Source organism: Bacillus cereus group sp. N31 (assembly GCF_016483245.1).
Lineage (GTDB): Bacteria > Bacillota > Bacilli > Bacillales > Bacillaceae_G > Bacillus_A > Bacillus_A toyonensis.
In genome coordinates this window covers 57,672-103,394 of sequence record NZ_JAEHCH010000022.1, presented here as the reverse complement: position 1 = coordinate 103,394, position 45,723 = coordinate 57,672, and the positions used below count along the sequence as shown (strand labels likewise).

Here is a 45,723-nt window from a genome sequence, read left to right as displayed (position 1 = left end):
CTCGGTAGCTCAGTCGGTAGAGCAGAGGACTGAAAATCCTCGTGTCGGCGGTTCGATTCCGTCCCGAGCCACCATTTATCTTAATACAATACGCCGGCTTAGCTCAATTGGTAGAGCAACTGACTTGTAATCAGTAGGTTGGGGGTTCAAGTCCTCTAGCCGGCACCATGTAAGTTTCGGAGGGGTAGCGAAGTGGCTAAACGCGGCGGACTGTAAATCCGCTCCTTCGGGTTCGGCAGTTCGAATCTGCCCCCCTCCACCATTTACATAGGGGCATAGTTTAAAGGTAGAACTGAGGTCTCCAAAACCTCCAGTGTGGGTTCGATTCCTACTGCCCCTGCCAAATATATTTACACAACATGGCGGTTGTGGCGAAGTGGTTAACGCACCGGATTGTGGCTCCGGCATTCGTGGGTTCGATTCCCATCAGTCGCCCCATTTTTATTTTTAAAATTACAAATAATCTAATTGATACTTACATATAATTAAGTAAGAATTCGATGGGCTATAGCCAAGCGGTAAGGCAACGGACTTTGACTCCGTCATGCGCTGGTTCGAATCCAGCTAGCCCAGCCATTTTTGCGGAAGTAGTTCAGTGGTAGAATACAACCTTGCCAAGGTTGGGGTCGCGGGTTCGAATCCCGTCTTCCGCTCCAATTAAATTAAATATGGCGGCATAGCCAAGTGGTAAGGCAGAGGTCTGCAAAACCTTTATCACCGGTTCAAATCCGGTTGCCGCCTTTATTATTGTGCCGATGTGGCGGAATTGGCAGACGCGCACGACTCAAAATCGTGTTCCTTCGGGAGTGTCGGTTCGACCCCGACCATCGGTATCAAGAACGACGTAACATCAGGCTCTATACTAATTGTATAGAGTTTTTTTGTGTTTTCATCGCACTACAAAATAAGGACTAATACTATCAAAGCTCATGCTATACAGTTAAAGCAAACTGTGAAACACTAAAGGGATAAAAATGAACATTCATTTTTATCCCTTTAGTGTTTCATTTTATAGAGAATCTCTCCACCCTGGTGACATGAAGTTAAATCCACCAGTAGATATTAGCACATTATCAACTGTTAACTTTGTAATTTCTAAAAACTTCTTTTCAAACTCTTCTCTGTTGTACTTGTACATAGTTGAGTGGCACGACCACATTTGCGTTGAAGTACTCAACCATTCCCCTAATTCCTTTAATTTAGGGAATGACTCAAATTGAATTGGTTCATCTAATTTCATGAATCTCACTTGATAGATAGTTGGGTTTAGCTTTTCTCCTATCCCTTTAAGACCATGTGCTTTTTTTTCATTTAAATGTGTCATAATTCTCCCCCATCCTTCAAATCTTTGAATTCCAAAATTATTTTCCTGTTTTAATTATACAGCAATAAAAAGTAATTAGGGGGATGTCGTGGTAATTTTTCCCTTTTTCTTATTGTTTAGAGAGAAATGAAAGTAAAAAGTATCAGTTATTTATTGTGATTCCATTTTGGCTTCGTTTCATTTTAATTCATCATGTTTAAAGAAGCTCAAAATTTTTAAAATACTTTAAAATAAAGGATTTTAGGGGGAACGCTCTATATAACTATATAAATGTCACCTAGAAAGACTCAAAATCGTGTTCCTTCGGGAGTGTCGGTGCGGCCCGGACAATCGGTATCGACGATGTAAAAAGACTCTAACAGAACTGTTAGAGTCTTTTTTGTTAAATTATATTATGTGATGCTAAAATTCGTAATAAACGTAAAAATTCATGTATAATATAACTTGTCGAAAGAACAAAATGATAATGATTTATATTATGTCTGTAATATGAATCAAAAGTGAACTTTTTATATTTCTTTTAAAAATGTGTTGAATACACATTATATTTCATATTAATATTTTTATGTAGATTTAAAACGAGAAAGAGAGTGGAAAGTATGGGCCGTAAATGGAACAACATTAAAGACAAAAAAGCATCAAAAGATGCAAATACAAGCCGTATATACGCGAAATTTGGACGTGAAATTTATGTGGCAGCAAAACAAGGCGAGCCAGATCCTGAATCAAACCAAACGTTAAGAGTTGTATTAGAGCGTGCGAAAACATACAATGTACCAAGAACAATTATTGATCGTGCAATTGAAAAAGCAAAAGGCGGTTCAGAAGAAAACTATGATGAGCTTCGTTACGAAGGATTTGGACCAAATGGATCTATGGTAATTGTAGATACACTTACAAATAACGTAAACCGTACTGCAGCAGATGTACGAGCTGCATTTAGCAAAAACAGTGGTAACATGGGCGTAAATGGTTCTGTAGCTTACATGTTCGATGCGACAGCTGTTATCGGTCTTGAAGGTAAAACATCAGATGAAGTTCTTGAAATTTTAATGGAAGCAGATGTAGATGCACGTGACATTCTAGAAGAAGAAGATTCTGTTATCGTTTATGCTGAACCTGATCAATTCCACTCAGTACAATCTGCACTTAAAGATGCTGGTATTGAAGAATTTACAGTTGCAGAATTAACAATGCTTGCACAAAATGATGTAGAACTTCCTGAAGATGCTCAAGTACAATTTGAAAAAATGGTTGATGCATTAGAAGATTTAGAAGATGTACAACAAGTTTACCATAACGTAGACTTAGGCGAATAATAAAAAAGGACCCTTTCGTTTAACGAACTGGGTCTTTTTTATTGAAATAATTAAGATGATAAGGTTTTAAAGGTGTTTTGTTGTAGTTATGGAATAGGATTATAGATAGTATTTTAAATGATTGTATTTCTAGGAGGTATTTCTATGGAGCATAAAACACCAAAGCATATCGTTGCTGTAGCAGGCTATTTAACAAATGAAAAGAATGAGGTGCTTTTAACAAAAGTACATTGGCGAGCGGATACGTGGGAAATGCCTGGGGGACAAGTAGAAGAAGGAGAAGCACTCGATCAAGCTGTTTGTAGGGAAATAAAAGAGGAAACAGGATTATCGGTGAAGCCTATCGGAATTACAGGGGTCTATTATAATGCTTCTATGCATATTTTAGCTGTTGTGTTTAAAGTGGCATATGTGAGTGGTGATATAAAAATTCAACCTGAAGAAATACAAGAGGCTAAATTTATTGCTTTAAATGAAGAGAATATCGATGAGTATATAACGCGTCCTCATATGAAATCAAGAACAGTTGATGCGATGAGAGCAACGCATTTCATCCCATACGAAACGTGGGAAGTACAGCCATATAACCTTATAGGCAGGTTGTAAGAAAAGGGTAGCTATTTGAGTGTATCTCAAATAGCTACCCTTTTCTTATGTATATTACTTTAGAAAAAGGTCAAAATGATAATAAAGCTAGTATTGATTTCGAGAACATTAGTTCTGTATAATTATGATATATCATATATAATTAGATTACTAGATGTTTAAAAATAGAAATTTATAGATGATATAATAAAAGAATAAAGTGGAATCAAGGAAGTATAACGCTCTTAATTTCTACGCTGCTGTTTGTTATGAATGTTTTAAAATAATGTATATTCAATATTTCAGATGAATAGTAGATAAAAAAAGACTGTGATACAATACATTTTTATACCTTACAATGATGTAAGGTAGGTGTAAGAGAAATCGATGGGATATTTTTTTACAACAAGGTATTCTTAAGTTAAGAGATATATATGCTGTGTGGAAAAGAGGTGTTCAAGATGAAAGAACGAGTATTATCTAGAGTGAACTATCATCAAAAAGTTGCATTAAATCCAATGACTAAATTCTTTTATAAAGCCATTATTTTATTATTATTGTTAAGTTGTACGTTATTATTCGTTGGAAATATAATGATCGAGAAAAGTGATATTAGTAAATTACATGTACCGCCTAAGTTAGAGGTGCCAGAATCATTAACACATGCATTTATCGCGACAGAAGATAAAAGGTTTTATCATCATAATGGTTTAGATTATATAGCAATTATTAGGGCGTCTGTTGAGAATATAAAAGCTGGTGGTGTTGTGCAAGGAGGAAGCACAATTACACAGCAATTATCGAAAAATGCTTTTTTAACGAATGAACGTACATTTTCTCGTAAGTGGAAAGAGATTTTTTATACAAAAAAAATTGAACGTACATTTACGAAGGATGAAATTTTAAAATTGTATGTAAGTAATATTTATTACGGAGAAGGAGCATGGGGAATTGAAAAAGCAGCCAACCTTTACTTCGGTAAAACGGTGAACCAATTAACGTTGGCTGAAAGTGCGATGATGGCTGCTGTAGTGAAAGCACCTGCTTATTACTCACCTGCGCAAAATTATGATAAAGCGGTCGAGAGACGAAATGTAGTTTTAAGATTAATGGAAAAAGAAGGATATATCAATCATGATGAGTATGTGCAAGCAGTTAGTGAGAAATTAGTAATTCGCCATGATATAAAAACAGAGCAGTCGATGTTAAATAATGCGCGTGAAAAAGCAGTAAGTTAAGAGAAGCTCTTGCAGAAGAGCTTCTTTTTTTGAATAAATTGTGACAAATTGTGACACAATATCGTCACAATTATTGTGTTTTTGTAATTTATGTGAGCGTGTTCATTGCGTGGCGTATATAAGTGTTGATATTATGTGTATTGTGTACAATGCTGTATACAGAATATGAATTTAAAGAGGAATGTATATGAAATCAAATAAACTCATGGCTCTTGGTGTAGTTTTTTCTATCGCAGTATTGATTGTAATCGGAACAATTGCGTATAGCATCATAAATGACAAAAAAGATAAAGGGAATGAGATGTTTGCTTATTCTACGCAACAATCTTTAGGTAAAGATGATGCTCCGGTTAAAGTAGTTGAATTTGGAGATTTCAAATGCCCAGCATGTCGTACTTGGGATGTAACGGTATTACCACGATTAAAAGAAGAATATATTGATAAAGGTAAAGTGCAGTTATATTTTATCAACTTCCCATTTATTGGAAAAGATTCTGATTTAGGCGCAGCAGCTGGTGAAGCAATTTATAAACAAGATAAAGATTCATTCTGGACTTTCTATGATGAGATTTATCAAAGTCAAAAGAAAGATACGGAAGAATGGATTACAGAAGAATTACTTCTTAACATTGTGAAAGAGAAACTTCCAAAAGTTGATGTAGAACAGTTTAAAAAAGATTTACACAGTAAAGAAATAAAAGAAAAAGTACGTAAAGATTCAGATCGTGCTCAAAAATTAAAAGTTCAAGGTGCTCCTTCAGTATATATAAACGGAAATCTTGCAAACCCTGATTTCGATAGTATGAAGAAGGCGATTGATAAAGAATTGAAAAAGTGATGAGGTCTCTCATCACTTTTTCGACTTTTTTCGATAAAATTCTTGCTTCCGTTTTTTTTACATGCTATACTACTTTACATAAGTTATTCTAATATCTTATATGTATTTCATATTTGCGGGTGTAGTTTAGTGGTAAAACAAGAGCCTTCCAAGCTCTGGTCGAGAGTTCGATTCTCTTCACCCGCTCCAAATTTTATTTAATGTTTTTCTAATAAATTGTGATCAACGCAGTGTTTCGTTTCTGAGATAAACGAGGCATTGCGTTTTTTAATGTTTGAAAAGCGTAATAGTATGCGAAAATAGAAGTAAAGAATAGTATTCCAAAAGTGAATTGCTAACCAATATAGTCGTTACATAAGGGATGGGTTCATCTGAGGAGGCGATTAAGAATGGATTTTGAACAATTAAAGCAAGATGTAATTGCATATAGTAAAACAATTGGTATAGATAAAATAGGCTTTGCGAGTGCTTCCCCATTTGAGGAGCTAAAGCAGCGGTTAATCCAGCAGCAACAATTAAATTATCAATCTGGATTTGAAGAGTCTGATATAGAAAAAAGAACGAATCCACAGCTTTTATTACCAGGTGCAAAATCAATTATTGCGATTGCTTTAGCGTATCCTTCAAAATTAAAAAACGCACCATTAAGTAAACGTGGAGAACGCCGTGGGATTTTTTGTCGTGCCTCTTGGGGACAAGATTACCATCTTGTTTTACGAGATCGTTTGCAAAAGTTAGAGGCATATTTAATTGAAAAGCTTCCAGATATAGAAGTGAAGTCAATGGTTGATACAGGTGAGTTAAGCGATCGTGCTGTATCAGAACGTGCAGGTATCGGATGGAGTGGTAAGAACTGCGCTATTATTACACCTGAATTTGGTTCGTATGTATACTTGGGAGAAATAATTACAAACGTTCCATTTCCACCAGATCAGCCGATAGAAGATCAATGTGGAAGCTGTACAAAATGTATTGATGTTTGTCCTACAGGTGCTTTAATACAGGGTGGGCAGTTAGATTCGAAGAAATGTATTGCCTTTTTAACACAGACGAAAGGGTTCCTACCTGAAGAATATCGCGATAAAATAGGAAATCGTATATATGGATGTGACACATGTCAGACTGTTTGTCCAAAAAATAAAGGAATGGATTTTCATAATCATCCTGAGATGGAGCCAGATCCTGAATTAGTTAAACCGCTCTTAACACCACTTTTAACAATTAGTAATCGTGATTTTAAAGAGAAATATGGGATTATGTCAGGGTCATGGAGAGGTAAAAAGCCATTGCAACGAAATGCGATTTTAGCATTGGCGCATTTTAAAGAAGCATCAGCAATTCCTGATCTAATCGGTGTTATGAAAGATGATCCAAGACCAGTGCTACGCGGAACAGCAGCATGGGCACTTGGGAAAATTGGTGGAGATGGAGTAGGCGAAGCCATTGAGAAAGCGATGGAACGTGAAAAGGATGAAGAAGTTCTTCATGAAATGAATCGCGGGCTTGCATTGTTAGCGCAGAAAAAAGAGTAGATAATATCTCCCTTTTTCATATTGTAATATGGGAGGGAGATGAAATGGTTGTAAAAGAAAATATTGAAACACAAGTACAACAGTTTTTAGCATATGTAACAGAGAAACGAACAAATGTGGATGGTATTGCTAAAGATTTATTACAACTAGCACAAAGAAAGAAACAATTGTTTCAAAAACGTAGTGCAGATATAGTGAAAGCAACAGCAGATGTTTCTTTCATTAGACAGCTAAATAGTAGTGATTATCAAGAAATTGATTATCAAGTACATTTTAAATATTTAATTAAGCATAAAGAATTATTTTATATCGAAGAGGAACAATTAAAACGAAGAGTTTGTTTAAATAATAGCCGGATAATAGGTGATTATGCTATTGAAGTGCCAGAAGAGATTGGAATAGGTGAGACATTAGAAAGAGAAGTTACGAAAGAGAAATACGGTTCTTATCAGTATAATCGTTTAGAGGCAGTAAAATATGCAGAGCGTTGGTGGGATGATCGAAACCCAGTGTATCGCAATTTTCCTGATAATTGTACAAATTTTATTTCTCAATGTCTTCATACTGGAGAAGTACCAATGAACGGATATCCTAATATTCGTAAAGGTTGGTGGCAAAGGGAGAACCAGTGGAGTTGGAGCTGGGCTGTCGCACACTCTTTTTACTGGTACTTGTCAGGTTCTACAGTTGGCCTGCGAGGAGAAGCTGTAGAAAAGCCGGAAGACCTTATTCTTGGTGATGTCATTGCTTACGATTTCGAAGATGACGGTAGGTGGAATCATACGACGATTGTAGTAGCAAAAGACGCAGATGGTATGCCACTTGTAAATGCACATTCAGCAAATAGCCGGCGGCGTTATTGGAGTTATGAGGACTCTAGTAAATACACACCACAAATGAAATATAAATTCTTTCATATTATTAATGGGTAGAGATTTTTCGTTCAAGTGGTATAATACGTAGTAGACAAAAAACAGAGGTGAATATCGCGTGGGTGTACATGTTGTTTTATATCAACCAGAAATTCCAGCAAATACAGGAAATATTGCACGTACTTGTGCAGCAACTGGAACAGAATTACATTTGATTAGACCGCTTGGGTTTTCAACGGATGACAAAATGTTAAAGCGTGCAGGATTAGATTATTGGCAGCACGTAAAAGTTACGTATTACGATTCAATTGAAGAGTTTTATGAGAAAAATAAAGACGGTGAATTCTTCTATTTAACAAAGTATGGTGAGAAAGCTCATACAGCATTTGATTATAGCAAACGTGAGAAGGATTATTATTTCGTGTTTGGAAGAGAAACAAATGGCTTACCAGCTAATGTAATCGAAGAAAACTTCGATCATTGTTTACGTATTCCAATGACGGATAAAGTACGTTCATTAAATTTATCTAATACAGCAGCAATTTTAATTTATGAAGCGTTTCGTCAACAAAATTATCCAGGATTAGATTTAGAAATCGTTTATTAAAAGTCGCCATTAGGCGGCTTTTTTTATAAATAAAAATAATATGTAGTCATACATTTTAAAAAAGGTACATATTCATATAGAATGGGATATATGATTAAAAATAGATAAGACGGGTTGAGATAAATATGAAGGAACAATATAACAATCAAAATACCTTTTTAAGTATGATAGATATGGATTTAATAAGACAAGGACTATTACATGCTATTCAAGATTTAGTATTTATTGTGAAAGTTATTGATGATGAGATCTTTAAATATATTTATATAAATAAAATAGGGATGGACTATGCTGGATTAAGTGAAGAATGTTACGGAAAAACATTTGCAGAAGTGTTATCAGGAGATAAGGTGAAAATATTACAAGAGCAATATACAAAAGTGGTGAGAGAGGCGAGAGCACACACATTTTGTGATGTAATCAGTTTCCCAACTGGTAATTTACATTATGAGTCTTCAGTTAATCCTGTATACGACGAAGAAGGGGTATGTCAATTTATTATTTGTATTACAAGGGATATTACAGCTCAGATTGAGGAGAAAGCAGAGATAGAGGAAAAACAAATGTTATTTAAGTCATTACTAGAATATAATAATGACTCCATTATATCTATAGATTCTATAGGTAGAATTACATATGCTAATCCGGCAACGTATGAAATATTTGGATACCGATATGAAGAGTTAAATAATAACTTTATTTTTAACTTTATTATTAAAGAATATGAAAAAGACTTTCAAATTATATTTAAGGAAGCTTTAGAGGGGAGAGCAAAACAAATTGTTTCAAAGAAATATGTTCATAAAGAAGGATATGAATTATATATTTCTTTGAGAACGATCCCGATTATTGTGAACAGTGAAATTGTTGGGGTGTATATTGTTACGAGGGATGTTACAAGGCAAGTATTAAATGAGATGAAGACGGAATACTTAGCTTATTATGACCAATTAACAGGTTTAATGAATAGAATTTCATGCACAAACAAGCTAAATGAGTTTTTAAATGAAAATAAAGAGCTTGCACTAGTTTTCATGGATTTGGATGAATTTCATCTTATTAATGATACATTTGGTCATAAAGAAGGAGATAAAGTATTACAAAAAGTTACAGAATGTTTAAGCAATCTAGAAATAGAAGGTATGCATTTATTTAGAGAACATGATGATCAATTTGTTATGTTAATAGAAAATATAACGAAAGAATATGTAGAGGAAGTTGCAAAAAACATATTAGAAAAGATTAGTGAACATTTTGTAATTGAAGAAGAGGACGTGTATTTAAGTGCATCAATTGGAATTGTAATGGCACCAACAGATGGAGCCGATGAAAAAATACTTTTTCAAAGAGTTGATGCTGCTTTGGAAAAAGCAAAGGAAAAAGGAAAAGGGCATTATCATTTTTATTGTAAAGGATTAGATTGTGAACGTGAGAAAAGGTTTGTAATGGAAAATCAGTTACATCGTGCTATAGAGAAAAATGAATTTTTCTTATATTACCAGCCGCAGGTTAATATTGAAACGAAAAAAATAGCTAGTATGGAAGCTTTAATAAGATGGGAGAATAAAGAATTAGGATTTGTCCCTCCCAATCAATTTATTCCACTGGCAGAAAGAACAGGATTTATTATTAAGCTTGATGAGTGGGTAGTAGATCAAGTGTGTCAGCAAATACGTGAATGGTTAAATAAAGGGTATGAAGTGGTTCCGATTGCAGTTAATATTTCAGCTAGACATTTTCGATCTATTACATTAATAGAGATGATTACACGTGCTTTAAATAAGTACAATGTACCAGCTCATCTATTAGCGATAGAGGTGACGGAAGGAGCCCTTATACATAAAGACATATCAAAGAGAGTGTTGCTACAATTAAAAGAACAAAATTTAAAGATTCATTTAGATGATTTTGGAACAGGGTATTCGTCTTTAAGTTATTTGAAAACATATCCAATTGATACTTTGAAAATTGATCGCTCTTTTATGGAAGGTATACATGTAGATGAACGTGATACGAATATTACGGCTGCAATTATTCATTTAGCTCATACATTAGAATTGAATGTAATTGCAGAAGGAGTAGAAAAAGCAGAACAAATACAGTTTTTGAAGGGAAAAAATGTAGAAATTGTACAAGGTTATTATTATAGTCGACCTTTATCAAAATATGATGTGGAAAATATGTATTATACATGATGTATAAAGAAAAAAGTGATGTGCTAAAAGCACATCACTTTTTATGTGTACCTGGTTTATCGTTGTAACCAGATGTGAAAATAGCTGTAAGAAATGTGAGTGATACACCTAAAATTAATAATAATTTCATATTAATATTCCCCCTACTTTTTCGATTTACGAATTCTATTTATGAATTGAAATGTATGTAAGGTTCTTAGAAGAAAAGAATTTATTTATAATGAATAGCAGTGTGAAAACTTTAATACCTATATTATACAGAATTTTCTTTGAATTTTGGAGAGAATTTTATAGCACTACTATATATTTCGTTTTGATTTAAAGAATGTTTAAGGACATCCTAGCATACCTTTTATAATAATCCGATTGAACAAGGAGATGGGGGAGGAGCTATAATGGATATTCTAAAAAAGATTGAACAGCATCGAGCAGCAGAAGAACGTTTACAATGGGAAGGTACGTTTGCGGAGTATTTGGAGCTTGTGAAAGAAAGACCATGGGTGGCTCAAACAGCACACTCTCGCATTTACAATATGATAAAAGATGCCGGAATTGAAGAAGTTGATGGTAGAAGAAAATATAATTTCTTTAGTAATCAGCTGTTTGGACTAGAGGATGCACTAGAGCGTCTTGTTGAAGAATATTTTCATCCGTCTGCAAAAAGATTAGATGTTAGAAAACGTATTTTATTATTAATGGGTCCTGTTAGTGGAGGGAAATCAACATTAGTTACGATGTTGAAACGAGGATTAGAAACATACTCACGTACAGATCGTGGAGCGATTTTTGCAATTAAAGGCTGCCCGATGCACGAAGATCCACTACATTTAATTCCACATCATTTACGGGATGATTTCTTTGATGAGTATGGAGTGAGAATTGAAGGGAATTTATCACCATTAAATGTAATGCGTCTAGAGCAAGAATATGGGTCAAGAATTGAGGATGTAGTTGTAGAGCGTATTTTCTTCTCGGAAGATCGCCGTACAGGGATTGGTACATTTAGCCCGTCTGATCCAAAATCACAAGATATTGCCGATTTAACAGGTAGTCTAGACTTTTCAACAATTGCAGAATATGGTTCAGAATCAGATCCTCGTGCGTATCGATTTGATGGAGAATTAAATAAGGCGAACCGAGGGATGATGGAATTCCAAGAGATGTTAAAATGCGATGAGAAGTTTTTATGGCATTTATTATCGCTTACGCAAGAAGGTAATTTCAAAGCGGGAAGGTTTGCGCTTATTTCAGCAGATGAATTAATTGTAGCGCATACGAACGAAACAGAGTATCGCTCATTTATAGCAAATAAGAAAAATGAAGCATTGCATTCAAGAATTATTGTAATGCCAGTTCCATACAATTTACGAGTGAGTGAAGAGGAACATATTTATGAGAAGATGATTCATGAAAGTGATGTATCGAATGTGCATATTGCACCACACACACTTCGTGTTGCAGCGATGTTTACAATTTTAACTCGCTTAAAAGATCCGAAGCGTCCAGATATTGATTTAAACAAAAAGATGCGTTTATATGATGGTGAAATGGTAGAGGGTTATAATGCGATTGATGTAGAAGAATTGCAACGGGAATACCAAGATGAAGGTATGAGTGGTATTGACCCACGTTATGTTATTAACCGAATTTCTTCTACAATTATTAGAAAAGAAGTACCATCTATTAATGCACTAGACGTACTTCGTTCTTTAAAAGATGGATTAGACCAGCATCCATCCATTAGTAATGAAGATCGTGAGCGCTATATGAACTTCATTTCATTAGCAAGAAAAGAATATGATGAAATTGCTAAGAAAGAAGTACAAAAAGCATTCGTATATTCATACGAAGAATCGGCTAAGACACTTATGGATAATTACTTAGATAACGTTGAAGCATATTGCAATAAATCGAAATTACGTGATCCATTAACAGGTGAAGAAATGAGCCCAGATGAAAAACTAATGCGCTCAATTGAGGAACAAATTGGAATTTCAGAAAACGCGAAGAAAGCATTCCGTGAAGAAATTTTAATTCGCATCTCTGCTTATGCGCGTAAAGGAAAACGTTTCGATTATAACTCGCATGAACGTCTTCGCGAAGCGATTCAGAAGAAGCTATTTGCTGATTTAAAAGATGTCGTGAAAATCACAACATCAACGAAAACACCAGATGAAAATCAGCTTAAGAAAATCAACGATGTTGTTGCACGTTTAATTGATGAGCATGGCTATAATTCTTCTTCGGCAAATGAATTATTACGCTATGTAGGTAGCTTGCTAAATCGATAGTTTGATAACAAAACGCTGTCTCTTGTTTTTTGCGGGACAGCGTTTTATTATCCATTCATATGTGTAAAGTGTCATACCTTGTCCAAATATAATAAATTAAGATGCAATTTCATGAATTTATTGTCAATTATTTTTACAATATGCATATGATAGAGTAACCAACCATTCATACGAAAAAAGCCAACACAATACAATATGTTGCAAAGTGAAAATGTGTGCAACAATGCATTGTGTTTCTTTCTTATCAGAGGCTGAATATTTCTTTCTATTATGTGAGTGGCAAAATTTTGTTTAGGATGCTCGGAGTATTGTATGTAAAACGTTATATATGTTTATGGGGTGATTTTCGATGGGCAGTTACCTTTCAAATATTTTAGCTTGAACATTATAGAACAAAATTTATAGATTGCTGTTCATAGAGAAAGACAATTACAGTAAGGAGGGAAAGGAATGAGCGAAGAAAATCAACCAAATTATACGATTTCACAGGAAAACTGGTCCCTCCATCGCAAAGGATATGACGACCAACAGCGCCATCAAGAAAAAGTACAAGAGGCAATTAAGAATAATTTACCCGATCTTGTAACAGAAGAAAGCATTGTTATGTCTAATGGCAAGGATGTTGTAAAAATACCAATTCGTTCTTTAGATGAATATAAGATTCGGTACAATTATGATAAAAACAAACACGTTGGGCAAGGGACTGGTGATAGCAAAGTTGGTGATGTCGTTGCGAGAGATGGATCAGGTGGTCAAAAGCAAAAAGGCCCAGGAAAAGGTCAAGGTGCAGGAGATGCAGCTGGAGAAGATTATTATGAAGCTGAAGTTTCTATTTTAGAATTAGAGCAAGCGTTTTTCAAAGAGCTAGAGCTTCCTAATTTAAAGAGAAAAGAAATGGATGAAAACCGGATTGAACATATTGAATTTAATGACATTAGAAAAACAGGACTATGGGGAAATATTGATAAGAAACGAACGATGATATCTGCATATAAACGAAATGCAATGCGTGGTAAAGCATCTTTCCATCCAATTCACCAAGAGGATTTAAAGTTCCGTACTTGGAATGAAGTGTTAAAGCCAGATTCAAAAGCTGTTGTATTAGCGATGATGGATACGAGTGGATCGATGGGAATATGGGAGAAGTATATGGCACGTAGCTTCTTTTTCTGGATGACAAGATTTTTACGTACAAAGTATGAAACAGTTGATATTGAATTTATTGCTCATCATACAGAAGCGAAAGTTGTTACAGAAGAAGAATTTTTCTCAAAAGGAGAAAGTGGCGGAACGATATGTTCTTCCGTGTATAAAAAGGCATTAGAGCTTATCGATAATAAATATTCACCAGACCGCTATAATATTTATCCATTCCATTTTTCAGACGGTGATAATTTAACATCAGATAATGCGAGATGTGTAAAGCTTGTTGAGGAGCTGATGAAGAAATGTAATATGTTTGGGTATGGGGAAGTGAATCAGTACAACCGCCATAGTACGCTTATGTCAGCCTATAAAAATATTAAAGATGAGAACTTTAGATATTATATTTTAAAGCAAAAAGCAGACGTATTCCATGCGATGAAGAGCTTTTTTAAAGAAGAGTCAGGAGAGAAAATGGCATAATCCCTTTTAAAAGGGATTATTTTTTTGTAAACTTTTTATTTTTTTAGTTGACAATGATAATGAAAATCATTATCATTTATTCGAGAAATGATTACATTTTGAATTATATATATTGGAGGAGATGTAAAGTTGAAAAAAAATAAAAAAAAACATATAAATGCAATGATTATAGCGGCGGCGTTATCACTTCCATTTGCTGTGTATTCGACACCTGCTTTAGCGGCGGTAGCAATTGAGGCGAATAAAACGGGACAAGGTTTAGAAGATGGTACATATGACGCTGTTATTAAAGCATATAAAGATAAAACGAATGAAGAGTCTATGGCAGCTGTTTATATAAAGGATCCGAAATTAACAATTGAGAATGGAAAGAAAATTGTAACAGCAACGTTAAGTGATAGCGATTTCTTCCAATACTTGAAAACAGAGGATATTCATACTCCTGGTGTGTTTCATGATGTAAAGGTTATATCAGAAGACAAAAAGAAAAATGGAACGAAGGTTATTCAATTTGAAGTTGGGGAATTGGGAAAAAGATATAATATGCAAATGCATATTTATATTCCAACGATGGCCTATGATAATAAATATCAAGTGCAGTTTGAAGTAAATGCTTTAAATTTAGAAAACAATGTTCCAGAAAAGGAAAATAAAGAGGATAAAGTGGAACAACAAGATGAAAGCGGAAATGTAATATTAGATAAGCAATTACAAAGGCATATTAATAAACATAATTTAAATAGAGAAAATATAAATGATCCAATAACTAAGGAAGATTTATTAAAGATTAAAACATTATCCATTTATTCAGGTGAAGGAATAAATGAAATAGCTGGTTTAGAACATATGACAAATTTAGAGAAGTTAACGTTAAGAGAATCTAATGTAACAGATATATCAGCCATCTCGAAACTGAGAGATTTGAAGTACGTAGATTTAACTTCTAATCCAATTAAAAACATTCATCCAATTGAGCAGTTAGAGAATATTAATATGCTTTTTTTAAGAGATAATAAAATTTCTGATCTTACACCATTAAGTAAAATGAAAAAAATTAAAACATTAGATTTAGTTGGTAATAACATTGAAGACATCCAGCCATTATTTACATTATCAACTATGAAACAGTTATACTTAGCCAATAATCAAATCAGTGATCTTACTGGAATTAACCAATTAAGTAATGTGGAACTATTATGGATAGGGAACAATAAAATTAGTAATGTTGAATCTATTAGTAAAATGAGTAATCTTATTGAACTAGAAATTGCTGATAGTGAAATAAAAGATATATCACCATTATCTAAATTAGGAAAATTACAAGTACTGAATTTAGAAGAGAATTATATCTCTGATATATCACCGCTGAGTAATTTAACAGATTTACATGAGATGAACCTAGGAGCGAATGAAATTGCTGACGTAAGGCCTGTTGAGGAATTGGGTAAGCGAATTTCAATTGATATTCAACGACAAAAAATCTTTTTAGATGAAGCAAGCGTAGATGAAGAAATACAAATTCCAATATACAATCTTAAAGGGGAGCCACTTCAAAATATCAATTTAAAAAGTGAGGGGGCCATTCTGAATAATGGATTTATAAAATGGAATAGTCCTGGAGAAAAAACATATGAATTTAGATTAGATACAAGCTCTGGTGAAAGTAAAATAAGATTTAATGGGATGGTTGTCCAGAAAATAGTTGAAAAACAAAAAGAAAGTCAAAATGTAATCCTGGATAAACATTTACAACAACATATTAATAAAGAAAATTTAGGTAGAGAGAATTTAAACGCTCCTATAACAAAAGAAGATTTATTACAGATTAAAACATTAGAGATACTTAAAGAAAAAGGAAAAGAGATAAAAGATGTAACAGGTTTAGAGTACATGACGAACTTAGAAAACCTCACTTTAGAAGGAGTAGGCTTGAAAAATATTGAGTTCATCTCAAATTTGAAACAATTAAATATTATGAATGTATCTCATAATCAAATTGAAGATATAACACCGTTATCTTCATTAAAAAACTTACAGTGGTTAAATCTTGCAGACAATCATATTAAAGATGTAACGGTTATTGGTTCAATGCTGGACTTACTTAGCTTGAATTTAGCAGGGAATGAGATTTGTGATGTAAGACCGCTAATACAATTAGGGCAGTGGTTTTCAATTGATGTCGGGAGACAAACAATCATTTTAGATGAAGCAAAAGTAAATGAAGAAATTCAAGTCCCTGTATATGACTTAGAAGGAGAAGCTATTGACAATATCAAAATGAAAGGTGAGGGCGGAACGCTTAATAACGGAGTAATAAAATGGAGTACCCCAGGTGAAAAGGTATATAAATTTGATTTAGATTCTGATGAAATTAGTATAAGTTTTAACGGAACGGTAATCCAAAATATAGTTGAAAAAGAAGAAGTGAAAGAACCGGTAAAAGAAGTTGAAGAAACGAAAGAAGAAGTAAAAGAACCGGTAAAAGAAGTTGAAGAAACGAAAGAAGAAGTAAAAGAGCCAGTAAAAGAAGTTGAAGAAACGAAAGAAGAAGTAAAAGAACCGGTAAAAGAAGTTGAAGGTACAAAAGAAGAAGTGAAAGAACCAGTAAAAGAAGTTGAAGGTACAAAAGAAGAAGTGAAAGAACCAGTAAAAGAAGTTGAAGAAACAAAAGAAGAAGTAAAAGAGCCGATAAAAGAAGTTGAAGAAACGAAAGAAGAAGTAAAAGAGCCAGTAAAAGAAGTTGAAGGTACAAAAGAAGAAATGAAAGAACCAGTAAAAGAAGTTGAAGGTACAAAAGAAGAAGTGAAAGAGCCAGTAAAAGAAGTTGAAGGTACAAAAGAAGAGGTAAAAGAATCAACAACTGGATTGAATCAAGAGCCAAAAGGGGATAATCAAGTTGGACCGGTGAAGGTGGTAGGACAAGAGAGTACGCAAGAAAAAGTTTCAAATAAGCAACAAGCTAATAAGCAAGAGGAAAATCAGAAGTCTTTAGCAGCAACTGGTAGTCAAGCTAACACATCGAGTTTACTTTCTGGATTAGCATTTGTTCTTTCAGCATTAAGTATGTTTGTATTTAGAAAGAGAGTATTTAAGAAATAAATAACGTTTTATCTTATTATTACAAAAAAATATATAATTATTTGAGAAGACCTTATCATAGCAATTTCATGTTGAAATATGCTTATGATAAGGTCTTCTTGAATAGGGGAAGGATATGGATACGAGGATGTTTTAATCACTAAAATAATGGAGAAACTGTAGCGGAAATTGTAAGTACTTTTCGTTCACGATACGTTCAAATTGTATGAAGAAATAATATGAAATATTGCATTTTACATCTTTTTATCCAGATAATATGTTAATTTCGTGAATGGAATATATAAATAGGGGGCAATGATATGAACAAGAAATCAAAGATTAATAAAATGATGCTTAGTATTAGTACAATGGCGCTATCGTTAGGAGCAATTCAAACGAATGTATCAGCAGAAGAAAAGGTGCCATATAATGTATTGCATTCGAAACCAGTTGGAATTGAAAAACCAGTAGATGAGATTGGACACACTTCTAAAGCCGAAGAAACATTATCATTTCAAGAACGTTTAAAAGTAGGAGATTTTTCACAGCGACCAGCATCTATTACGAAGAACTCGGCAGTAAAGCAAGCTAAAGAAAGCTATTCAATGGCTGATTTAAACAAAATGAATGATCAAGAGTTAGTTGAAACGTTAGGCAGTATTAAGTGGCATCAAATTACAGACTTATTCCAGTTTAATGAAGATGCAAAAGCCTTTTATAAAGATAACGGAAAAATGCAAGTAATTATAGACGAATTAGCCCATAGGGGTAGTACATTTACGAAAGATGATTCAAAAGGAATTCAAACGTTTACTGAAGTGTTACGTTCAGCTTTTTATCTTGCATTTTATAATAATGAATTAAGCGCTTTAAATGAAAGAAGCTTCCAGGACAAATGTTTACCGGCTTTAAAAGCAATCGCAAAAAATCCAAACTTTAAGCTTGGAACAAATGAGCAAGATACAGTAGTATCTGCATACGGTAAATTAATTAGTAATGCATCAAGTGATGTTGAAACAGTGCAATACGCATCGAATATTTTAAAACAATATAATGATAATTTTAATGCATATGTAGATGATCGTATGAAAGGACAAGCTGTATACGATATGATGCAAGGCATTGATTATGATATACAGTCTTATTTAAATGAGGCCCGTAAAGAAGCGAATGAAACGATGTGGTATGGAAAAGTAGATGGGTTTATTAATGAAATAAATCGTATTGCTCTTCTAAATGAAGTAACGTCAGAAAATAAATGGCTCGTTAATAATGGAATTTATTTTGCTAGCCGTTTAGGGAAGTTTCATAGTAATCCAAATAAAGGATTAGAGGTTGTTACACAAGCGATGCATATGTATCCACGTTTAAGTGAACCGTATTTTGTTGCGGTAGAACAAATTACAACAAATTATAACGGGAAAGATTATAGCGGGAATGCGGTAGATTTAGAGAAGATACGTAAAGAAGGAAAAGAGCAATATTTACCAAAAACGTATACATTCGACGATGGATCTATTGTATTTAAAACTGGGGATAAAGTGTCAGAAGAAAAAATTAAGAGATTATATTGGGCTGCGAAGGAAGTAAAAGCGCAATATCACCGCGTAATCGGAAATGACAAAGCTTTAGAACAAGGTAATGCAGACGACGTATTAACGATAGTAATCTATAATACTCCAGATGAATATCAGTTAAATAGACAATTGTATGGATATGAAACAAACAACGGTGGAATTTATATTGAAGAGACAGGTACATTCTTTACATATGAGCGTACGCCAGAGCAAAGTATTTATAGTTTAGAAGAGTTATTCCGTCATGAGTTTACTCACTATCTTCAAGGGAGATATGAAGTTCCCGGTTTATTTGGAAGAGGAGATATGTATCAAAATGAAAGATTAACTTGGTTCCAAGAAGGGAATGCAGAATTTTTCGCAGGATCTACTCGTACAAATAATGTAGTACCGAGAAAGAGCATCATTAGCGGATTATCATCTGATCCTGCAAGCCGTTATACAGCAGAGCGCACATTATTTGCTAAATATGGTTCTTGGGATTTCTATAACTACTCGTTCGCATTACAGTCTTACTTATATACGCATCAGTTTGAAACATTTGATAAAATTCAAGATTTAATTCGTGCGAATGACGTGAAAAATTATGATGCATATCGTGAAAATCTAAGTAAAGATTCTAAGCTAAATAAAGAGTATCAAGAGTATATGCAGCAGTTAATTGATAATCAAGATAAGTACACTGTACCGGAAGTAGCAGATGATTATTTAGCTGAACATGCACCAAAGTCGTTAACAGAAGTGAAGAAAGAAATTAGTGAGACGTTGTCTATGAAAGATGCAAAAATGACAAAACACGAGTCTCAATTCTTTAATACATTTACATTAGAAGGTACGTTTACAGGTAGTGTAACAAAAGGTGAATCAGAAGACTGGAATGCAATGGGTAAAAGAGTAAATGAAGCTTTAGAACAATTGGCGCAAAAAGAATGGAGCGGCTACAAAACGGTTACAGCATATTTCGTCAATTATCGTGTTAATAGTTCCAATGAATTTGAATATGATGTAGTCTTCCATGGTATCGCAAAAGATGACGGAGAAAATAAAGCTCCGACAGTTCATATAAACGGTCCTTATAATGGGCTTGTAAAAGAAGGAATTCAATTCAAAAGTGATGGATCAAACGACGAAGATGGAAAAATCGTTTCTTATTCATGGGAGTTTGGAGACGGAAAAACAAGTACAGAAGTTAATCCAGTACATGCATATGAAAAAGAAGGAACTTATAAAGTAGTGTTAAGAGTAAAAGATGATAAAGGAAAAGAGAGTAGAAGTGAAACAACTGTTACGATTAAAGATGGAAGTTTAACAGAATCTGAACCAAATAATCGTAAAGAGGAAGCAAATCGTATCGGACTAAACACTACTATAAAAGGTAGCCTTATCGGCGGGGATCACACCGATGTTTATACATTTAATGTAGCATCAGCGAAAGATATCGATATTTCTGTTTTAAATGAGTATGGAATTGGGATGACGTGGGTACTTCACCATGAATCAGATATGCAAAATTATGCTGCTTACGGTCAAGCTAATGGAAATCATATAGAAGCAAAATTAAATGCAAAACCAGGTAAGTATTACTTGTATGTATATAAATATGATAATGGCGATGGAACGTACTCATTATCACTAAAATAAGTGCTTTTCCAATGTATGTTTAACTTTACTTTTTGTGGAAAATAATATATTATATAGATATATAATATATCGGTTATTTTCTAGGAGGAGCCTGTCACAATAGGTTTCTCCTGTTCTTTTTTAGAGACCTGTCTTACAGGTTTTTCTTTAAAGGGTAAATAACTGAAAATTTAGATTAATAATCTTTGAAAGAGGTGAGGCATACACATAACAAAAAAGAGATTGTTTAAGAAAGGGGGATAAGAAATGTTCTTGTTTGGTTATCCACTTGAAACAATTTATTTATATGGATTTACTATTGCTACTATACTCACTGTTATTTATATTTTCTTTGGAGATATATTTGAATCAATATTTAGTTTTGGGGGCGGATCTGTATCCGTTGTTACCTTATTACTTAGTTTCTTCGCTATGTTATGTGGAATTAGTTATATAGGAGAATATTTATTTTCCTTTAATAGTACTATTATTTTCGCTGGTTCATTTGCTATATCTTTTATCGGTGTTTTCATAATGAAAATATTAATTTTAAAACCGATTGCAGAAGCAGAACAAAATACCGTACAACGTATGGATGAATTCATTGGTTGCAAGGGAGAAGTCATTACGACAATTCCTACAGAAGGATTTGGTGAAGTATTAATCTCCTCCCAATTTGGAAGTAATGCAATCCCAGCTAAAACAATTAGAAAGAAAGATATTTCACAAGGAACCGAAGTTATTATCGAGGGAGTTCAAGATGGTGTTTTGCTTGTACAAAACATCGCTTATTCTTTAAAGAAACCAAAATTATAAGGGGGAATTTACATGACGATTCCATTAATTATCGGTGGAGTTTTACTCGCAATTTTAATTCTACTCATTTTAGTATTCATTACGAAGTATCGAACAGTTGGTCCAGATGAAGCGTTAATTGTTACAGGGAACTGGCTTGGTGGTGGGAAAAATGTTGTTACCACTGATGATGGAAAGAAGATTAAGATTATTCGCGGTGGCGGTACTTTTGTAGTTCCAATTATGCAAAGAGCAGAGCCTTTAAGCCTATTAAACTACAAATTAGAAGTTGGTACACGTGATACGTATACGAAACAAGGTGTACCAATTACAGTAAATGGTGTTTCTATTATTAAAGTAGGATCGACAATTGAAGAAGTTTCTACAGCAGCTGAACAATATTTAGGAAAAGAAACGGAAGAGTTAAAAATAGAAGCAAAAGAAGTTTTAGAAGGGCATCTCCGTGCTATCTTATCTTCTATGACAGTAGAAGATGCGTATAGTAATAGAGAGCAATTTGCTCAAAAGGTGCATGAAGTAGCTTCTACAGATTTAAAGAAGATGGGTCTTCGCATCGTTTCTTTTACAATTAAAGAAATAATGGACAAAAACGGATACTTAGATGCGCTTGGACAGCCGCAAATTGCAATGGTTAAGCGTGATGCAACAGTTGCAAATGCAGAGCGTGAAAAAGAGGCACGAATTGAAAAAGCTCGTGCTGAGAAAGAAGCAAAAGAAGCAGAATATCAACGTGATGCACAAATCGCTGAAGCTGAAAAACATAAGGAATTAAAAGTGCAGTCCTATAAGAGAGATCAAGAACAAGCTCGTGCAGATGCGGACCTTTCTTACGAATTACAACAAGCGAAAGCGCAACAAGGTGTTACAGAAGAGCAAATGCGCGTTAAAATCATTGAGCGTGAAAAGCAAATTGAATTAGAAGAAAAAGAGATTGCACGTCGTGAAAAGCAATATGATGCAGAAGTGAAGAAAAAAGCAGATGCAGATCGCTATGCTGTCGAACAATCAGCAGAAGCGGAAAAAGTAAAACAAATGAAAAAAGCAGATGCGGATCAATATAAGATTGAAGCAGAAGCAAGAGCACGTGCAGAAGAAGTTCGTGTAGAAGGTTTAGCGAAAGCAGAGATTGAGAAAGCACAAGGTCAAGCGAAAGCGGAAGTACAAAAAGCACAAGGTACAGCAGAAGCAGATGTTATTAGATTAAAAGGTTTGGCTGAAGCTGAAGCGAAACAAAAAATTGCAGAAGCATTTGAATTATATGGTCAAGCGGCAATTATGGATATGGTTCTTAAAATGCTTCCAAGTTACGCGAAAGAAGTCGCAAGCCCACTTAGCAACATTGATAAAATTACAGTTATCGACACAGGCGGCGGTGGTAAAAATAGCGGTGCTGGAAAAGTAGCAGGGTATGCGACTGATTTAATGGCAACGATGCAGGAGACATTAAAAGCTTCCTCTGGTATTGACTTAAAAGAGCTATTAGAAGGATTTGCAGGAAAAGGAGCGGTACAACAATTATCAAGTGATAAACCTGTTGTATCTGTAGTAGAAGATAAGAAAAAAGAAGTAGAAAAAGATAAAGAATAGTAAGGTAGGCAGGGCCTCTAGCATGTGCTAGAGGTTCTTCTGTGAATCATAATATTTCGAATAATATACATTTTTATACATTGTTTTAATTATTTAATTTTTATAGAATGAAGTAAGTATGCAATAATCCTTTAAATTTAGAAAGATGGGTAGAAGAGAAATAGAGAGTCTCGTCAATTTATTTATATCTTAAAATTTTTATAAATGGATTAATTGTAATTTATTGCATGTAAAACGGTATGGAGGGGTAGAAATATGTTTCAAAGGAAGTTAAGGAGTAGTAGTTTAAAAACAAAGTTACTTGTGTCATTTATTATCATTTTAATTCTTCCAAGTATTGTAATTGGTTGGACGTCTTATCAGCAGGCGAAAACAAATTTTAATGAAACGATTTTAAACTCGGCGAAAGATAATATAAAAATTTTGGATAATGTAATTAATAAGGAATTGGATAGTAAAAAAGTAGATGCAACTTATTTTACGAAATTATTTACACAATCAAGTTACCAAGCGGATCAAATACAAAATATCCAAAATAAACTAGAAGAATATAATAAGTTACATCCGGAAATGGAAGCTATCTATACTGGGTCTAGCAACGGGCAATTTATTCAATCACCGGCAATTCAAATGCCAGAAGGATATAATCCTACAGAAAGAGATTGGTATAAAGAGGCAGTGAAAAAAAGCGGAGAAGTGATTGTAACTGCTCCATATAAGTCAAAAACGACAGGGAATACTGTTATCACACTGGCAAAACAAAATGAGGATAAAAGTGGCGTTCTTGGGATTGACTTAATTATCAATAATATTGTAACTACTTCCAAGATGGTTAATATCGGTAAAGAAGGTTATGTAGCGATATTTGATCAAGATAAAAATGTAGTCGCACACCCGACACTAAAGCCGGGTGGGAAGTTAGAAGAGAAACTTAGTAAGGAATTTTATAAACAGGAAGCTGGTGATTTTCATTATTCATTAGATGGTGAAGATCGTAACATTACTTTTAAAACGAATAAGAAAACTGGATGGAAAATAGCGGGGATAATGCCTTCAAAAGAAATTATTCAAGCGGCTGAACCTATTTTCTATAAAACGATAACTGTTATTGGGATTTCATTAATGATTGGTGGGGTTTTAATTTACTTCATAATTGCTTCTATTATTAAACCGTTAAAACAACTTGTTCTATCATCTAGGAAAATTAGTGAAGGTGATTTAACAGAATCTATTACAGTTCATTCTAAAGATGAAATCGGGCAGTTAGGAGAAAGTTTTAATGAGATGGCATCATCATTACATAATGTCATTTCCAATATAAATATTTCAGCAAGTCATGTAGCAGCATCTTCAGAAGAATTAACAGCTAGCATGAAGCAGACAAGTGAAGCGACAGAACAAATTACACAAGCTATAGAGCAAGTGTCGAGTGGGGCTGAAATACAAACGAGAGAAGTTGAAGAAGGAGCGACGTTATTAGAAGAAGTTACAGAAGGAGTTCAGCGTGTTGCTGATAGTTCTTCATTAGTATCAACAGCTTCTATGTATACGAAGAAAAAAGCTGAAGATGGTGGGAAGTTAGTTGAGCAAACTGTGAATCAAATGCAATTAATTCATGAGTCAGTTTCAAATTCAGATAAAGTCATTGCTTTATTAGATGATAAGTCGAAACAAATCGGAGCAATTCTGGAAGTGATTCAACATATTGCAGAGCAGACAAATTTATTAGCATTAAATGCTGCAATTGAGGCTGCAAGAGCTGGGGAGCAAGGAAGAGGATTTGCAATTGTAGCGGATGAAGTGCGAAAATTAGCTGAACAATCAGGACAGTCTTCTACGGAAATTGGAAAACTAGTGAAAGAGATTCAATTTGATATAAAAGAAACGGTAAGCTCTATGAATCAAGTTGGAACAGAAGTACAATCAGGTCTTGTAGTTGCAAATGAAACGAAGCAAAGCTTTGCTGAAATATTGAAATCTACAAATGATACAGTTGTGCAAATTGATAGTATGGTAGAAGTAGCGAAACAAATGACGGTAGATGCCAAACAAGTAAGTGCATCTATTAATGAAATTGCAGCTACGATTGAAGAAAATGCAGCAAGTGTTCAAAATATTGCTGGCTCTTCTGAAGAGCAATTAGCTTCAGTAGATGAAATTAATGGAGCAGCAGTTCACTTATCACAAATGGCAGAAGAATTGCAAGAGATGATTGGCAAGTTTAAAGTGTAATAAAAAATATTAAGAAACGAGGTAGTAATTTTACTTCGTTTCTTTTTTTATGGAGATAAAAATAAAGAAATGTGTAGTAATCGTGTTATGATTAAGTTTAACAATTGAAAAAACTGTATTTTCTTTAAATTCTATCTTTATCCATGTTAGGGGAATGGTTTTGAAATTTAAAAAATTAAAACTACAACCGAGAATTACATTAACTATTAGTACACTTATTCTTGTGGTGCTTTTGTTAACAAGTTATTTGTTTTACTACATATTATCTGAAACAGTAGAAGAGCAAATTGGTAAAAGAGCTTTGCATGTTGCGAAAACAGTTGCAGCTATACCGGAAATCGCGGAAGCTTTTCAAAAAGAAAATCCAGCTTCTATTATTCAACCGATTGCAGAAAAAATTCGAATTGATACAGATGCTAATTTTATTGTGGTTGGAAATAAAGAAGGGATTCGTTATGCACACCCCAAGAAAGACAAAATAGGAGAAGTAATGGTTGGTGGAGATAATAAAGGAGTGCTATTAGAAGGGAAATCTTACGTTTCGAAAGCAACGGGATCATTAGGACCTTCCTTACGCGGAAAAGTTCCAATCCGTAATCAGGATAATAAAATTATTGGTGTAGTATCTGTTGGATTTTCAATGGATGATATTCATGGAGCGGTAGAAGTGTATGGAAAGCGTGTATTTTGGATTACAATAATCGGTTTGTTAATGGGGATAATCGGTTCCATATATTTAGCTGCAAGTATAAAAAGAATGATGTTTGGGATGGAACCAGAAGAAATTTCATCTTTATATGAAGAGCATAGTACAGTGATTCAATCTGTACGAGAAGGGATTATCGTAATTGATAAAAAGGGCATGATTAGTTTAGTCAATCAAGCAGCCTACGATATTCTTTCACTAGACAACCGAAAAAATATCATTGGATCATTTATTTTAAATATAATTCCTAATTCATCCATACTAGATGTACTTCAAACTGGTGAAGAACAGTTTGATCGTCAATTAAATATAAAAGGGCAGGCTGTTATTGCTAATCGTCTACCTATTAAAGTAAATAATAAAGTAACCGGCGTCGTATCGAGCTTACGTTTGAAATCTGAAATGGATCAGTTAACAGCAGAGTTATCTCAGACGAAGCAATATACAGAGGCGTTACGAGCACAAACCCATGAATACAACAATTTATTGTATACGCTTTCAGGTCTTATCCAATTAGAGTCATATGAAGATGCTCTAGAGCTCATTCATAAGGAGACGGCGGTATATCAAGATTTTGTTCAATTTATTATGAAGCGAATTCAAAATCCATGGCTAGGTGGAATTTTAATTGGATTTTATAATAGGGCAAGAGAGTTGAAGATTGATTTTGTACTAGATCGAGAAAGTAGTTTAGAAACATTAAGTCCGCATATTGAGAGTAATTATGTCGTTTCGATTTTAGGGAATTTAATTACGAATGCATTTGAAGCAATTGAAAAAAATCAAGAGCATGATAAGAAAGTTAGAATGTTTGTAACAGATATCGGAGAAGAAATATTAATTGAAGTGGAAGATTCGGGGCAAGGGATTCATGATGAAATAATTACTAGCATATTTTATAAAGGCTTTTCAACGAAAGAAGGAGAGAAGCGAGGATATGGATTAGCAAAAGTGAAAGAGTTAGTAGAAGATTTAAATGGAAGCATTGCAATTGAAAAAGGGGATTTAGGTGGTGCGTTGTTCATTATTGCATTACCGAAAGAGAGAGGCGAGTTGTAATGGGTGAGGAGATTGAAGTATTAATTGTAGAAGATGATATTCGGATTGCGGACATTCATCGGCGTTTTACTGAAAAAATTGAAGGATTTAAAGTAATTGGAACAGCAACGACTGGGGAACAAGCGAAGGAATGGCTAGAGCTTGTGAAGCCACAACTCGTTTTATTAGACGTGTACTTACCTGATATACAAGGAACAGAACTTGTCACATATATTAGGCATAATTTGCATGATACAGATATTATTATGATTACAGCTGCATCGGAAACAGATGTAGTAAGGCATGCTTTACGTGGTGGAGTAACTGATTATATCGTAAAACCACTTATGTTTGACCGTTTTAAAGCGAGTTTAGAAAGTTATCAAAAAAAGATTAGGCAGTTAAAGAAAAGCAATCAATTATCTACAGAACAAATTGAACACTTATGGTCTCAAAGAGGTGTGAAGGGAAATACAGTTGAATATGCTCCAAAAGGAATAGATCCTTTAACTTTAGCGAAAATAAAAAAGCATATGTTAACAGTTAATGAAGAAGGAATTACCGCAGAAGTGTTAAGCTCGATGGTTGGAGTAAGTCGATCAACAGCGAGGCGCTATTTAGAGTATTTAATATCTGGGAAGAAAGTACATGCAGAGCTTATATATGGAAGTGTAGGGAGACCAGAGAGAAGGTATTTTCTCGTTTCTTCATAACAAAAACAGTAGAGGATTTATTTCTTCTACTGTTTTTTGCGTCTTATATTGGAATAATCCCAATTACAATTCCAGTAATCAACATCACCATTGTCGTTCCAACGGCCCACAATAAAGTGAAGCGTTGATGTTCACCAAAATCAACTTTAGCCATTCCGACCAATAAATAAGTGGAAGCGACAAGAGGACTTAATAAGTGAACGGGTTGACCGAGTAAGGAAGCGCGTCCCATTTCAGCTGCACTAATTCCATAAGTAGCAGCAGCCTTCGTTAAAATAGGTAATACCCCGAAGTAAAATGCATCATTGGACATGAAAAATGTGAAAGGCATACTAAGAAGAGCTGTAATAATTGGCAACTGTGGTCCAAGTGCATCTGGTATAAGAGTTACTACACTTTGAGCCATTGCATCTACCATTTTTGTTCCAGATAAAATACCAGTGAAAATTCCAGCAGCAAATACGAGTGAAACAACAGCTAATACGTTTCCTGCATGAGAGGCAATACGTTCTTTTTGTTGTTCTAAGTTTGGATAGTTAATCATAACAGCAATAGCGAAAGCAACTGTAAAGAGAACAGGTAACGGCATAACTTCTAGTATGAGACAGACAAGTAATGTAGCGGTCAATAAAAAGTTAATCCATAGAAGTTTAGGGCGTTTATGCACGGCAGCTTCTACTGTGGCAGCTTGCTCATCCATTGTTTGCATTTGTTTTAAATATTGCACATCCATAATGCCTAAACGTTTTCTTTCTTTTTTTCCAAGATAGTAGGCAACGAAAACTACCCAAATTGCACCAGCAATCATTCCTGGTATAAGTGGTGTAAAGAGCTCTGATGCATCTAGTCCAAGTGCACTCATAACTCGAGCAGTCGGTCCACCCCAAGGTGTAAGATTTGTCACACCTGCCCCTAACATAACAACCCCAGCTAATATAAGTGGATTCATTCCGAGACGTTTATATAATGGGTACATTGCGGAAACAGTAATCATATACGTTGTTGTTCCGTCCCCATCTAATGAAACAATAATAGTAAGAATGGCTGTACCAACAACAATTTTTAAAGGATCCCCTTTTACAAATTTTAATATTTTACTAATGACAGGATCGAATAAACCGCTATCAATCATAATTCCAAAATATAAAATGGCAAACATAAGCATAATACCGGTAGGTGCTAATTTTTGAATGCCCTCTAACATCATAGGACCCATGTCTGCATAAAAGCCGCCAATTAATGCGAAAGTAATTGGAATTAATATTAATGCTACTAATGCTGACATACGTTTCGCCATGATTAAAAACATAAAGACAAATACCATTGCAAATCCAAGTAGAGCTAACATCTGATCTCCCCCTTAAAAAATGATTGCGCTTTCAAAATAAAGCAAAAATTCAGAACAATGTTTTTTGTTTATCATAAAAGCATCTATCCAAATGGTAAATAATTTGAAAAATAACACCATTAGAAGCATAATTTTTATTTTGGTCATATTGTTCACGAAGGTAATTTTGAATTTTTAAAAATATAATTTACTTCTAACAAGAGTGATAGAATAAGGTGAAAATAGTGAAGTGCGAAGTAGGGAGTAGATTTTGAATGGAAACGAGAATAGAAGAAGTTTATAGTTCTTATGAGGGGAAGATAGAAGAGATTTTTGTTAATGAATCTTCTTATGTATATGAGTGGGAAAAATTAATGATGGTCCGAAAAAATAATGGTGAGCTTGAAAAAGTCGCGGTCGGTATCAGTGGAAATATAAGATTAGTAAATGTAGAAGTTGGGCAGAAAATTAATACAGATACATTATTAGTTAAGTTAGAAGATGATTTATTAATTACAGGCTGTGAATGATGAAAGATGTGTAGAAATAGCTACACATCTTTTTTGTTTTCTATATTACAAAAAGCACATTGTTTTTTCACAAATCCCACACAAGTTTTTGATATTCTCCTTGTGGAGTATACGGTTTTTAGGGAGGAATAGTGATGAGAATAAAGTATGTTGTGCTTGCTATATGTTTATGTTTCTTATTTACGATAGTGGGGTGTGGGAAAAAGGGAACAACAGCTGTGGCAATTGATGAGAAACATGATAAGTGTGATATTTGCCAAATTGGGGTAACGGATAATCAATTTGCAACAGAAATCATTTTAGAAAATGGAAAAGCGTTAAAGTTTGATGATATTGGTTGTATGTATAAATGGATGGAGATTAATCCAGGCGAAAAGACGAAAGAAAAATTTGTTCGAGATTATGATTCGAAAGATTGGGTTTCGTTAGAAGACGCTACTTACGTATATGATAAAACAATAACGACACCAATGGCTTATAATGTCATTTCATTTAAAAATAAAAAAGATGCAGAGAGCTTTGTATCTAACTATAAGGGTAAGGTTCTTTCGTATAAAGAGCTAGCAGAGCATAAATGGGAAATGAATAAAGAAATGATGGGGAAACCGAAAACAGGGAATCACGGTGGGCATCATTAGTACTAGAAAAAGACAACTATATAGTTGTCTTTTTCTAGCATTACTCAGGTGCAAATATAGAAAAGGTGTAAAATTTTTAGAAGAACGGTTACAATGGAATATAGTGACCTAAAGCAATCATTTATGTACTTTTTAGAAATGTATACAAATGCGGTTAAAACGTGCTAAACTAATTGCTTCATAATGTTAATGATGAGGCCATCAGGCGTATCATTCCAATAGGTTGAGAAACATAGGGTAAGCTTAAGATAATCCGATTAAAGAAGGAATATAAAGGGCTTATGGATAAATGTACTCAAGAAGAGTTATTGTATGTGATGGAGGAATGGTTAAGAAAACATTATCTTTCATAGGAGCTGTAGTTGTGAGAAAACAAAAAATTTTATTATGTATGTTATTAGGACTTTTAATGACGGTAGTGGCTTGCGATAAGCAAGAGGAACCAGAATCGAAACCGGTTCATGTGAAAAACGAAAAGAAAAAAGAAAAGCATAAAGAACAAGAAGAAGTTAAAGAAGAAAAAAGTATAAATTTACTGGACAAACAGTTGTTACTTTCAGCGACTCTTGGAGACACAGAGACAGCTATGAAGTTGATTCAGGATGGAGCGAATATAAACGTAGAAGGTGACAACCGAGAAACACCTATCCTTGCAGCAACGTACCAAAATCATGTAGAGACAGTTAAAGCATTAATTGGTGCAGGTGCAAATATTGAAGTCAAAGATGAGAAACAAAGCAATCCATTCCTTTATGCAAGTAGAGAAGGGTATACGGATATTGTAAAAGTATTAATTAATGCAGGAGTTAATACGAAAGAAACGACTAAGTCAGGTGGCACAGCACTCATTTCTGCATCTGAGCGTGGTCATGTAGAGGTTGTTAAAGAATTATTAGAGCATACAGATATTGATGTGAATTATAAAAATGAACGTGGTGGTACAGCTTTAATAGAAGCAATTGTATTGGGAAATGGTAGTGAAAGCCATAAGAAAGTAATTCAAATGCTTATTGACCACGGGGCAGATGTAAATATGGCCAATAAGGAAAATATTACGCCGCTGCAATATGCTGAAAAAAGAGGTTTTAAAGATATTGCGAATGTGTTGAGAATAGCTGGTGCGAATGAAGTAGTGCAGCCGCAACCACAACCGGTGGAATAATAAGAAAAAGACATAAAGAGTACGAAATAATCCCATTTAGATAGACAGAATGAAGAAGTCATTTTAGTATGATTGATTCAGTAATGTGTATTTAAATGGGATTTTTGTTTTGAACATCAGAAAATAGAGTATGAATGGATGATATATGGAGGCTACACAGGGTAATGAAGGAGGGCATAAATGCGATTTTCAGAACTTGAGTTAATAGTAATTCAGGCAGAGGTTTTATTTGTTCATAATCAAGTGGGAAGAATAAAGAGTGTAAATGAACAGGGAAATCCGAAAGCACCACGTTTTTTTCTTAGCAAAACTCGTGAAGGGAATATAACGAGATATCATTGTAATTTGGATGGTGAAATAATAAGTAAGATTGAGAAATTAATTCGAGAACGTTCAAATCACATAGAGATAGCAAAGATCATGAAAGTATTAAATGAAGAGAGAACGGTAGAGAATATTTGGATGGGTCCTGCTTACATGTTTCCAAATAATTCAAATGAGCCGACTAGGGTGATACAAATAACAGAGAAGAATAAAGAGCTCATGCGAGAAAATTTTCCTAATCTAATAGAACAGATGGAATGGAGGCAACCTTATTTTGCAATTGTTGAAAATGAACAAGTCGTTTCTATATGCTGCAGTGCAAGAAGTACGCCTATAGCTGCTGAGGCAAGTGTGGAAACTGTAGAGGGCTTCCAGGGAAAGGGATATGGTGCTGATGTCGTTAGAGCTTGGGCAATGTCAATAAAAGAAGAAAAACGTATTCCGCTTTATAGTACCTCTTGGGATAATTGTGCTTCACAAGCAGTGGCGAGAAAACTAAAACTCATTAACTATGGAATGAATTTACATATTGATTGAAATGTAAATATTGTTGTGTTCTGTTAGAGTTTATTCGTATATCTAGATTATTGTAAAAATAATATGGTTAATATTAACATTCGATTAACACCTAATTAACAATTTATCAAAACTGACTTAATAAATGCGTAATATAGTAAAGGTAACAAAATAACTAGGGTAGAGAACATTTGAGAACACCCGCTTACATATAACGTGCCACTTTCTTAGGTGTGCTCTATTCCCTAGAGTTCAAATAAGGAGAAAGGTGTTCTATGTAAGTAGGTGTTTTTAGTTTGGATAAAAATAGAAAATCTAGGTGGAATAAATGTTTAAAGAACCTCATATCGCGATGATAAAGGATTGGAAAGGGTATAAAGCATACAAAAAATTACCGAAAACAGTTTTTCTTATGACTGGTTCAATGCTGGAGTTACCAGAGCGTGTATATGAATTACAGAAACATGGACATGATGTATTTCTTCATTGTGATTTTATACAAGGCTTAAATACGAACACAGAGGAAGCCCTTTTGTATATTCAAGATGTTATCGGAGCACAAGGTATTATTTCAACAAAAGGTTCGACAATTTGAAATGCCAATAAAATTGGATTAAAAACGATTCAACGAATTTTTATTGTCGATACTTTATCACTTACAAAATCAATTGAAAATTGTAAAACGACTAAACCAAATGCGGTAGAGATTATGCCTGGAATTATGCCTTCTATTATAAAACAGCTAGCAGAGAAAATAGAGTTTCCTATTATTGCAGGTGGATTGATTCAAACGCGGGAAGATGCGGAAATTGCCATTCGTGCGATTTCAACGAGTCATTATGAAGTATGGATACAAGAAGAAAAAAGGAGTGCAGCCTTGTGATCGAATTGAAAGATGTTTCAAAGATATATATAAATGCGGAAGAGACAGCGGTTAAAGATGTATCGGTTCATATTAAGAAGGGAGAATTTTTTGTTTTAGTTGGACCTTCGGGATGTGGAAAAAGTACATTACTACGAATGATCGCTGGCTTAGAAGAAATCTCTTCGGGAGATTTAATGATTAATGAACGTGTTGCAAATAATTTAGAGCCGAAAGACCGTAATTTATCAATGGTATTTCAAAATTATGCATTATATCCACACCTAACTGTAGAAGAAAATATTTTATTTGGACTTAAGGTAAGGAAGGTACAAAAAGAAGAGCGACAAAAGCGATTAATAGAAGCTATTGAAATGGTAGGGCTGAAAGAGTATGTGAAAATGAAACCGGGCCAATTATCAGGCGGACAAAGACAGCGTGTTGCGCTTGCCAGGGCGATCGTGAGTCAAGCACCGATTTGTTTAATGGATGAACCACTTTCGAATTTAGATGCGAAATTACGTGCGCAAATGAGGATTGAAATTAGAGAAATTCAGCAACGACTCGGAATTACGATGATTTACGTTACTCACGATCAAATAGAGGCGATGACTATGGGAGATCGTATCATGGTCTTGAATAAAGGAAGTATACAACAAGTTGGAACACCTCTTGATATATACAACGAACCAGCAAACGAATTTGTTGCAAGTTTTATAGGTTCTCCTTCTATGAATATAAATGATGGAGAAGTGGATAAAGAAAAAGGCGTATTACATATAGGGCAATTGCAAATTCCATTATCTATTGGACAGTTAAAGCAATTACCAGAAGGGACAATTCGAATAGGTATGCGTCCTGAGCATATTGCATTGTCTGAGGCAGGACAAGAAGTTACGCTGCAATCTGTAGAAGTATTAGGGAATGAGTCTATATTAAACTTTGCGGTAAATGGAACAACTTGGAGTGCGAAAGTCATCGGACAGTTACTCCTGAACAAAGGTGACAAAGTAAAATTATTATTCTCGCAAGAAAAACTATGTTTCTTTCACCAAAATAAGAATGGACGATTAAAAGTGGTGGCTGAAGAAGAGTTGAAAGTGGTGGCGAAATAATGATTGAAGTAGGGAAGTTACCAGTTCAAACAGCAGTGTCAAAAAAGAAGAGTTTATGGGGCAGAACGAAAGATTTAAGAATAGGATTATTGTTTTTGGCTCCATCTGTTTTGTTATTTTCAATTTTTCTTTTCTATCCATTGTTTAGGACGATTTACTATAGCTTTTATTTAACAGATATACACGGAGAAGCCAATCTTTTCGTTGGCTTAGAAAATTATCAATATTTATTTTCTGATCCTGCTTTCTACAAAAGTATAAAGTCAACTTTATTATTTGTTTTATATACAGTGCCTACTAGTATTGTATTCGCCTTATTTCTTGCATTAATTGCAAATGAAAAAGTAAGAGGTATTGGATTGTTCCGGGTTCTCTTTTCTTCAACGATGGGAATATCAGTAGCTGCTAGCGCAGTGATTTGGCTATTTTTATTTCATCCAAGTGTAGGATTATTTAATAATATATTAGCCGCTATGAATCTTCCGGCAATCGCATGGTTAACGAGTCCGGACTGGGCACTGTTTTCTGTATCGGTTACAACGGTTTGGGTGAATACAGGATTTGCATTTTTAGTTATATTAGGTGGTTTGCAAAATATTGATACGTCTTTATATGAGAGTGCATCTATAGATGGTGCTAGTTATTTATATAAGCTTCGCCGCGTTACATTACCGATGCTATCACCAACTTTATTCTTTATCGTGACAGTAACGTTAATTAGTGCATTCCAAAGCTTTGGACAAATTGATATTTTAACGCACGGTGGACCGAATGATGCAACGAATTTAATTGTGTATTCGATTTATAAAGAGGCATTTGTGAATCATCAATTTGGAACAGCAAGTGCACAAGCGATGGTATTATTTGTTTTCATTTTTATTGCTACATTACTTCAATTTAAGTTTGCTGAGAGAAAGGTGCATTATAAATGATCGTTAAACAGTGGAAACAAAATTTCCTATTATACATGCTGCTCATTATTAGTGCAGTAATGGTGTTTTTTCCTGTACTCTATGCGTTTTTAATAAGCTTTATGACACCAGATGATATTCAAATGAGAAGGTTATTTCCGACCCAATTTACTTTCGATAATTTTATGAATATCTTTCAAAAAGTACCGCTTTTTACATACTTGTACAACAGTTTAATTGTATCGACGATTGTTATGATTGGACAACTTATCGTATCCAGTTTAGCAGCTTATGCTTTTGTTTTTCTTCAGTTTAAAGGGAGAAACGTAATTTTCTTCTTGTTTATTTCAACGATGCTTATTCCGTGGGAAGCAACGATGGTACCGAACTTTTTAACGATTCAAAACTTTGGTTGGATCAATAGCTTTGCTGGGATGACAGTGCCATTTTTTGCAACAGCTTTCGGTATTTTCTTACTACGCCAACATTTTATGACGCTTCCGAATGAATTGAAAGAAGCTGCTTTTATTGAAGGGATTGGAAATGTAAGGTTTTTATTCAGCGTTGTAATTCCGTATTGTAAAACGAGTTTTATTACGCTTGGAGTATATAGCTTTTTAACAACATGGAATATGTACTTGTGGCCGCTCTTAGTGACCACTGATGAAAAAGTCAGAACAGTTCAAATTGGTGTGAAGCAACTTCAATCTCAAGAAGTTGCAACTGATTGGGGAAGCGTAATGGCCGGTGTTACGGTTATCGTCATTCCAACGTTGATTTTACTATTTTTAGGGCAAAAGCAATTACAACAAGGATTAACAAAAGGTGCAATTAAATAAGCATACATAGGAAAAGGTGGGATTGAGATGAGTTTATTGAAAAAAAGTGCTGCTCTTTTAATGGCAGCCACAATGGCATTAACTGGGGCTGCTTGTTCAAATAGTAAAACAGAGGGGAAACCTGAAGCGCAGGCAAAAGTAGCACCAGTTGAAAAAAATGGTGATAAAACTGTAATTCGTTTTTGGCATGCGATGGGTGGAAAAACACAAGGTGTACTAGATGGGCTTGTTGCAGACTATAATAAATCGCAGAATAAGTACGAGATAAAGGCAGAGTTTCAAGGAACATACGAAGAGTCTTTAACGAAGTTTAAAACGATGTCTGCTACGAAAGAAGCTCCAGCTCTTGTTCAATCGAGTGAAATTACAACGAAATATATGATTGATAGCAAAAAGATTACGCCTATCGATAGTTGGATTAAAAAAGATAAGTACGATACATCAAAATTAGAAAAAGCAATTACAAATTATTATTCAGTTGATGGAAAAATGTATTCTATGCCATTTAATTCATCTACGCCAGTATTAATTTATAATAAAGATGCTTTTGCAAAGGCTGGGTTAGATCCAGAGAAAGCTCCACAAACATATGCTGAATTAAAAGAAGCTGCGAAAAAGTTAACGATTAAAAAAGGCGGAAATGTAAAACAATATGGATTCTCTATGCTCAATTATGGTTGGTTCTTTGAAGAATTGTTAGCGACACAAGGGGCTTTATATGTAGATAATGAAAATGGCCGGAAAGATGCTGCAAAGAAAGCGGTATTTAACGGTAAAGAAGGACAGAAAGTATTTGGAATGTTAGATGAATTGAATAAAGCTGGTGCACTAGGAAAGTATGGAGCAAGTTGGGATGATATTCGTGCCGCGTTCCAATCTGGACAAGTTGCTATGTATTTAGATTCTTCAGCAGGTGTTCGTGATTTAATTGATGCATCTAAGTTTAATGTAGGTGTTTCGTATATTCCGTATCCAGAAGATTCAAAGCGAAATGGTGTTGTTATTGGCGGTGCATCATTATGGATGACGAATATGGTTTCAGAAGAAACGCAGCAAGGTACATGGGACTTTATGAAATATTTAACGAAGCCAGACGTACAAGCAAAATGGCATACTGCAACAGGATATTTCTCAATTAATCCAGATGCATATAATGAATCGTTAGTAAAAGAGCAATATGAAAAATATCCACAGTTAAAAGTAACAGTAGAACAATTACAAGCGACGAAGCAATCTCCAGCAACTCAAGGTGCATTAATTAGTGTATTCCCAGAATCACGAGATGCAGTTGTAAAAGCATTAGAAGCAATGTATGACGGAAAGAATAGTAAAGAAGCGTTGGATGAAGCTGCAAAAGCAACAGATAGAGCGATTAGCATTTCAGCTCGTACGAGCCAAAAGTAAAAGAAAGCCGTATCCTAAAGGGATACGGCTTTCTTTATAGGGAGATAAGGGATCAAAGAAATGATGAGCTCTTATCTCTTTTATATGAGTAAAGGGTCTAGAATGAATATTGTCCTTTTCATTATTTATTTAACTCCATTGCAACTTGTTTACCATTTACGAAAACCTCTACCACCGCTACTACAACTTCCATCACTTTTTTCATATCTCATCTCTCCTTGTTTTTTGTTTCATTTCTTACTTTTAGTATAAGGAAATATAGTAATTACAACTATCGAATTGAATGACAAGAGACTTACAGTGTTGTAAGGAAATTAGCTGCATTTGTAATAATAATACTTTCTAGTAGTTGGGTTCAGAAAATTCCTTCAAATAAAGTTATAATTAGAAATAACTTTATTTAGAAAGAAGGAGAAAAATGAATAGGATACTTGTCATTAGTGATATTCATGGAGAGATTGATAAATTTAAAAAGTTACTTGAGGAAATACAATACAACGCAACACAAGATCAATTAATTCTATTAGGGGATTATGTGGATCGTGGTCCGAATGCACGTGCTGTACTTGAAAAGGTGAAAGAGCTAAAAGAAGAAGGAGCATTCGTTTTAAAGGGAAATCATGAAGATATGATGATTAAAGCGCTAACGACAGATGAGGAAGGCTCATGGAACCATTGGGTAAAAAGAAATGGTGGAGATAAAACGTTATATAGCTATGGATTTGTAGAAGAAGATATTGCAGTTAATGAAGGGGACTTCCAAAAGCCAATTTTACAATCTCACGTATTAGAGGAACATATAAAATTTATTCAAGAATTAGATCATTACATTGAAACAGAAGAGTATATATTTGTACATGCTGGTGTTGAGCCAATGAAACGAGTTTCTGAATCTGAACCATATACTTTAATGTGGATCCGTAATGAATTTCATAGTGGGTATAGTGGCGAAAAGGTTGTTGTATTTGGCCATACGGAAACAAAAATGCTTCATGGTAGTGAGAATTGCGGAGTATATTTTGGTAGTAATCGTATTATTGGAATTGATGGCGGGGCTGTGTATGGTGGTCAATTAAATTGTTTGGAGTTGCCGAGTAAAAAGGTGTACGTAGTAAAAAATTGAAAGAGATAAGGGGAATCTTATTTCTTTCAATTTTTTATTAAGCAAAATTTAAGAAAGAGTTTTTATAATAAAGGCTCAAAATTTTATATCTAGCAAAAACTTAGAAGGAAATAGTTGAAAATGAAATTACATAATAGGATTACATTCTTTCGTTATGGAGAGAAGAAATGTAATAATAAATAGAATTGAACTATAGTATGGAAGGTGAGAATATGCGCTTACTTGTAGTGGAAGATAATGCTTCGTTATTAGAGTCTATCGTACAAATTTTGCGTGATGAATTTGAAGTAGATACAGCGTTAAATGGAGAAGATGGATTGTTTTTGGCAATGCAAAACATTTATGATGCAATTTTACTTGATGTGATGATGCCAGGAATGGACGGGTTTGAAGTAATTCAAAAAATACGTGATGAAAGAATTGAAACGCCAGTCCTGTTTTTAACAGCGAGAGATTCTTTAGAAGATCGAGTGAAAGGATTGGATTTTGGCGGAGACGACTATATCGTAAAGCCGTTTCAAGCACCCGAACTAAAGGCGAGAATTCGTGCTTTATTACGCAGAAGTGGTAGTTTAACAACAAAGCAGACAATTCGATATAAAGGAATTGAATTGTTTGGAAAAGATAAAGATGTTCAAGTAGAGGGACAAGATATTAAGCTGACATTAAAACAATATGAGCTTTTAGAGTATCTCATTCAAAATAGCGGAAAGATTTTAATGCGTGAACAAATTTTCGATCGTGTTTGGGGATTTGATTCAGATACGACAGTAGCAATTGTAGAAGTGTATGTGCATCATTTACGTAAAAAATTAGAGCCATTCGGTTATCAGAAAGATATTCAAACTGTTCGTGGTATTGGATATATATTAAAAGAGAAATGAAAAAAGGAAGTATGTTTCAAAAAACACGCATTCGTCTGACTATAGTGAACTCATTAGTATTTATCCTATTAATAGGAGTATTAGGTAGTATTGTTTATTCGTACACATATAAGCGTATTTATAATGAAGTGGATCAATCTATAAAAATGATGGCTCAGTATGGAGAAAAACTAGATGTTAAAATACCACCAAGAAAACGCATGGAGAATATCCAAATTGGAGATCCGCGGGTAACTAGAATAACTTGGAATGGGAAAATAGTGAAAATAGAGGGCGATAATCGTAAATTCCGTTCTATTTTTGAAGAGAATTTGGAAAAGTTTTCTCCAAAAAAGTTAGAAGATTTGCAAGATATTGAAGTGCAAGGACGATATTTTAGAGCATTTTCGCTTCAAAAAGATGGAGAAATAGTTCAAATCGTGCGAGATATAACAGCGGAAGAAGGAATGTTAAATACTTTATTTTTAATTCTCGTGATAGGTTGTAGTATAGGAAGTCTCTGTGCAATAGGTATCGGCTTTTTCCTAGCTGGCAGAGCACTCATACCGATTCAAAATTCATGGGAGAAACAGCAGCAGTTCGTTTCCGATGCATCGCATGAATTAAGAACGCCACTTGCAGTTATTCAATCAAAGACGGATGTGTTATTTCAGTCACCCTCCGCTACGATAGAAGAAAAAGCGATGGACATTTCTACAATATCTAAGGAATGCAGGCGGTTATCGAAACTAGTTAGCAACTTATTGTTGTTAGCACGTTCGGATTCTAATCAAATTGAGATGGATAAAAAAACATTTGAAATGGGTAAATTGTTAGAAGAAATAGTAGATCCATATAAAGAAATTGCTTCTTATCAAGAAAAAGAGATGATATTAAAAGTAGAACGTAACATGTCTTTTATGGGTGATAGAGAGCGGATTCATCAAATGATGGTCATATTGTTAGATAATGCGATGAAATATACGAATGAAGGCGGTCATATTCGAATTGATTGCACGCAAACGAGCAGCTCGATTTGTATACAGGTGAAAGATGATGGGATAGGCGTGAAAGTAGAGGATATCCCAAAATTATTTGATCGTTTTTATCAAGGGGATAAAGCAAGGAGTACATCAGAGGGAGCTGGATTAGGTCTTTCAATCGCCAAATGGATTGTAGAAAAGCATTACGGAAAAATATTAGTAGAGAGCAAATGGGGAGAGGGTACTTGTTTTGAAGTAGTGCTCCCTAAAAATCAAAAAATATAAGTAAGAAGACGATCTTGTTTTTACAAGGTCGTCTTTTTTTAAGGGAAAGTTAAGAAACTATTTATATTATGTATTGCATAAAGAAAAATCGTTACATGAAGAAGAGATTATAGAGGTGTATGTGAGTAAATTTTCTCGATCATAATGTTATCTCAGGCAGTGATGAGATGTATGTATAGTATTTAAAAAATGATCCCGCTATTTTCTGGACAGTAAAACTCGGCTGGAGTCGGGCTGTCCGGAAATACTCGATTGGTGAAGGCTAATATTCAGTGGAAGATGAAGCTTCCCACTGAGTATAGTTTCACTTTATGGGAATCATGGGAAAGAAAGTATAAGAGGGAGGAATTAATTTTGAAAAAGAAAATGATGACGGTATTCACTATTGGAGTAATGAGTTTAAGTATATTAGGCGGTGCCTCTCCTTCTGAAACATCGAAAGGAAAGACAGACTATGCGCAGCGCAGTAAAGAGCAATTAAACAATGGAAAGATACATGTAATAAATACAGAAGAAAAAGCAGAGAAATTAGGTATTGAAACGGAAGGAAAAGAACAAATTACGCTAGAAAAAGAAATTCATGAAACAGAAGTAGGCAGAGAAGCAGAACAGTTAGGAATTTCGATTGAAGGAAAAGATGTCGGAATTCTTTCAGAAGAAATCTATGAAACAAAAGTGAAGCAAGAAGCGTTAAACTTAGGGATATCTGTAGAGAACAAATCGATTGTGGATTTAATAAGCCAAATCAATGCAATCAAAATTAATAAGGAAGCAGAGAAATTAGGCGTTTCGACTGAAGGAAAAGAAATAGAAGAGGTTGCGGAAGAAATTTATGGAACGAAAGTAAGAGAAGAAGCAGGAAAGTTAGATATTTCTCAAAAAGGAAAAGAGATAGAAGAGTTAGCGCAAGAAGTGTACGAACAAAAAGTACAGGCAGAAGCAAAAAAATATCATATTGATTTGTATGGTAAAGATATATATCAAGTATTAAGAGAAATTAATGAACAAAAAGTGCTACAATTGGCAGATGAGCTTAATATGGACAAAATGAATATGAACATGCAAGAATTAGCAGAAAAAATAAAAAGAGATCAGCCTGAAAAAGGAAAAGAACTAAATTTTGTACCGATGGTTCGAACGGATGCTGACGCGTTTTATTCTTATTTAACGAATTAAAAAGGGCGTGAGAGTGATACGAAAATTGAAGTGGTATATATGCATAGCTTTACTTGGCGTAGCAGTATGGAGCGTATATACAAATGAAATCACAAAGTATATGGAGAAATTAACATCCTTCATACAAAGCGGAAAAAGAACGGAGTTTAGTAATAAGGATGAAGAGATCCTCTTATCAAATGTGCCTTTAATTCAGCAGTTACCAGAGCTGGATAGAGGGTGTGAAGTGACAAGTTTAGCAATGATGTTACAATACGCAGGCGTTTCAGTAGATAAGATGAAATTAGCAAATGAAATAAAAAAAGTTGATTTTATGGTTGATGGTGTACGCGGAAATCCGAATGAAGGGTTTGTAGGAAATATTTATACCTTTTCTGAATCCGGTTATGGTGTATATCATGGGCCACTTTTTCAGTTAGCGAAAAAATATTTATCTAATAAAGCTGTGGATTTAACAGGAAAGAGTATAGAGGAAATGTATAAGAGTGTAAAAGCAGGGCAACCGGTAGTCATGATTACAAATGCAACATATGCTCCTTTAGATGAAGATGAATTTACTACATGGAAAACAAATAGTGGGGATGTTTCTATTACATATAATGAACATTGTGTTGTACTTATTGGGTACGATAAGGAATCTGTATATATTCGAGACCCGCTTGATGATAGCTTAGATGTGAAAGTACCAAGAGAAAACTTTGAACAGGCATGGGTGCAAATGGGGAGTCAGGCAATTAGTTATGTAAAGAGCTCTAAATAAATTAGGACGGAGAGTTTTAACAATATAGCTATAAGGTGAAGGATAGAGATTTAAAGAATTATAAGAAAAGTTTTGTAGGGTGTTTTGTTTAGAATAGAAGCTGTTAAGAAATAAGAGAACTTTAGCATATATAATGCTAAAGTTCTCTTATTTTTATGATTAAAATGCTTAGAAGTAGTGAATATGTAAAAATGCATAATTGACGAAAAAATTACATGTTATCATTATATATTGTTTTATGTATGTTAATTGTATAAAATTACACAAGTATTCACATTACATAAAGGAGGCTTATTATGCAAAATATATTTAACTGGGTTAAATGTATGAGTATCAAGAAAAAATTAATCATTTCATTTTTTATTATTTTAACTATACCAGGACTTATTATCGGTGGTGTTTCATATCAAACTGCCAAAACAAATTTTGAACATCAAATGACAGATAAAGCAAAGGAGAATATTTCAGTTTTAAATACTGTTATTTCTCAAAATATAGAAGAGAAATTTGTTGATGCGACTTACTTTGCAGACATCTTAACAGAGGATACATATCCAAATGGACAAGAAGAAATAGTAAGAACGAAGTTAGCACAATATATAAAGCTTCATCCAGAAGTAGAAGGTATTTATATTGGAGCGCAGACGGGGAAGTTTATAAGAGAACCATTTATTCAAATGTCTGATGGCTATAATCCAACAGATAGATCATGGTATAAAGAAGCGCATGAAAATAAAGGAAAGGTAATTGTTACTGCACCGTATCAATCAGCATCTACAAAAAATATGGTAGTGACAATTGCTAAAGAAGTAAAAGATGGTAAAGGTGTTATAGGTATTAACTTGAATTTGGATAACATCCTAAAGATTTCAAAAATGATTAATATTGGTGAAAAAGGCTATGCAGTTATTTTAGATCAAAATAAGCAAATTGTTAGTCATCCGTCTAGAAAGCCTGGTTCAAAGGTTACTGATCCTTGGATTAAACCAATTTATGAAGACAAACAAGGAAATGTATCTTATACAGAACAAGATGATAAAAAGAATTTAATCTTTGCAACAAATGAGAAAACAGGATGGAAAATAGTTGGAGTTATGTTTGACGAAGAAATTATGCAAGCTGCCAGTCCAGTGTTTTATAAAACTTTGATTGTCATAGCTATCGCTATTGCATTTGGTAGTGTATTAATTTATTTCATTACAAATTCTATTACAAGGCCATTACGAAAAATAGCTGAATCGGCACATAAAATTAGTAAGGGAGATTTAACAGAGAAAATTACAATCCATTCCAAGGATGATATAGGGAAATTAGGGAATTCATTTAATGAAATGTCTACGTCTTTACAAGATGTGATTACCCAAATTAGCTTTTCAGCAGAACATGTTGCAGCATCGGCAGAAGAGTTAACAGCGAGCGTACAGCAAGCGAATGATGCAACAGATCAAATTACAATTGCAATGGAACAAGTATCAGGTGGGGCTGAATCACAAAGCCAAGGTGTTGAAGAAGGCGCGGCTACATTACAACAAGTAAATATAGCAATTCAAGATGTAACTGGAAGCGCAGAGTCAATTTCTATTTCCTCATTACATGCGCGAGAAAGAGCTGAAGAGGGAGAAGATTTAGTTGAACAAACCGCAAAACAAATGCAGTCTATTTCTAGATCGGTATCCGAGTCAGATGCTATTATTAAACTTCTTGATGAGAAGTCAAAGCAGGTAGGAGCTATTTCTGAAGCAATTCAAAACATTGCAACTCAAACAAACTTATTAGCTTTAAATGCGGCTATTGAAGCAGCAAGAGCAGGTGAACAGGGACGAGGATTTGCTATTGTAGCCGATGAAGTTAGAAAATTAGCAGAGCAATCAGGAGAATCATCTGGAGAGATTGCAAATTTAATTGCAGAAATTAAGGCTGATATTGAACATACTGTTAAGGCAATGGATAATGTGAGTGGGGAAGTTCAACAAGGCTTAGATGTTGTAACAAAAACGAAAGTAAGTTTTACAGAAATTTTAAGTTCTACTACTCATATTGTTTCTCAAGTTAATCAAATGGTAGAAACAACGAGGAGAATCGCTGGAGATGCAAATGAAGTGACAAATGCTATTGATGAAATTGCAGCGGCTGCAGAAGAAAATACAGCTAGTATGCAAAGTGTTGCAGCGTCAACAGAAGAACAAGTAAATTCGATGGAAGAAATTAGTTCAGCTTCGCAAAACTTAGCTGAGATGGCCGAAGAACTACAAGCAATGACTAGTAAATTTAAAGTATAATAACAGCAAATAAGTAAGGTGAAAATAATATCACCTTACTTATTTTTCTATTCAGCAATTAGGGGAGTCATTAGTGGGATGAAAAAAAGAAAAAAACTATGGAATTTATGGAAAACGATTACATTGCTAGTTTGTACAGTTGTAATTTTTTCTTTACTTGTTACAGATATATTAATTAGTCATAATGTAGAGCGGACAACGGAGGATAGCCAGGCAGAGAAAGCAAAAACGATTGCCCATATTGTGGCAAATGATTCGATTGTAATCGATGGTTTGATTGGAAAAGCAGATACTTCTGCAATTCAAACGTATACAAATAGAATATTAAAAAACACAGGTGTTCAATTTATTGTAGTTATGGACATGAATGGAATAAGAAAATCACATCCAAACCCTCAAAAAATAGGTCATCATTTTATTGGAGGAGATGAAGGGCCTGCATTGAAAGGAAAGGAACATGTATCGCTAGCAGAAGGAACGTTAGGTATTTCAATGCGAGTGTTTGTACCTATATTTTCTGAAACAGGTGAACAACTTGGAGCGGTAGCCGTTGGTATCTCGGCAGATAATGTAAAAGAGAGAGTTAAGGAAAGTAGACATATTATTTATATCGGTGTCGGAGTTGGAGTACTAGTCGGAATTATAGGAGCAATATTGCTAGCTAGACATATAAAGAAAAGCTTATTCGGTCTTGAGCCGCACAGGATAGCGAAAATTCTTGAAGAAAGAAATACGATGTTACAATCTGTAAAGGAAGGCATTATTGCTGTAGATAAAGAGGCGAGAGTAACGTTAATTAATAATGAAGCGAAACGTCTATTTAAAAAAAGTG

At 34.2% G+C, this 45,723-nt stretch carries 34 protein-coding genes, 9 tRNA genes and 3 pseudogenes (1 of these 46 cut by a window edge); 44 read left to right on the top strand and 2 right to left on the bottom strand.

Features of this window, described 5'->3' with window-relative positions; genetic code table 11:
• Nucleotides 1-92 precede the first annotated feature (92 nt).
• The 8 genes from JDS81_RS22800 (at nt 93) to JDS81_RS22765 (ending at nt 833) form a co-directional block, all read left to right on the top strand.
• A tRNA-Thr gene (locus JDS81_RS22800) sits at nt 93-168 on the top strand.
• Between the two features lie 10 nt (nt 169-178).
• Nucleotides 179-262, top strand: a tRNA-Tyr gene (locus JDS81_RS22795).
• A gap of 7 nt (nt 263-269) precedes the next feature.
• Nucleotides 270-343, top strand: a tRNA-Trp gene (locus JDS81_RS22790).
• A gap of 19 nt (nt 344-362) precedes the next feature.
• Nucleotides 363-438, top strand: a tRNA-His gene (locus JDS81_RS22785).
• 63 nt (nt 439-501) lie between these two features.
• A tRNA-Gln gene (locus JDS81_RS22780) sits at nt 502-576 on the top strand.
• Between the two features lie 5 nt (nt 577-581).
• Nucleotides 582-656, top strand: a tRNA-Gly gene (locus JDS81_RS22775).
• Nucleotides 657-670: 14 nt separating this feature from the next.
• A tRNA-Cys gene (locus JDS81_RS22770) sits at nt 671-741 on the top strand.
• A gap of 10 nt (nt 742-751) precedes the next feature.
• Nucleotides 752-833: transfer RNA gene (locus JDS81_RS22765), tRNA-Leu, on the top strand.
• A gap of 176 nt (nt 834-1,009) precedes the next feature.
• On the opposite strand, the gene JDS81_RS22760 is transcribed toward JDS81_RS22765, so the two are convergent.
• On the bottom strand, nt 1,010-1,324 hold the full coding sequence (locus JDS81_RS22760) for a DUF3884 family protein (RefSeq protein ID WP_097955325.1): 315 nt from the start codon (nt 1,322-1,324) through the stop codon (nt 1,010-1,012).
• Between the two features lie 599 nt (nt 1,325-1,923).
• On the opposite strand from JDS81_RS22760, the gene JDS81_RS22755 reads away from it, so the two are divergent.
• From JDS81_RS22755 to JDS81_RS22670, 19 genes and pseudogenes are all read left to right on the top strand, one after another.
• Nucleotides 1,924-2,643 carry a YebC/PmpR family DNA-binding transcriptional regulator gene (locus tag JDS81_RS22755; protein WP_000532958.1) on the top strand — a complete coding sequence of 240 codons (720 nt, stop codon included), beginning with the start codon at nt 1,924-1,926 and terminating at the stop codon, nt 2,641-2,643.
• 144 nt (nt 2,644-2,787) lie between these two features.
• A complete protein-coding gene (locus JDS81_RS22750) occupies nt 2,788-3,249 on the top strand; it encodes an NUDIX hydrolase (protein ID WP_000400461.1) in 462 nt (153 codons plus the stop codon).
• 440 nt (nt 3,250-3,689) lie between these two features.
• Nucleotides 3,690-4,466: a transglycosylase domain-containing protein gene (locus JDS81_RS22745; protein ID WP_000664700.1), complete on the top strand. Its 777-nt coding sequence runs from the start codon at nt 3,690-3,692 to the stop codon at nt 4,464-4,466.
• Nucleotides 4,467-4,653: 187 nt separating this feature from the next.
• A complete protein-coding gene (locus tag JDS81_RS22740) occupies nt 4,654-5,304 on the top strand; it encodes a DsbA family protein (RefSeq protein WP_000841319.1) in 651 nt (216 codons plus the stop codon).
• Nucleotides 5,305-5,419: 115 nt separating this feature from the next.
• Nucleotides 5,420-5,493 (top strand) — tRNA-Gly (locus JDS81_RS22735).
• Between the two features lie 200 nt (nt 5,494-5,693).
• Nucleotides 5,694-6,836 (top strand): tRNA epoxyqueuosine(34) reductase QueG, encoded by a 1,143-nt coding sequence (gene queG / locus JDS81_RS22730; RefSeq protein WP_000345226.1) that lies wholly within the window; start codon nt 5,694-5,696, stop codon nt 6,834-6,836.
• A gap of 44 nt (nt 6,837-6,880) precedes the next feature.
• A complete protein-coding gene (locus JDS81_RS22725) occupies nt 6,881-7,768 on the top strand; it encodes an amidase domain-containing protein (protein ID WP_000260518.1) in 888 nt (295 codons plus the stop codon).
• 58 nt (nt 7,769-7,826) lie between these two features.
• Entirely contained in the window at nt 7,827-8,315 is a 489-nt protein-coding gene (gene trmL / locus JDS81_RS22720; protein WP_000538149.1) for a tRNA (uridine(34)/cytosine(34)/5-carboxymethylaminomethyluridine(34)-2'-O)-methyltransferase TrmL, read from the top strand.
• 125 nt (nt 8,316-8,440) lie between these two features.
• A complete protein-coding gene (locus JDS81_RS22715) occupies nt 8,441-10,510 on the top strand; it encodes a sensor domain-containing protein (protein ID WP_097953070.1) in 2,070 nt (689 codons plus the stop codon).
• Between the two features lie 395 nt (nt 10,511-10,905).
• The gene (locus JDS81_RS22710) at nt 10,906-12,801 is read left to right on the top strand and encodes a PrkA family serine protein kinase (RefSeq protein WP_000353271.1); all 1,896 of its coding nucleotides are present in this window, start codon (nt 10,906-10,908) and stop codon (nt 12,799-12,801) included.
• A 450-nt stretch (nt 12,802-13,251) separates the two neighbouring features.
• Nucleotides 13,252-14,427, top strand: a complete 1,176-nt coding sequence (yhbH, locus tag JDS81_RS22705) for a sporulation protein YhbH (RefSeq protein ID WP_001288242.1) — start codon at nt 13,252-13,254, stop codon at nt 14,425-14,427.
• A 129-nt stretch (nt 14,428-14,556) separates the two neighbouring features.
• Nucleotides 14,557-17,526 (top strand): leucine-rich repeat domain-containing protein, encoded by a 2,970-nt coding sequence (locus tag JDS81_RS22700; RefSeq protein WP_199688620.1) that lies wholly within the window; start codon nt 14,557-14,559, stop codon nt 17,524-17,526.
• A gap of 299 nt (nt 17,527-17,825) precedes the next feature.
• The gene (colA, locus tag JDS81_RS22695) at nt 17,826-20,723 is read left to right on the top strand and encodes a collagenase ColA (RefSeq protein WP_097953068.1); all 2,898 of its coding nucleotides are present in this window, start codon (nt 17,826-17,828) and stop codon (nt 20,721-20,723) included.
• A gap of 246 nt (nt 20,724-20,969) precedes the next feature.
• Entirely contained in the window at nt 20,970-21,518 is a 549-nt protein-coding gene (locus JDS81_RS22690; protein WP_097953067.1) for an NfeD family protein, read from the top strand.
• Nucleotides 21,519-21,530: 12 nt separating this feature from the next.
• Complete coding sequence (locus JDS81_RS22685) at nt 21,531-23,105, top strand: flotillin family protein (protein ID WP_097953066.1); 1,575 nt, start codon at nt 21,531-21,533, stop codon at nt 23,103-23,105.
• A 255-nt stretch (nt 23,106-23,360) separates the two neighbouring features.
• Nucleotides 23,361-24,395: pseudogene (locus JDS81_RS31130) on the top strand (HAMP domain-containing protein); the annotation flags it as partial.
• Entirely contained in the window at nt 24,390-25,337 is a 948-nt protein-coding gene (locus tag JDS81_RS31125; RefSeq protein WP_370115443.1) for a methyl-accepting chemotaxis protein, read from the top strand. The pseudogene JDS81_RS31130 and the gene JDS81_RS31125, both read left to right, overlap by 6 nt.
• 160 nt (nt 25,338-25,497) lie before the next feature.
• Complete coding sequence (locus JDS81_RS22675; RefSeq protein ID WP_142312890.1) at nt 25,498-27,102, top strand: ATP-binding protein; 1,605 nt, start codon at nt 25,498-25,500, stop codon at nt 27,100-27,102.
• Entirely contained in the window at nt 27,102-27,794 is a 693-nt protein-coding gene (locus JDS81_RS22670) for a response regulator (protein ID WP_000503458.1), read from the top strand. The genes JDS81_RS22675 and JDS81_RS22670 overlap by 1 nt, the downstream gene beginning before the upstream one ends.
• Nucleotides 27,795-27,837: 43 nt before the next feature.
• On the opposite strand, the gene JDS81_RS22665 is transcribed toward JDS81_RS22670, so the two are convergent.
• A complete protein-coding gene (locus JDS81_RS22665; protein ID WP_097953063.1) occupies nt 27,838-29,142 on the bottom strand; it encodes a CitMHS family transporter in 1,305 nt (434 codons plus the stop codon).
• 254 nt (nt 29,143-29,396) lie between these two features.
• Between JDS81_RS22665 and JDS81_RS22660 the strand changes: the two genes are divergently transcribed.
• The 17 genes and pseudogenes from JDS81_RS22660 to JDS81_RS22585 all read left to right on the top strand — a co-directional run.
• Nucleotides 29,397-29,651, top strand: a complete 255-nt coding sequence (locus JDS81_RS22660) for a hypothetical protein (protein ID WP_000450026.1) — start codon at nt 29,397-29,399, stop codon at nt 29,649-29,651.
• 134 nt (nt 29,652-29,785) lie between these two features.
• Nucleotides 29,786-30,289, top strand: coding sequence for a nitrous oxide reductase accessory protein NosL (locus JDS81_RS22655; RefSeq protein ID WP_001220934.1), 504 nt, complete (start codon nt 29,786-29,788; stop codon nt 30,287-30,289).
• A gap of 289 nt (nt 30,290-30,578) precedes the next feature.
• Nucleotides 30,579-31,451 (top strand): ankyrin repeat domain-containing protein, encoded by an 873-nt coding sequence (locus JDS81_RS22650; RefSeq protein ID WP_000287349.1) that lies wholly within the window; start codon nt 30,579-30,581, stop codon nt 31,449-31,451.
• A gap of 180 nt (nt 31,452-31,631) precedes the next feature.
• Complete coding sequence (locus JDS81_RS22645; RefSeq protein ID WP_097953062.1) at nt 31,632-32,312, top strand: GNAT family N-acetyltransferase; 681 nt, start codon at nt 31,632-31,634, stop codon at nt 32,310-32,312.
• 307 nt (nt 32,313-32,619) lie between these two features.
• Nucleotides 32,620-33,174: pseudogene (locus tag JDS81_RS22640) on the top strand (glycerol-3-phosphate responsive antiterminator).
• A complete protein-coding gene (locus JDS81_RS22635; RefSeq protein WP_142311374.1) occupies nt 33,171-34,268 on the top strand; it encodes an ABC transporter ATP-binding protein in 1,098 nt (365 codons plus the stop codon). Before JDS81_RS22640 ends, JDS81_RS22635 begins: the two are co-directional and overlap by 4 nt.
• Complete coding sequence (locus JDS81_RS22630) at nt 34,268-35,200, top strand: carbohydrate ABC transporter permease (RefSeq protein WP_097953060.1); 933 nt, start codon at nt 34,268-34,270, stop codon at nt 35,198-35,200. The genes JDS81_RS22635 and JDS81_RS22630 overlap by 1 nt, the downstream gene beginning before the upstream one ends.
• On the top strand, nt 35,197-36,018 hold the full coding sequence (locus tag JDS81_RS22625; protein ID WP_000635952.1) for a carbohydrate ABC transporter permease: 822 nt from the start codon (nt 35,197-35,199) through the stop codon (nt 36,016-36,018). Before JDS81_RS22630 ends, JDS81_RS22625 begins: the two co-directional genes overlap by 4 nt.
• A gap of 27 nt (nt 36,019-36,045) precedes the next feature.
• A complete protein-coding gene (locus tag JDS81_RS22620; protein WP_097953059.1) occupies nt 36,046-37,422 on the top strand; it encodes an ABC transporter substrate-binding protein in 1,377 nt (458 codons plus the stop codon).
• Between the two features lie 418 nt (nt 37,423-37,840).
• Nucleotides 37,841-38,545, top strand: coding sequence for a metallophosphoesterase family protein (locus tag JDS81_RS22615; protein ID WP_097953058.1), 705 nt, complete (start codon nt 37,841-37,843; stop codon nt 38,543-38,545).
• A 212-nt stretch (nt 38,546-38,757) separates the two neighbouring features.
• Nucleotides 38,758-39,429 carry a response regulator transcription factor gene (locus tag JDS81_RS22610; RefSeq protein WP_001238627.1) on the top strand — a complete coding sequence of 224 codons (672 nt, stop codon included), beginning with the start codon at nt 38,758-38,760 and terminating at the stop codon, nt 39,427-39,429.
• Between the two features lie 11 nt (nt 39,430-39,440).
• Nucleotides 39,441-40,676: a sensor histidine kinase gene (locus JDS81_RS22605; RefSeq protein ID WP_002042614.1), complete on the top strand. Its 1,236-nt coding sequence runs from the start codon at nt 39,441-39,443 to the stop codon at nt 40,674-40,676.
• 354 nt (nt 40,677-41,030) lie between these two features.
• Nucleotides 41,031-41,852 (top strand): transporter, encoded by an 822-nt coding sequence (locus JDS81_RS22600; protein WP_097953057.1) that lies wholly within the window; start codon nt 41,031-41,033, stop codon nt 41,850-41,852.
• 13 nt (nt 41,853-41,865) lie between these two features.
• A complete protein-coding gene (locus tag JDS81_RS22595) occupies nt 41,866-42,612 on the top strand; it encodes a C39 family peptidase (RefSeq protein ID WP_142311373.1) in 747 nt (248 codons plus the stop codon).
• A gap of 296 nt (nt 42,613-42,908) precedes the next feature.
• Nucleotides 42,909-43,952, top strand: a pseudogene (locus JDS81_RS31210) (HAMP domain-containing protein); the annotation flags it as partial.
• Nucleotides 43,944-44,891: a methyl-accepting chemotaxis protein gene (locus JDS81_RS31205; RefSeq protein ID WP_442712676.1), complete on the top strand. Its 948-nt coding sequence runs from the start codon at nt 43,944-43,946 to the stop codon at nt 44,889-44,891. The pseudogene JDS81_RS31210 and the gene JDS81_RS31205, both read left to right, overlap by 9 nt.
• 78 nt (nt 44,892-44,969) lie before the next feature.
• On the top strand, nt 44,970-45,723 hold the start of the coding sequence (locus JDS81_RS22585) for a sensor histidine kinase (protein WP_000746368.1). Its footprint extends 851 nt past the window's final position; only the first 754 of its 1,605 coding nucleotides appear in the window; its start codon is at nt 44,970-44,972; its stop codon lies off the right edge, out of view.

Coding starts and splice junctions, on each gene's coding strand:
- JDS81_RS22760 (WP_097955325.1), bottom strand. CDS start 1,324: ATGACACATTTAAATGAAAAAAAAGCACATGGTCTTAAAGGGATAGGA.
- JDS81_RS22755 (WP_000532958.1), top strand. CDS start 1,924: ATGGGCCGTAAATGGAACAACATTAAAGACAAAAAAGCATCAAAAGAT.
- JDS81_RS22750 (WP_000400461.1), top strand. CDS start 2,788: ATGGAGCATAAAACACCAAAGCATATCGTTGCTGTAGCAGGCTATTTA.
- JDS81_RS22745 (WP_000664700.1), top strand. CDS start 3,690: ATGAAAGAACGAGTATTATCTAGAGTGAACTATCATCAAAAAGTTGCA.
- JDS81_RS22740 (WP_000841319.1), top strand. CDS start 4,654: ATGAAATCAAATAAACTCATGGCTCTTGGTGTAGTTTTTTCTATCGCA.
- queG (WP_000345226.1), top strand. CDS start 5,694: ATGGATTTTGAACAATTAAAGCAAGATGTAATTGCATATAGTAAAACA.
- JDS81_RS22725 (WP_000260518.1), top strand. CDS start 6,881: ATGGTTGTAAAAGAAAATATTGAAACACAAGTACAACAGTTTTTAGCA.
- JDS81_RS22715 (WP_097953070.1), top strand. CDS start 8,441: ATGAAGGAACAATATAACAATCAAAATACCTTTTTAAGTATGATAGAT.
- JDS81_RS22710 (WP_000353271.1), top strand. CDS start 10,906: ATGGATATTCTAAAAAAGATTGAACAGCATCGAGCAGCAGAAGAACGT.
- yhbH (WP_001288242.1), top strand. CDS start 13,252: ATGAGCGAAGAAAATCAACCAAATTATACGATTTCACAGGAAAACTGG.
- colA (WP_097953068.1), top strand. CDS start 17,826: ATGAACAAGAAATCAAAGATTAATAAAATGATGCTTAGTATTAGTACA.
- JDS81_RS22690 (WP_097953067.1), top strand. CDS start 20,970: ATGTTCTTGTTTGGTTATCCACTTGAAACAATTTATTTATATGGATTT.
- JDS81_RS22685 (WP_097953066.1), top strand. CDS start 21,531: ATGACGATTCCATTAATTATCGGTGGAGTTTTACTCGCAATTTTAATT.
- JDS81_RS31125 (WP_370115443.1), top strand. CDS start 24,390: ATGGCATCATCATTACATAATGTCATTTCCAATATAAATATTTCAGCA.
- JDS81_RS22670 (WP_000503458.1), top strand. CDS start 27,102: ATGGGTGAGGAGATTGAAGTATTAATTGTAGAAGATGATATTCGGATT.
- JDS81_RS22665 (WP_097953063.1), bottom strand. CDS start 29,142: ATGTTAGCTCTACTTGGATTTGCAATGGTATTTGTCTTTATGTTTTTA.
- JDS81_RS22660 (WP_000450026.1), top strand. CDS start 29,397: ATGGAAACGAGAATAGAAGAAGTTTATAGTTCTTATGAGGGGAAGATA.
- JDS81_RS22655 (WP_001220934.1), top strand. CDS start 29,786: ATGAGAATAAAGTATGTTGTGCTTGCTATATGTTTATGTTTCTTATTT.
- JDS81_RS22650 (WP_000287349.1), top strand. CDS start 30,579: ATGTACTCAAGAAGAGTTATTGTATGTGATGGAGGAATGGTTAAGAAA.
- JDS81_RS22645 (WP_097953062.1), top strand. CDS start 31,632: ATGCGATTTTCAGAACTTGAGTTAATAGTAATTCAGGCAGAGGTTTTA.
- JDS81_RS22630 (WP_097953060.1), top strand. CDS start 34,268: ATGATTGAAGTAGGGAAGTTACCAGTTCAAACAGCAGTGTCAAAAAAG.
- JDS81_RS22625 (WP_000635952.1), top strand. CDS start 35,197: ATGATCGTTAAACAGTGGAAACAAAATTTCCTATTATACATGCTGCTC.
- JDS81_RS22620 (WP_097953059.1), top strand. CDS start 36,046: ATGAGTTTATTGAAAAAAAGTGCTGCTCTTTTAATGGCAGCCACAATG.
- JDS81_RS22615 (WP_097953058.1), top strand. CDS start 37,841: ATGAATAGGATACTTGTCATTAGTGATATTCATGGAGAGATTGATAAA.
- JDS81_RS22610 (WP_001238627.1), top strand. CDS start 38,758: ATGCGCTTACTTGTAGTGGAAGATAATGCTTCGTTATTAGAGTCTATC.
- JDS81_RS22605 (WP_002042614.1), top strand. CDS start 39,441: ATGTTTCAAAAAACACGCATTCGTCTGACTATAGTGAACTCATTAGTA.
- JDS81_RS31205 (WP_442712676.1), top strand. CDS start 43,944: ATGTCTACGTCTTTACAAGATGTGATTACCCAAATTAGCTTTTCAGCA.